Source organism: Pseudomonas sp. CFBP 5748 (genome assembly GCF_053850495.1).
On sequence record NZ_JBSPTN010000001.1, the window covers coordinates 526,682 to 583,943 of the forward strand.

Sequence of the window (57,262 nt, forward strand, 5' to 3'; positions counted from 1 at the left end):
AGCATGCGGGCGTTCCCCCGGATAGGCTGGCATGGGCACAAGTGTAAAAGGGTGGGCGCGGGGCGGTTTTGATTTGCGTCAACGGGGGGAGTCTGGGCGAAGGCCAATCGCGAGCAGGCTCGCACATTGGGGATGTGGTGTTCGCCCCCCTGCTCGCGATTGGCGGCTACTCGGTCAATGCCCCATCAGCCAATCCTGATGCGGCCCCGGCAATGTCCAGACACCAAAGACTATCACCAGCAACCCACCAGCCATGCGCACACTGCGTTTGCGCAGCAGGGCGGTGACGCGTTCGGCGGCCAGGCCGGTGGCGAGCAGCACCGGCCAGGTGCCGAGGCCGAAAGCGAGCATCAGTAACGCGCTGTCCAGTGCATTGCCCTGGCTGGCGGACCACAACAGGGTGCTGTAGACCAGTCCACATGGTAGCCAGCCCCATAGCGCGCCGAGCAGCAAGGCCCGGGGCAGGCTCGACACTGGTAGCAAACGGTTGGCGACTGGCTGGATATGCCGCCACAAGCCACGGCCAATGCTTTCGATGCGGGTCAGGCCGCTCCACCAACCCGCCAGGTACAGGCCCATGGCGATCAACAGCAAACCGGCCAGTACCCGCATGATCATCGCCGCCGGGCTATTGGCCACGGCCCAGCCGGCCAGGCCGATCAACAAGCCGGCGGTGGCGTAGCTCAGGATCCGCCCCAGGTTGTACGCCAGCAGCAGCCGGAACCGCCGACTGCGCTGTTCCTTGGGAATCGCCAGGGTCAGGGCGCCCATCAGGCCGCCGCACATGCCCAGGCAATGCCCGCCACCGAGCAGGCCAAGGATGACCGCCGAGACGAGTAATGGCGCCAGATCAAGCATGGGGCGGGGCCTTGTCGTCCGGTTCACGGGCCTCGCCACTGGCTTCATCCACGGCCGCCTTGTGGTTCGGGTCCTGATCGTCGAACAGGATGCTGTGGGCCGGGCCGTCAAGGTCGTCGTACTGGCCGCTGTCCACGGCCCAGAAGAAAATGTACACGGCGATGGCCACGATCAGCAGTGCGGCCGGGATCATCACGTAGAGAGCTGGCATGTTGGAACTCCATGCCCGCGCGGCTCAGGCCGGCAGCGGGCGGGTATCGGGCGTGTCGTCGAGAGCGTGCGCCTTGGGCTGGCGGGTCAGCCTCAGCGCATTCAACACCACGGTCAACGAACTGATGGACATGCCGACCGCCGCCCACACCGGCGTAATCCAGCCGAGGGCGGCGAACGGCAACATGAGGCCATTGTACAGCCCGGCCCACACCAGGTTCTCAATGATCACCCGGCGGGTGCGTCGGGCCAGGCTGAAGGCGTGGATCAGGGCGTCGAGACGGTTGGACAGCAGCACCGCATCGGCGCTGGTCTTGGCCAGGTCGGTGGCCGAGCCCATGGCGACACTGATGTCCGCCGCCGCCAGCACCGGCACGTCGTTAACCCCGTCGCCGAGCATCAGCACCTTGCGACCCTGTTGGTGCAACTGTTGCAACACCGCCAGCTTGTCGTCCGGACGCAAGCCGCCGCGGGCTTCGTCGATGCCCAGTTCGGCGGCGACGCTGGCAACCATCGGCGAACTGTCGCCCGACAACAGCAGCGTGCGCCAGCCCCGCGCCTTGCAGGCTGCCAGCAACGCCGGGGCGTCGGCGCGCAAGCGGTCGTCGAGGACGAACCAGGCCAATGGCCCGATATCATCGCCCAGCAACAGCCACTGGCCGGGCTCGTCCGGCATCATCGGCGTGGAGGCACCACTGAGTTCGCAAACGAAACCGGGCTGGCCGATGCGCAGGCGCTGTTCGCCCACCAGGCCTTCTAGCCCCAGCCCCGGAGTGCTGTGCACTTGCTCGGCGGCCAATGGCGCGCGACCGAAAGCGCGGGCAATGGGGTGTTCTGAGCGGTTTTCCAGGGCAGCGGCCAGGCCCAGGCATTGATCGCTGTCGAGGGCCGCCAGCGGTCGAATGGCACGCAATGCCAGGCGGCCCTCGGTGAGGGTGCCGGTCTTGTCGAAAATCACTGTGTCGATCTGGTTCAGGCCCTCCAGCACATGGCCGCGGGTCAGCAGCAAGCCGAGCTTGTGCAGGGTGCCGGTGGCTGCGGTGAGGGCGGTCGGCGTCGCCAGGGACAGGGCGCAAGGGCAGGTGGCGACCAGCATCGCCAATACGATCCAGAAGGCCCGGGAGGCATCCAGTTGCCACCACAACAGGCCTATGACGGCAGCGGCGATCAACGAGAACAACAGAAACCATTGGGCGGCCCGATCAGCGATTTCAGCCAGTCGCGGCTTCTCGGCCTGGGCCCGCTCCAGCAACCGCACGATGGCGGACAGTCGGGTGTCCTGCCCAAGTGCCAGCACCTCGACCGTCAAGGCACCTTCGACGTTGAGCGTGCCAGCGGTGACCGCGTCGCCCGCCTGGCGGGGTTGTGGCAGGTATTCGCCAGTCAGCAGCGATTCGTCGACGCTGGACTGGCCGTCGAGAATCTTGCCATCGGCCGGCAGGATCGCCCCGGGCTGCACCAGCACCTGGTCGCCTGTGCGCAACTCACTGAGCAGGATGCGTTCGCTCTGGCCGTTATCCTCCAGGCGCAGGCACGAGGCCGGCAACAGGTTGACCAGTTGCGCGGTGGCGGCAGCGGTGCGCTCCCGGGCCCGGCGCTCCAGGTAACGACCGGTCAACAGGAACAGGGCGAACATGCCCACGGCATCGAAATACAGCTCGCCCACACCGGTGATGGAGGTCCAGATCCCGGCGACGTAGGCGCCGCCAATGGCCAGCGATACGGAAACGTCCATGGTCAGGTGCCGGGTGCGCAGGTCGCGCATCGCGCCTTTGAAGAACGGCGCGCAGCTGTAGAAGACGATGGGCGTGGTGAGAAACAGCGCAACCCAGCGCAGGATGGTGTGCATCTCCGGGCTCAGGTCGATATTGAATTCCGGCCAGGTGGCCATGGTCGCCATCATCGCCTGGAACCACAGCAGCCCGGCCACGCCCAACTGACGCAAGGCCAGGCGGTTTTGTGCGGCGAGTTGCTCGCAGGCTTGGTCGGCCTGGTACGGGTGGGCGACGTAACCGATCTGGCGCAATTCAGCGAGCAGTTTGCTCAGCGGTAATTGCGCGTCGGCCCACTGCACATGCAGGCGATGATTGGACAGGTTCAACCGTGCCTCGGCCACGGCCGGCAGGCTACGCAATTGTTTTTCGATCAACCAGCCGCAGGCGGCGCAACTGATGCCTTCCATCAGCAGGGTGGCTTCGGCCAGTTCACCGTCATGGCGCACGAACGACTGCTGCACGTCAGGGCGATCGTACAGCGCCAGTTCATCGGTCAGTTGGACCGGCAGGGTTTCGGGGTTGGCCGACGCTTCGCTGCGATGCTGGTAATAACTTTCCAAACCACCGGCAACGATGGCCTCGGCCACCGCCTGGCAGCCCGGGCAGCACAGCTCACGGGTTTCACCCAGGACAACGGCGGTGAAGCGACTGCCGGGGGGGACGGGCAGGGCGCAGTGGTAGCAGGGCTGTGGAATGCTCATGGTTGTCGCTATGAAGGCCTGGCATAGATGGGCTTGCAAGGAGATACACGAATTGTAGGAGCTGCCGAAGGCTGCGATCTTTCCCCTGACACTTGAATCTCAAGGGCAAGATCAAAATCAAAAAATCGCAGCCTTCGGCAGCTTCTACAGAGGCCATCGATCGGTTTTTATTTCTTCAGGTCTTCAGCGCCTTGCAGCGGTTCATCGCCGAGCAGGATGTCCTGCTCATGGTTGATCTGTTCTTCTTCGAACAGACGCCAGGTCTTGTCGTTCTCCACACCCAGCAATTCGACAAAGCGCCGGCCTTCGATCTTGTCCGTCAACTGGCCAACGTACCGCCCCGGTTCGCTGTCGTTGCGAGTCAGGACGATCTTGCGGTCTTTCTCCGGCTGGGTCGGCGAGATCAGGCTCAGCTCCAGGGTCTGAGGCCGGCTGTTGCCGTTCAGGCGCAGGTTCACTTCACCGGTCACGTCGTCCAGTTGCACGTTGGCATGCAACTGCAGGGTCTGGGCCAGCAGTTCGCGTTCCAGCGAGCGGTTGATGCCTTTGCCGGCCTCGTAATAGTTGTCGTTGACCAGATTATCCGGGTTCTTCACCGCAATGGTCACCATCGTCAGGCTCAGTGTCACCGAACAGGTCAGGATCCCAATAATGATCCATGGCCAGAGATGCTTGTACCAAGGGCTGGTGGCGGTTGCTGCAGGCATGTTCAGTTCTCTTAACGAATTTGTGGGCCGATGAACCGGCTCTTGGCTTCAACATGAACGCTGTTGTCATCGGCATCCTTGAGGATGAATGTTACTTCGTTGGTGCTCGACGGCAGTTGGTCCGGTGCGCTGGACAGTTCAACCGGCTGACTGAAGATCTCGCCGGCCGCGACCTTGATTTCTCGCCGGCCCTGCAACTTGAGATCGGGCAGGCCGGTGGCTTCCAGTACGTAGGTGTGGTCGCGTTGGTCCTTGTTCATGATTTTCAGGCTGTAGACGTTTTCGATCCGGCCTTCGGCGTTTTCGCGGTACAGCACGCGGTCTTTACTGACGTCGAACCCCACCAGCGAACGCATGAAGAACGCCGTCACCAGCAGGCTTACCATCGTCAGTAACACCAGCGCATAACCGATCAGGCGCGGACGCAGTTTATGGGTTTTCTGCCCCGACAGGTTGTGTTCGGTGGTGTAGCTGATCAGGCCACGGGGATAATCCATTTTGTCCATGATGTTGTCGCAGGCGTCGATGCAGGCCGCGCAACCGATGCATTCGATCTGCAGGCCGTCGCGAATGTCGATGCCGGTTGGGCAGACCTGGACGCACATGGTGCAGTCGATGCAATCCCCCAGGCCCAGGGCCTTGTAGTCGACACCTTTCTTGCGCGGGCCACGGCTTTCACCGCGACGCGGGTCGTAGGAGACGATCAGCGTGTCCTTGTCGAACATCACGCTCTGGAAACGGGCGTAAGGGCACATGTAGATGCACACCTGCTCACGCAGCCAGCCGGCGTTGCCGTAGGTGGCGAGGGTGAAGAAGCCAACCCAGAAATACGACCAGCCATCGGCTTGGCCGGTAAAGAACTCGAACACCAGTTCGCGGATCGGCGTGAAGTAGCCGACGAAGGTCATGCCCGTGACGAAACCGATCAGCAGCCAAAGGCTGTGCTTGGCGAACTTGCGCAGGAACTTGTTGGTGCCCATGGGCGCCTTGTCCAGCTTGATGCGCTGGTTGCGGTCGCCTTCGGTGACCTTCTCGCACCACATGAAAATCCAGGTCCACACGCTTTGCGGGCAGGTGTAGCCGCACCAGACACGCCCGGCATAAACCGTAATGAAAAACAGGCCGAATGCGGCAATGATCAGCAGTCCGGACAGCAGGATGAAATCCTGGGGCCAGAAGGTCGCACCAAAAATAAAGAATTTGCGTTCCGGCAGGTTCCACCAGACGGCCTGATGCCCGCCCCAGTTCAGCCAGACCGTGCCGAAATACAGCAGGAACAATAGGGCGCCGCCGACCATTCGCAGGTTGCGGAACAGGCCCGTGAAGGCACGGGTGTAGATTTTTTCCCGAGAGGCATACAGGTCGACGCTTTTGTTCGCGTCCTTGGCAGGCGGGGTAACGTCATGTACCGGAATCTGGTTGCTCATCAGTTGCATCCCACGGCAGTGGAAAAGTGCCGAGGCCAGTACGTGCCGACCACGGTCAGAAGGGTGTTGCGGTGGTGCAATGATACGCCTGTCGCTCTAGCCCAAGGGTGCGACCTTTGGTCGCGTTGGGGGTATGCATAGAATGGTGTAGTGGATGTAACAAGTCATGACCCAGATCAATTGACTATAGACATTCCGTGGGGTTGGCAAAAAACGAAAGGGCGGGTGTGGGCAAATCAGTAGACAGGAGAAACCTCCCAACTCGGCTCGCTGAAGGCACCACAAACCGCACGAAGTCTCAGGGTGGATCTAGTTTTTTTCATCTCCTGACCATGGGTTAAGCAACGCCACGCCGCTGCCTTGAAAATCACTCACGTTGCGGGTCACCACGGTCAATCCATGGACCAGCGCGGTAGCGGCAATCAATGCGTCACATTCATTGCTGCGGTCAGGCACATGCAGGCGAGCGCAACGTAACGCGATGGCACGGTCAACCGCCAGGATCCTGCCAGCAAACGCGGGCAGGACGTGGTTATCCAGCCACGCACGCAGGCGGCTGCCTTGGGCCGGGTCCTTGCGTTCGAAGCGCAACACACCGGTTTCCAGTTCCAATACGGTAATTGCCGAGACGTACAGGTTGGGGGCGGGCACGCTACGTGCCCAGGCCTGTACGTTTTTATCTGCCTGCGGTTTGCGTAGTTCCGAAATAACATTGGTGTCGAGTAAAAACATCAGGACAGGTCCACCGGCCTAGGAGTGATGGCGGCACGTTCGGTATCGAAGTCGATATCCGGCGCGTCGGGCATGACCAGCAACTCGACAATGCTGGGGCCGATGCCGGTCAGTTTCTGGTACTCCTCAATGCTTAGCAGCACATGGGCAGGCTTGCCACGGTCGGTGATGATGACCGGTCCTTCACGGCTAGCTTTTTTGGCACCACTTGTGTCGTGGTTGAATTCGCGGCTGGAGATGGTCGTGATGGACATGAAAGTGCCCTCATTGAGCTCGAATGTAGGCACGTTACTACTGGCGTGGGTGGTCGGCAAGCGAAACAGATTTGCCCAGGTTTCGGACCGTAACAAAAAGGCCCCGCCAATCAAATTGGCGGGGCCTTTGGTGTATCAGGCGCTTGCCTTACTGGGCGTCTGCGACCGGAGCCTTCTCGCCGTGAGACAGGCTGTAGACATAGGCGGCCAGCAAGTGGACCTTGTCGTTGCCTTGCAGGTCAGCTTGGGCAGGCATCTGGCCCTGACGGCCGTAACGGATAGTCTGCTGCAACTGAGCGAAGCTCGAGCCGTAGATGAAACCGGCCGGATGCGTCAGGTCGGGTGCGCCCATGGCAGGCGTGCCCTTGCCGGCTGGACCGTGGCAGGCCACGCAGTTGGCGGCAAACAGTTTCTGGCCGTTGGCCGGATCGGCCTTGGCGCCTTCCGGCAGTTTGCGCCCGTGCAGGCTGGTCACCACATAGGCGGATACATCGGCGACGCCTTGCTCGCCGACCACGGCAGCCCAGCCCGGCATCACGGCGTGACGACCGCCCATGATGGTGGTCTTGATGGTTTCCGGTTCACCACCCCAGCGCCAGTCGGCGTCGGTCAGATTAGGGAAACCATAGGCACCCTTGGCGTCGGAACCGTGGCAGACCGAGCAGTTGGAGGCGAACAGGCGGCCACCCATCTTCAGGGCTTGCGGGTCCTTGGCGACTTCTTCGATCGGCATGGAGGCGAACTTGGCGAAGATCGGACCGAACTTGGCGTCCGAACGAGCCATTTCCTTTTCCCACTCGTGGACGCCGGTCCAGCCGGTCTGGCCGTTGGCGAAGGCGGTCTGCTTTTCGGTGTCCAGGTAGTTGTAGCCTGGCAACAGGCCTTTCCAGTTGCCCAGGCCAGGGTAGAGCACCAGGTAGCCGAGGGCGAACACAATGGTGCCCACGAACAGCATGAACCACCATTTTGGCAGTGGGTTGTCATACTCCTCGATGCCATCGAAGGAGTGACCAACGGTTTCGTCCGTTTGCTCGGCGCGCTGGCCCTTACGGGTCGACAACAGCAGCCAGGTCAGGGCGAAGATTGTTCCCAGACTGAGGACTGTGACGTACAGACTCCAGAACGTAGTCATTCTTTGTTACTCCTAGAAGCTTGCTCGACGTGCTTGATGGCTTCGGGATCATCCGCGAACGGCAGCAAGGTCGCGTCTTCAAACTCCGACTTGCGCTTGGGGCTGAACACCCACAAGGCCAGACCGATAAAGGCCACCATTACGACGACGGTGCCCAGGCCGCGAATCATCCCGATATCCATCTAAATCACCGTTTGCTTTTGATGATGGTGCCCAGGCCTTGCAGATAGGCCACCAGCGCGTCCATTTCGGTCTTGCCCTTGACGGCATCCTTGGCACCGGCGATGTCTTCGTCGGTGTAAGGCACGCCCAGGGTGCGCAAGACTTCCATTTTCTTGGCGGTGTCTTTGCCGTCGAGCTTGTTTTCTACGAGGAACGGGTAGGCCGGCATTTTCGACTCAGGCACCACGTTGCGCGGGTTGTACAGGTGCGCACGCTGCCAGTCGTCGGAGTAGCGGCCGCCAACGCGGGCCAGGTCCGGGCCGGTACGCTTGGAACCCCACAGGAATGGGTGGTCCCAGACGCTTTCACCAGCGACCGAGTAGTGGCCGTAGCGTTCGGTCTCGGCGCGGAACGGACGGATCATCTGCGAGTGGCAGCCGACACAGCCGTTGGCGATGTAGACGTCGCGGCCTTCCAGTTCAAGGGCGGTACGCGGCTTCATGCCTTCGACCGGCTTGTTGGTCACGTCCTGGAAGAACAGCGGAACGATCTGGGTCAGGCCGCCGATGCTGACAGCGATGACCATGAAGAAGGCCAGCAGGCCAATATTCTTCTCTACTGCTTCGTGCTTCATCAGTGAGCTCCAACTACGGCGATCTTGGCGGCGGCTTCAGCTTCAGCCGGGTCAGAGGCACGAACGGTGCGATACACGTTGTAGGCCATGAACAGCATGCCGCTGGCGAAGAACGCGCCGCCCAGGGCACGCACGATGAAGCCAGGGTGGCTGGCTTGCAGCGCTTCGACGAACGAGTAGGTCAAGGTGCCGTCGTCGTTGATTGCACGCCACATCAGGCCCTGAGTGATGCCGTTGACCCACATCGAGGCGATGTAGAGCACGGTACCGATGGTCGCGAGCCAGAAGTGCGCGTTGATCAGGCCGGTGCTGTGCATCTGCGCACGACCGAACAGTTTCGGGATCATGTGGTAGATGGCGCCGATGGAAATCATCGCGACCCAACCGAGCGCGCCGGCGTGTACATGGCCGATGGTCCAGTCGGTGTAGTGGCTCAGGGAGTTGACGGTCTTGATGGCCATCATCGGGCCTTCGAAGGTCGACATGCCGTAGAACGCCAGGGAAACCACCAGAAAGCGCAGGATCGGGTCGGTGCGCAATTTATGCCAGGCACCCGACAGGGTCATCATGCCGTTGATCATGCCGCCCCAGCTTGGCGCCAGCAGGATGATCGACATCGCCATGCCCAGGGACTGCGCCCAATCCGGCAACGCGGTGTAGTGCAGGTGGTGCGGACCGGCCCAGATGTACAGGGTGATCAGCGCCCAGAAGTGGACGATGGACAGGCGATAGGAGTAGATCGGACGCTCGGCCTGTTTCGGCACGAAGTAGTACATCATCCCCAGGAAACCGGTGGTCAGGAAGAAGCCCACCGCGTTGTGGCCGTACCACCACTGGATCATTGCGTCGGTCGCGCCCGAGTAGGCCGAGTACGACTTGAAGAAGCTGACCGGCAGGGACGCGTGGTTGACGATGTGCAGCATGGCCGTCACGACGATGAAGGCACCGTAGAACCAGTTACCCACATAGATATGCTTGGTCTTGCGCTTGACGATGGTGCCGAAGAACACCAAACCGTAGGTCACCCAGACGATGGCCAGCAGGATAGCCAGGGGCCATTCCAGCTCCGCGTATTCCTTGGTGGTGGTGTAACCCAGTGGCAAGGTTACGATCGCACCGACGATGACCGCTTGCCAACCCCAGAAGGTGAAGGCCGCGAGGCTGTCGGAAATCAGTCGCGTTTGGCAGGTTCGCTGCACGACGTAATAGGAAGTGGCAAACAATGCACAACCACCGAAGGCGAAGATCACCAGGTTGGTGTGCAACGGGCGCAGGCGTCCAAACGTCGTCCATGGCAGACCGAAATTCAATTCCGGCCAGACCAGTTGCGAGGCGATGAAGACACCGAGCCCCATGCCAAGGATCCCCCAGACCACCGTCATGATGGCGAACTGGCGGACTACCTTATAGTTATAAGCAGTCGGACTGATTGCTGTGCTCATTCTAAGGTTCCACGGTTTGGGTGTTTTATTAGGATAAAAATCGGTCGCAAGTATGGAGAAAGCGGGGGGTCATTGCAACGCGCCATGACCTGGGTCAATGCTTTCCAAAGCTGATTCTGCGGCCTTTCCATGTTCCGTGTAGGGACAAAATTGGCCCTCGGCAAAATGTCGCAACGAAGGAAACAGGCGAGGGGGTCGGGTCGGTTGTAACGGGGTATGTTCAAACACTGCGTTCGGGGGATGCCAGGCAACTGTCGCAACAGCCGTTGTCTACCTGCCTTTGCGGTCTTTTTTGCCGAACGGATTGTCGAACACATCGGGTCGGGTCGACCTGAAACCGGCAATCGCCAGTGCACGCAGAGGCAAGCTTAGACCCGATTAGGGAGAACCGAAAGGCAGACTATGGAAGGGTGCGACAATGCGTCGCGCAGGGGCACGGAACCGCCGCATCCGGATGGATGCGGCTGTTCGTGTGGTCAGGATTTATTCGCTTTTACTTTCAGCTTGCAGGCGTTCGGCGCCGGCGGTGTGGGACAGGCTGTAGACGTAGGCGGCCAGCAGTTGCACTTTGTCATTGCCGAGCAGTTCATTTTGCGCCGGCATATGGCCTTGGCGGCCATGGCGAATGGTCTGCTGCAACTGTGCCAGGCTGGTGCCGTAGATGAAGCCGGCCGGTTGCGTCAGGTTCGGCGCCCCCATGGCTTCGGTGCCCTGGCCGTTGGCGCCGTGGCAAGCCACGCAGGTGGTGTTGAATGCCTGCTGGCCGGCTTGCAGGTCGGCGCCGCTGTCCGCTGGCAGAGGCAGGCCGGCCAGGTCGTGACGCACATACGCAGCCACGTTCTTGACCCCGGCTTCCCCCAACACTTCGCCCCAGGCCGGCATTGCCGCCATGCGGCCGCCCATGATGGTGGTCTTGATGGTGTCGGCAGTGCCGCCCCAGCGCCAGTTGCTGTCGGCCAGGTTCGGGAAGCCGAAGGCGCCCTTGGCGTCCGAGCCGTGGCAGACCGAGCAGTTGGAGGCGAACAGGCGGCCGCCCATCTTCAAGGCCTGTGGGTCTTTGGCAACTTCTTCCACTGGCATGGCGGCGAATTTGGCGAAGATCGGGCCGAACTTGGCATCGGCCTTGGCCATTTCCTTTTCCCATTCATGGGCGCCGGTCCAACCATTCTCGTAGCCTGGCAGGATGCCTTTCCAGTTGCCCAGGCCAGGATAGAGGACCAGGTAGCCGACGGAAAACACCAGGGTGCCGGCGAACAACAGGAACCACCACTGCGGCAGTGGGTTGTCGTACTCCTCGATGCCATCGAAGCTGTGGCCCATGGTCTGGTCGACGCTGCCCTTGGTCTCGCCCTTGCGGGTGCCGATCAGCAGCCAGGTCAGGCCGATCAGGCTGCCGATGGTCAGTACGCAGATCCACGTACTCCAGAAGGTGGTCATGGCCGGGTACTCCTTGTTGCAGGGTCTTGGGGGGTGGCGAGGTCGGCGGGCGGCTCGTCGGCGAACGGCAGCAGGCGCGCCTGGGCGAATTCCGGGCCGCGTTTGCTGCTGAATACCCAGAGGGTCAGGCCGATGAAGGCCACGAACACCACGACCGTGCCCAGGCCGCGGATCATTCCTGTACTCATTTCAAGAACCATGGCTCACCTCTTGCTCTTGATGGCAGTGCCGAGCACTTGCAGGTACGCCACCAGCGCATCCATTTCGGTCTTGCCCTTGAGCGAGGCCACGCTGCCGGTGATGTCGTCGTCGGTATACGGCACGCCCAGGGTGCGCATGGCGCGCAGCTTGCCTTCGGTATGGCTGCTGTCCACCGCTTGGGTCACCAGCCATGGGTAGGCCGGCATTTTCGACTCGGGCACGACGTTGCGCGGGTTGTACAAGTGGGCGCGGTGCCAGTCATCGGAGTAGCGCGCGCCGACCCGTGCCAGGTCCGGCCCGGTACGCTTGGAGCCCCACAGGAACGGGTGGTCCCAGACGCTTTCGCCCGCCACCGAATAGTGGCCGTAGCGTTCGGTCTCGGCGCGGAACGGACGGATCATCTGCGAATGGCAACCGACGCAACCTTCGCGGATGTAGATGTCGCGGCCTTCCAGTTGCAAGGCGGTGTAGGGCTTCATGCCGTCCACCGGTTTATTGGTCACGTCCTGGAAGAACAGCGGCACGATCTGAGTCAGGCCGCCAATGCTCACGGCCAACACCATCAGCAGCATCAGCAGGCCGACGTTTTTTTCGATTGTTTCGTGTTTCATGGTGGACTCCTCAGGCCATCTGCGCGGCAGCGGCGGCTTCGGCAGGCTGGTAGGCCCGCACGGTGCGCCAGGTGTTGTAGGCCATCAGCAGCATGCCGAGGAGGAAGATCGCCCCGCCTGCCAGCCGTACGACGAAGCCGGGGTGGCTGGCCACCAGGGTTTCGACGAAGGAGTAGGTGAGCGTGCCGTCCTCGTTCACCGCGCGCCACATCAGGCCCTGGGCGATGCCGTTGACCCACATGGAGGCGATGTACAGCACGGTGCCGATGGTCGCGAGCCAGAAGTGCGCGTTGATCAGGCCGATGCTGTGCATCTGTGGCCGGCCGAAGACTTTCGGGATCATATGGTAGAGCGCCCCGATGGAGATCATCGCGACCCAGCCCAGCGCGCCAGCGTGGACGTGGCCGATGGTCCAGTCGGTGTAGTGGGAGAGGGCGTTGACGGTCTTGATGGCCATCATCGGACCTTCGAAGGTCGACATGCCGTAGAACGCCAGGGACACGACGAGGAAGCGCAGGATCGGGTCACTGCGCAATTTATGCCAGGCACCCGAGAGGGTCATCATGCCGTTGATCATGCCGCCCCAGCTTGGCGCCAGCAGGATCAGCGACATCACCATGCCCAACGACTGTGCCCAGTCCGGCAGCGCGGTGTAGTGCAGGTGGTGGGGACCTGCCCAGATGTACAGGGTGATCAGCGCCCAGAAATGCACGATGGACAAGCGATAGGAATACACCGGGCGCTCGGCCTGTTTCGGCACGAAGTAGTACATCATCCCCAGGAAGCCTGCGGTGAGGAAAAAGCCCACGGCGTTGTGGCCGTACCACCATTGCACCATCGCATCGGTAGCCCCGGCGTACACCGAGTAGGACTTGGTGAAGCTCACTGGCAGTTCCAGGTTGTTGACGATGTGCAGGATCGCCACGGTCAGGATGAACCCGCCGAAGAACCAGTTACCGACGTAGATGTGCTTGGTGTTGCGCTTGGCCACGGTGCCGAAGAACACGATGGCGTAGGCAACCCAGACGATGGTGATCAAGATATCGATCGGCCATTCCAGTTCGGCGTATTCCTTGGAACTGGTGTAGCCCAGTGGCAGGCTGATGGCCGCCAGCAGGATCACCAGTTGCCAGCCCCAGAAGCAGAACGCGGCGATTTTCGGCGCGAACAGCTGGGTCTGGCAGGTGCGTTGCACCGAGTAGAACGAACTGGCGAACAGGGCGCAGCCGCCGAAGGCGAAGATCACTGCGTTGGTGTGCAGCGGGCGCAGACGGCCAAAGCTGGTCCAGGGCAAATCGAAGTTGAGCTGTGGCCAGACCAATTGGGCCGCGAGAAAAACCCCGAGGCCCATGCCGACGATGCCCCACACCACCGTCATAATGGCGAATTGGCGGACCACCTTGTAGTTGTAGGCGGTACTGATAGAAGTGTTCATGGTTCCCCATCCACGGTTCAGCCGAAGTGAGCGCCTGCGCAAGGCAGTGCGGCGTTCTTCGCCTGGAGTTATAGGCAGACTAAAAGCGAGATCAGCATGGACAAACAGCACAAGGCCAGTATTGACGGGGATCAATGGGCGCGATGTGTGGCCGAACACGGCTGGCTATGGACAGCCGGACAAGCGGTTGCCAGCGCCAAGGCGCCGACCCTGGTCCTGGCCCATGGTGCCGGTGCGCCGATGGACAGCGGCTTCATGGAAGAAATGGCTGCGCGCCTTGCCGCGCATGGCGTCAACGTGTTGCGTTTCGAGTTTCCCTACATGGCCCAGCGGCGCCTGGATGGGGGCAAGCGCCCACCCAACCCGGCACCGAAGCTGCTGGAGTGCTGGCGTGAGGTTTACGCCACGGTGCGGCCTTATGTCGCTGGGCGGCTGGCTATCGGCGGCAAGTCCATGGGCGGACGCATGGCGAGTTTGCTCGCCGATGAGTTGGGCAGCGGTGCGCTGGTGTGCCTGGGCTATCCCTTCTATGCGGTGGGCAAACCGGAGAAACCGCGGGTCGAACACCTGGCGGCGTTGAAGACCCGAACCTTGATCGTCCAGGGCGAGCGCGATGCGCTGGGCAATCGTGAGGCAGTGCAGGGATATGCCTTGTCACCAAGCATCGAGGTGATGTGGCTGGCGGCAGGGGATCATGATCTGAAGCCGTTGAAGGCTTCGGGGTTTAGTCATGAGCAGCATCTGGAGGCGGCGGCGGGCAAGGTGGCGGCGTTTCTTCTTCAGGATTGATAGCGCCTGTCCCGGCCTCTTCGCGAGCAGGCCCGCTCCCACATTTTGAAATGCGTTTGCAGGAGCAACTGCAATCCCCTGTGGGAGCGGGCTTGCTCGCGAAGACGGTTCATAACGCGACACCACTTTTGAATTGGCAATAAAAAACCGGGAAGTATCACCTTCCCGGTTTTTTATTGAACAGGCATCTCTCAGCGGTTAAACCGCTCCACCAACGAATACTGCGTATTGGCCGTGCGGGTCAATTCTTCGCTGAGCAACGCCGAGCTGTGGGCCTGGCCCGAGGTCTGGTCGGCCAGTTCCGAGATGTTGCTGATGTTGCGGCTGATCTCCTCGGCCACCGAACTCTGCTCTTCGGTAGCGGCAGCGATCTGTGTGGTCATGTCGGTGATGTTGGCCACTGCTTCGCTGATTCCCACCAGCGCCGCGTCCGCCTCCATGACCCGTGCCACGCCTTCTTCGGCCTGGCGGTGGCCGGCCTCCATAGTCTGCACGGCATTGGTCGCGGTTTGCTGGAGCTTGGCGATCAGGGCATGGATCTGCCCGGTGGATTCGCTGGTGCGTTGCGCCAATTGCCGCACTTCATCGGCCACTACGGCAAAGCCACGCCCCATCTCCCCGGCACGGGCCGCTTCGATGGCGGCATTGAGGGCCAGCAGGTTGGTCTGGTCGGCGATGCCTTTGATCACATCTACCACGCCACCGATCTCGTCGCTGTCCTTGGCCAGTTGAGTCACGGTCTGGCCGGTCTCGCCGACCACCACCGACAGGCGCTCGATGGCTTCACGGGTTTCGCCTGCGATGTCGCGGCCGCGACTGGTCAGGCGATTGGCTTCCTGGGTGGCGTCGGCGGTGCGCTGCACATGGCTGGCGACTTCCTGGGTGGTCGCGGCCATCTGGTTGACCGCGGTGGCGACCTGTTCGGTTTCCACTCGCTGGCGTTCCAGGCCGCTGGAACTGTTGTGGGCCAGGGTGTTGGACTGGCGCGCCTGATCATTGAGGTGCTCAGCGGTGTCCTGCAGGCGGGTCAGGCAGGTTTTCAGGCGAGCTTCCTGGCTGAGGATCGACATCTCCAGGCGCGCCTGGGCGCCACGGCTATCGGTATACATCTGGGCAATCAGTGGATCGGAGGTGGTTTGCTCGGCCAGGCGCAGCAGGCGCTTGATCCCGCGTTGTTGCCATTGCAGGCCCATCAGTCCCAGGGGCACTGACAGCGCGGCCGCCAGGGCAAAGCCCCAGGAGGAGTTGAGGAACGCGCCCACGACGAAGCTCAATTGGCTGACCAGGATAAACGGCAGCCAGTCCTGCAGTATCGGCACCCATTTGTCGCTGCCCGGGACCGCGGCCTTGCCTTGGTTGATGCGTCGATAGAGTGCTTCGGCCCGAGCGATCTGTTCGGCGGTGGGTTTGACCCGCACCGACTCGTAGCCGACGACCTGGTTGCCTTCGAACACGGGGGTGACATAGGCGTTGACCCAGTAATGGTCACCGTTCTTGCTGCGGTTCTTGACGATGCCCATCCATGGCAAGCCTTGTTTCAACGTGCCCCACATATGCGCGAACACGGCTGGGGGAACATCGGGATGACGCACCAGGTTGTGCGGCGAACGGATCAATTCTTCCTTCGTATACCCACTGATTTCAACGAACGCGTCGTTGCAGTAGGTGATTACACCCTTGGCGTCGGTGGTGGAAATCAATCGTTGCTGGGCCGGGAAGGTCCTTTCGCGTTGTGTGACAGGTTGATTGTTACGCATGGTGTGTATAGATCCGCAAGGCTTTGAAAGGTTGTCGGCGCCGTCAGGTTTTAATTGAGGCTATTTTTACCTGTCGCTATCACGCCAGCATCGGGTAGGTAAATAGGGCGAAATGAAGCAGATTGAGGCCGAAATGGGTGGTAATCGCGGCGCCCAGGCCGCCAAAACGATAAGCGAGGCCGTAACCGACCCCTGCCAGGCCCGACAGCAGCACCCATTGCCAGCCCGCGCCGATGTGCACCAGGCCGAACAGCAGCGAGGCCAGCAGCAGCGCCAGGTTGTCGCCATGGGTCAAATGTTTGAAGCGCCGGCTCAGGCCTCCCTGAATGTAGCCACGAAACAGCGCCTCCTCCACTAACGTCACCAATAAAAGATTATTAAGCACCCACAGCCAGGCGTGGTCCGGCCACTTCGGTGCCCAGTGGATCATGCCCAGGAGCATCGCTCCGCCGAGGGCCAGCACCGTGCTGAACGCCAGGCCCAGGGCCGTGGCATAGATCGACAAACGCAACGAGCGTCGACCAACGATCCACGGGCAGGCCAGTAGCAGCCAGAAACCGATCAGCGGCTTGTCCTGATTCAAGTACATGGCGAACCGCACGGCATCATCGGTCAAGCGTTGCGCCGGGATCGCCCGCCCGTTGAAAAAGCCCGGCATCCAGTGCAGCGCCAGCGCCAGGGCCATTACCAGGAAAAGGATATGTCCGAGAAACCGGCCAACCAGCGTTTGCTCCTGGCGAACCGCATACCCGGCAAATAGCAATAACGCGACTGAGATGCCTGCGGTCCAGGCCAGTTGGCCGTAGGCCAAAGCCGAGACATAGCCGATGGAGAGGAGCGCCAGGTACGGCCAGGGTAGGGCAGGCATATCACATCCTTTTGAGACTGAGGAACCGGTGTGGCGGGTCGGGCAGGCAGAGCCGGCGGGATTATAGGCAGGCTCATACAAAAACACCGCCTTTAAGCGGCGGTGTTTTTGTAGGACGGGTCTTTTTAACCTGTAATCAATTGCCGTAGGACGTAATGCAGGATTCCTCCGGCCTTGAAGTATTCCACTTCATTCAAGGTATCGATTCGACACAGTACTTCAATCCGCTCCTGGCGCCCGTCTTCCCGGGTGATGACCACGGGCAGGTTCATGCGCGGTGTCAGTTCGACGTCATTGAGCCCCAGGATGTCGAGGGTTTCCTTGCCCGTGAGGTTCAGGCTCTTGCGATTCTGATCGAGCTTGAACTGCAACGGTAGTACGCCCATCCCCACCAGGTTGGAACGATGGATGCGCTCGAAGCTTTCGGCGATCACCGCTTTTACGCCCAGCAGGTTCGTGCCCTTGGCCGCCCAGTCCCGGCTCGAACCGGTGCCATATTCCTGGCCGGCAATCACCACCAGTGGCGTGCCCAGGGCCTGGTACAACATGGCGGCGTCGTAGATTGGCATTCTTTCGCCCGTGGGGATGTAGATCGTATTGCCGCCTTCTTCGCCGCCAAGCATTTCGTTGCGAATGCGGATATTGGCAAAGGTGCCGCGCATCATCACCTGGTGGTTGCCGCGCCTTGAACCGTAGGAGTTGAAGTCCCGCGGCTCGACGCCCTGTTCACGCAAATAGCGGCCGGCCGGGCTGTCGGTCTTGATGTTGCCGGCGGGGGAGATGTGGTCGGTGGTCACCGAGTCCCCCAGCAGGGCCAGTACCCGGGCGCCCTCGACATTCTTGACGGCCGGTGGCGGCCCGCCGATGTCGTCGAAGAACGGTGGGTGCTGGATGTAGGTCGAGTCGGCCTGCCAGACGTAAGTCGCCGCTTGCGGCACCTCGATGGCCTGCCATTGCTCGTCACCGGCAAACACGGCGGCGTATTCCTTGTGGAACATGCTGGTGTTCACCTGGGCCACGGCCTCGGCCACTTCCCGGCTGCTGGGCCAAATGTCCCGCAGATACACCGGGTTGCCGTCCCGGTCGTTGCCCAGCGGCTCGCTGCTGATATCGATACGCACCGTGCCGGCCAGGGCATAGGCGACCACCAGCGGCGGCGAGGCCAACCAGTTGGTCTTCACCAGCGGATGCACCCGGCCTTCGAAGTTGCGGTTGCCCGACAATACCGAGGCCACGGTCAGATCGGCCTTCTGGATGGCTTTTTCGATCGGCTCCGGCAACGGTCCGGAGTTACCAATGCACGTCGTGCAACCGTAGCCCACCAGGGCGAATCCCAGTTTGTCCAGGTACTCGGTCAGGCCGGCGGCCTTGTAGTAATCGGTAACCACCTTGGAGCCCGGCGCCAGGGAGCTCTTGACCCAAGGCTTGCGGGTCAGGCCTTTTTCCACGGCTTTTTTCGCCAGCAGCCCGGCGGCCATCATCACGCTGGGGTTGGAGGTGTTGGTGCAGGAAGTGATGGCGGCGATCACCACCGCGCCGTTTTTCAGGCGATGGGTATGGCCTTCGAATTCGTACTCGGTTTCCCCCACCTGATCGGCGTTGCCCACCGCGACCCCACCGCCGCCCTCGCTTTCCAGGCGTCCTTCTTCTTTGCTGGTGGGTTTGACTTGCAGCCCCAGGAAGTCACTGAAGGCCTGGCCGACATTCGGCAGCGAGACACGGTCCTGAGGGCGTTTCGGCCCGGCGAGACTGGCCTCGACGCTGCCCATGTCCAGCTCCAGGGTGTCGGTGAACACCGGTTCCTGGCCGGGCAATCGCCACAGGCCCTGGGCTTTGCAATAGGCCTCTACCAGTTTCACCGTTTCCGCCGGCCGCCCGGACAGGCGCAGGTAGTCCAGGGTCACATCGTCTACCGGGAAGAAGCCACAGGTGGCGCCGTATTCCGGGGCCATATTGGCGATGGTGGCGCGGTCGGCCAGGGGCAGGTCGGCAAGGCCATCGCCATAGAACTCGACGAATTTCCCCACCACACCTTTTTTACGCAGCATCTGCGTGACCGTCAGCACCAGGTCAGTGGCGGTGATGCCTTCGCGCAGCTTGCCGGTGAGCTTGAAGCCGATGACCTCGGGAATGAGCATCGACACCGGCTGGCCGAGCATCGCCGCTTCCGCTTCGATCCCGCCGACCCCCCAACCCAGCACACCGAGGCCATTGATCATGGTGGTGTGGGAGTCGGTGCCCACCAGGGTATCCGGGAACGCGTAGGTGCGACCGTCTTCTTCGCGGGTCCACACGGTGCGGCCCAGGTATTCGAGGTTGACCTGGTGGCAGATGCCGGTGCCCGGCGGTACCACACTGAAGTTGTCGAAGGCGCTTTGGCCCCAACGCAGGAAGGCGTAGCGTTCGCCGTTGCGCTGCATTTCGATGTCGACGTTCTGTTCGAATGCCTGGCTGCTGGCGAACTTGTCCACCATCACCGAGTGGTCAATCACCAGGTCCACCGGCGACAGCGGGTTGATTCGCTGGGGATCGCCGCCGGCCTTTTCCATGGCGGCGCGCATGGCGGCCAGGTCGACCACGGCGGGGACACCAGTGAAGTCTTGCATTAATACCCGTGCCGGACGGTATTGAATCTCGCGGTCGGAACGACGTTCTTTCAGCCAACCGGCCAGGGCCTTGAGGTCGGTGCCGGTGACGGTTTTTTCATCTTCCCAGCGCAGCAGGTTTTCCAGCAGCACTTTGAGCGACATCGGCAGCTTGTCCAGGTCGCCCAGGCTTCGGGCGGCGTCCGGCAGACTGAAGTAATGGTAGGTCCTGGCGTCGACTTGCAGCGTTTTGAGGGTTTTCAGGCTATCGAGGGACGGCATTGAAATGACTCCTTTGAGTCCGCACGGCTACGGACTGACGGGACGGACAGAGCCTTTAACCTAGCCCTGTTTTGAGCGTATGACTAATCACTGGACTCTATGGGCAGGTTCGGGGTTCCGAAGTCCGCTATCATGCGGCGGTTTTCGTGACAGGCTTTGCTACGGAGTTTCAATGAACACGCTTTTCATGCACTGCCGACCAGGCTTCGAAGGCGAGGTCTGTTCCGAGATCGCCGAGCACGCCGCCCGGCTCAATGTGGCCGGCTACGCCAAGGCCAAACCGGCCAGTGCCTGCGCTGAATTTGTCTGCACCGAAGACGACGGTGCCGCGCGGCTGATGGGCGGCCAGCGTTTCGCCGAACTGATTTTTCCGCGCCAGTGGGCGCGCGGCACCTTCATCGACTTGCCGGAAACCGACCGCATCAGTGTCATCCTGGCCCACATGGCGCAGTTCCCGACCTGCGGCAGCCTGTGGCTGGAAGTGGTGGACACCAATGACGGCAAGGAACTGTCGAACTTCTGCAAAAAGTTCGAAGGCCCCTTGCGCAAGGCCCTGGTCGGCGCCGGCAAGCTGGTGGACGACCCGCACAAGCCGCGCCTGCTGCTGACCTTCAAGAGTGGCCGCGAAGTGTTCCTGGGGCTGGCGGAATCCGATAACTCGGCGATGTGGCCCATGGGCATTCCCCGCCTGAAATTCCCCCGGGAAGCGCCGAGCCGTTCCACCCTAAAGCTCGAAGAGGCCTGGCACCATTTCATCCCCCGGGACCAGTGGGACGAGCGCCTGCACAGCGACATGACCGGTGTGGACCTCGGTGCGGCGCCAGGCGGCTGGACCTGGCAGTTGGTCAACCGGGGCATGCTGGTGACCGCTATCGACAACGGCCCGATGGCTGAAAGCCTGATGGACACCGGCCTGGTTCAGCACCTGATGGCGGACGGTTTTACGTTCAAGCCCAAGCAGCCGGTGGACTGGATGGTCTGCGACATCGTCGAGAAACCGGCGCGCAATGCGGCGATGCTCGAAGAGTGGATTGGCGAAGGGCATTGTCGCGAGGCGGTGGTCAATCTCAAGCTGCCGATGAAACAGCGCTATGCCGAAGTCAAACGCCTGCTCGAACGCATCGCCGACGGTTTCAAGGCCCGGGGTATCAAGGTCGAGATCGGCTGCAAGCAGCTGTACCACGACCGTGAGGAAGTGACCTGCCATCTGCGGCGGTTGGATACCAGGAAACCCAAGTCCCGCTAGCGCTCAAAGGCAATGAGATTTCCTTGTGGGAGCGGGCTTGCTCGCGAAAGCGGTGGGTCAGTTAACATTTGAATAACAGGCAGATCGCCTTCGCGAGCAAGCCCGCTCCCACAGGATACGGTGTTAAGCCAGAGGTGACCGAGCGCCGACATTGCGCGACAATGCCGGCCAGTTTCAGGAGTAGAACATGAGTGAAATGAACGATACGCCGGTCGACGGCACACTGGATGCCACCGGTCTCAATTGCCCGGAACCGGTGATGATGCTGCACCAGCACATTCGCGACCTGGCGCCCGGTGGGTTGCTGAAGGTGATTGCCACCGACCCCTCGACCCGTCGCGACATCCCCAAGTTTTGCGTGTTCCTCGACCACGAGCTGGTGGCCCAGCAGGAGGAAGCCGGCACCTACCTCTACTGGATCCGCAAGAAACTCGCTTAACCCACCGTGCGGCTGATGCGGTTCTGCTTGCGTGCGCTGCGGGCCAGGCGAATCGACAGCATCAGCGCCGCGCAGCTCAAGCCCACGATCAGGCCTTGCCACAACCCGCTCGGGCCGCTGGGTGCGCCGAGCCAGTCGGTCAGGCCCAGGGCGTAACCCACTGGCAGGCCAATGCCCCAGTAGGCGAACAAGGTCAGGATCATCGTCACCCGAGTGTCCTGGTAGCCGCGCAACGCGCCCGCCGCCGTGACCTGGATCGCATCGGAAAACTGAAACAGCGCCGCGTAGACGATCAGCATCGATGCCACGTTGATCACCACCGGATCGGCGGTGTAGATCGCGGCAATGGGCCCGCGCAGCGCGAACATCAGGCTCGCCGACAGGCAGGCGTAGGCCAAAGCGCTGCCCATGCCCACGCCTGCGGCGAAGCGCGCTTCACGGGGCAGGCCGCGGCCGAGCGTCTGGCCAACCCGCACCGTCACAGCCATGCCCAGGGAGTAGGGGATCATGAACACCAGGGAGCTGAAGTTCAGCGCGATCTGGTGCCCGGCCACCACCGTGGCGCCGAGGCTGCCGATCAGCAGGGCGATCACTGCAAAAATGCTCGACTCGGCAAACACTGCGATGCCAATCGGCAGGCCGATGCCCAGCAAGCGCTTGATGACCGCCCATTGCGGCCAGTCAAAACGGGCGAACAAGCGGCTTGACTGATAGGCTGGCGCCCAGCGGGCCCAACCGGCCATGCCCAGGGCCATGACCCACATCACGATGGCGGTAGCCCAGCCGCACCCGACGCCGCCCATGGCCGGTACGCCGAGGTGCCCGTAAATGAAGATGTAATTGAGCGGGATGTTCAGCGCCAGTCCGCACAAGCCCAACACCATGGCCGGGCGGGTCCGACCCAGGCCGTCGCTGAAGCAACGCAGTACGTGATACAGCGCCACCGCCGGCAGGCCGGTGCCGATGCCGCGCAGGTATTCCATGCACGGGCCGATCAATTCGGGGTCCACATTCATGATGTGCAGGATCGGCTCGGCGCTGAACAGCGCCAGCGTTGCAGTCAACCCCACCACCAATGCCAGCCACAGCGCCTGGCGCACCAACGGGCCGATCTGGTCGAACGTACCGGCGCCGAAGCGCTGGGCGACTTTCGGCGTGGTAGCCAGCAGTGTGCCGGTCATCAGCAGGAACACCGGCACCCAGATCGAGTTGCCCAACGCCACTGCTGCCAGGTCCCGCGGGCCGACACGCCCGGCCATCACCGCATCGACAAAGCCCATGGCGGTGGTCGCCAGTTGCGCCACCATGATCGGCAGCGCCAGGGCCAGCAGTGTCTTGAACTCCCGGCGAACCCGGGCCGGGCGGGAGAGGGGAGTCGGGGTGTCGATCACAGGATTCACAGGGCAAGCGTCCGAAAAGATTAAGCGCAAGGCGGCGCATTCTACGCCTTGACACAGTGGTCAGGAAAAAACCTGTGTTGGGGATTTGTAATCGCTTTTTCAGTTTGCGAGCACCCGTGGGAGCAAGGCTTGCCCGCGATGAAGATGACGCGGTCTCCCAAGGAACCGAGGCGCCTGCATCGCGAGCAAGCTTTGCTCCCACAAGAGCGGGGAAATCCCTTGGCCACAGCATCGTTCGCTCCCGTTAATGCACGGACTTACGGGAACGCCTACACTGCCAACCCCGCCAAAGGAGCTCTGCCATGCTGATCGTCGCTGACGAAAACATCCCCCTGCTTGATGCGTTTTTCCAAGGTTTCGGCGAAATCCGCCGGGTACCGGGGCGGGGCATCGACCGGACGATGGTCGAACAGGCCGATGTGTTGCTGGTGCGCTCGGTCAGCCAGGTCAATCGGGCATTGCTGGAAGGCAGCAAAGTGCGCTTCGTCGGCACTTGCACCATCGGCACCGATCACCTGGACCTGGATTATTTCGCCGAGGCCGGCATCCGCTGGGCCAGCGCGCCGGGCTGCAATGCCCGTGGGGTGGTGGACTATGTGCTGGGCAGCCTGATGACCCTGGCTGAAATCGAAGGCGCGCAGCTTAAGCAGCGCACCTTTGGCGTGGTCGGCGCAGGCCAGGTGGGCGGACGCTTGATCGAGGTGCTAAAGGGGCTTGGCTGGGCCGTGAAGGTCTGCGATCCGCCGCGTCAGGCCGCCGAAGGAGGCGACTATGTAAGCCTGGAGCAGATCATCGAGCAGTGCGACGTCATCAGCCTGCACACCCCGTTGACCCGCGACGGTGAGCAACCGACCTGGCACCTGTTCGACGAAGCGCGTTTGAACCAGCTCAAGCCTGGCACCTGGCTGATCAACGCTGCTCGCGGGCCGGTGATCGATAATGCGGCGCTGCGCGAGGTGCTGCTGGAGCGTGAAGACCTGCAAGCGGTGCTGGATGTCTGGGAGCAGGAGCCGACCGTGGACGTCGACCTGGCTGACCTGTGCGTGATCGCCACTCCCCACATAGCCGGTTACAGCCTCGATGGCCGTCAGCGTGGCACGGCGCAGATCTACGAGGCCTTATGCGGTTTTCTGGAACGGCCGGTTGAAGTCAGCCTCAACGATTTGCTGCCGCGGCCCTGGTTGGGTGGTATTACCCTGGATGCCGAAACCGACCCGGCCTGGGCCCTGGCGACGTTGTGCCGTGGTGTGTACGACCCTCGTGGCGACGATGCGAACTTTCGCCGCAGCCTGGTGGGAACAGTCAGCGAACAACGCAGCGCCTTCGATGCCCTGCGCAAGCACTACCCGCCGCGACGGGAAATCGACAGCTTGAAGGTTCGTATCGAAGGACAGTCCCCAACCTTGCAGCAGATCGTCACCGCGCTGGGCGCCACCGCCATCTAGATCGTGGAGTGCTCTTGTGGCGAGGGAGCAAGCGCCCTCGCCACAAGAGCTGCACTACAAGGGCCTGCAAAGTCAGCAGGCATAAAAAACCCGACATCAAGGTCGGGTTCAATTGAAGACGGGCTGTATCACTTTTGTTCGGCAGGCTTGACCAGTCGTTTTTCCAGCTCGCTGCAAGCTTTTTGGATCATGTCTTCGGTGATCGGAACTTCGCGCCCTTGGGCATCGATGAACGAGCAGCCCAGGGACTGGTCCGGTTGCGTGCGGATTACTTGAATCTTGTCGTCGCTGCTGTGTTGCAAGGACATGGCCTGTCTCCTCATCAGGTTGTGTGCCTACTTTAATGTCGCCAGGTGACCGAGCCATGACACTCCTTGTAGGTTCATGGCGACACCTCCACTCAATCAGAAACACAGTTGCGTTTCCAGCCAGACTTTAGACCGATAACATCTAGTCCCTAGTCGTTGTGGTCATATTTAACCTGACTCATTCTGATTCAAACATGGTTGCGCTGCGCTTCGGTGTCGCTGATCGGCCTTTTTCTGCTGCATTATCGGACGTTTCTGATGCTTTCTTCCCAACAGCGCCGGGCTATCCACCTGGCCAGCGGTTTTATCGCACCTTATCGCAAGCAGGTCGTCGGCGCTTTGCTGGCGCTGATTGTTACCGCCGGTATTACTTTGTCCATGGGGCAAGGCATCCGGTTGTTGGTGGACCAGGGGTTCATGACCCGTTCCCCGCACTTGCTCAATCAGTCCATCGGTCTGTTCATGGTGCTGGTGGTGGGGCTGGCGATTGGTACATTTTCCCGCTTCTACCTGGTGTCGTGGATCGGTGAGCGGGTGGTGGCGGATATCCGGCGGCAGGTCTTCAACCATTTGGTCTACCTGCACCCGGGGTTCTACGAGAACAACCGCAGTTCGGAAATTCAGTCGCGCCTGACCGCCGATACCACCCTGCTGCAGTCGGTGATTGGTTCGTCGCTGTCGTTGTTTTTGCGCAACGCCTTGATGGTGGTGGGCGGCATCGTGCTGTTGTTTATCACCAACCCCAAACTCACCAGCATCGTGGTGATTGCCCTGCCGTTGGTGTTGGCGCCGATCCTGGTGTTCGGCCGCCGGGTGCGCAGCCTGTCGCGTCAGAGCCAGGACCGCATTGCCGACGTCGGCAGTTACGTCTCCGAAACCCTCGGCCAGATCAAGACCGTGCAGGCTTACAATCATCAGGTCCAGGATGAACAACGTTTTTCCGTGACGGTGGAGCAGGCCTTCGAGACCGCCCGCAAGCGCATCGCCCAGCGGGCCTGGCTGATCACCCTGGTGATCGTGCTGGTGCTGGGAGCGGTTGGCGTGATGCTCTGGGTTGGCGGCATGGATGTGATCGCCGGGCGGATTTCCGGCGGTGAGCTGGCGGCTTTCGTGTTCTATAGCCTGATCGTCGGCAGCGCCTTCGGTACCCTGAGCGAAGTGATCGGCGAGTTGCAACGGGCGGCGGGCGCGGCGGAGCGAATTGCCGAGTTGCTGCGTTCGGAAAACATCATCCAGCCGCCGGCCGCAGGTCTTGTGACATTGCCTGCACGAGTCAGGGGCGATTTGCGTCTCGAAGGTGTGCGTTTTTCCTATCCGTCCCGGCCGGAAAGCTATGCGGTCGACGGCCTTGACCTGACCATCCACGCTGGCGAAACCCTCGCCCTGGTCGGGCCTTCCGGCGCCGGCAAATCAACGGTGTATGACCTGCTGCTGCGTTTCTACGATCCGGTGCAAGGGCAAATCTTCATCGACGACGTGCCGCTGACGCAGCTCGATCCGCTGGACCTGCGTCGCCATTTCGCCCTGGTTTCGCAAAATCCAGCGCTGTTTTTTGGCACGGTTGAAGAGAACATTCGCTACGGCAACCCCGAGGCGACGTCCGAGCAGGTGCGCGAGGCTGCGCAGATCGCCCATGCCCACGACTTCATCGAAAAAATGCCCGACGGCTACCAGACCCACCTGGGCGACGGGGGCCTCGGGCTTTCCGGCGGCCAGCGTCAACGCCTGGCCATCGCCCGGGCGCTGCTGGTGGATGCACCGATCCTGCTGCTGGACGAAGCCACCAGTGCCCTCGATGCGCAAAGCGAACACCTGATCCAGCAGGCCTTGCCCAGCCTGATGAAAAACCGCACCACCCTGGTCATCGCCCACCGCCTGGCCACGGTGAAAAACGCCGACCGGATCGCCGTGATGGATCAGGGCAAAGTGGTAGCCGTGGGCACTCACCAGGAACTGGTGGCCAGCAATGCGCTGTATGCGCGGTTGGCGGCGTTGCAGTTCAATGTGGGCCTGGAGCCGGCAACTGACTGAGGACTACGCACACCTGTGGGAGCGGGCTTGCTCGCGAAAGCGGTTGTCAGTCAGCATCATCGTTGGCTGATACATCGCCTTCGCGAGCAAGCCCGCTCCTACAAGGTCCAGTAACGGACCAAAAAAATGCCCGTATCTTTCAATACGGGCATTTTTGCTTTCAGGAGCCGCTTGCCGCTAACCCTCACTGATCATCAAAGTAGCGCTCATGCCAGTCCACCAGCGGTTGTGGCGAGTTGAGCTTCTGGCCGTAGATCACCGAGTATGACAACACGTTCTGCACGTATTGGCGGGTTTCATCGAACGGGATGCTTTCGACCCAGACGTCGAAGCTCAAGTGGTCGGCGCCGCGCAGCCACTGGCGTACGCGACCGGGGCCGGCGTTGTAGGCCGCCGAGGCCAGGACGCGGTTGCCGTTGAACTGGCTGTGGACCTGGCTCAGGTAGGCCGCGCCAAGCTGGATGTTTTTGTCCGGGTTCAACACCTGCTGTGGCGAAGCCAGGGGGATGCTGAATTTGCGCGCGGTTTCCTTGGCGGTGCCAGGCATCAACTGCATCAGGCCAGCGGCGCCGACGCCGGAGCGGGCGTCGTCCATGAAGGCGCTTTCCTGGCGGGTGATCGCGAACACCCAGCTCGAATGCAGGCCACGGACCTTCGCTTCGCGCACCAGGGTGTCGCGGTGGGCCATCGGGAAACGGATGTCCAGGTCGTCCCAGTACTTGGCCTGGCTGATGGTGCGGATGGCCGGAAAATACCATTTCAGATCATAGGCCAGCTTCGCCTGGGCGACCATTTCGTCCCGGCTGAAATGACGGCTGACGTGATACCACTCGCGGCGTCCGTCGACGATGTCGCCACGGGCATGAAATTCCAGCGCCCGACGTATTCCGGGCGTGTTGCGCACCTTATTGATCAGCGCCTGGCTCATCACCAGGGGTTTGTTGACGAGCGAGTACGGTGACTGGGAGCGGTCGGCAGCCAGGAAACCATAGAAATCCCGCTCACGGGCCAGATGCTTGTACAGCGTCAGCGCCTCGGGGTTTTGCGGCTGTGCCAGCTCCAAGGCGCGGGCCTGCCAGTAGCGCCAGCGGTTGGTGCTGGCCAGCGACTCGGGCAAGCGACGCGTCAACTGATAGGCGTCGTCCCAGCGGGCCAGGCGCAGCAGCAGGCGCAGGCGCCATTCCGAAACGGTGTCGTCCCGCAGTTCCGGGTCGTATTTGGTCATCACGTCCAGGGCGCGGCTGTCGAAGCGCTTGGCCAGGGTCAGGCCAATTTCCCGGGCAATCGCGACTTTTTCATCCCGGGAGAAGTGCATGGTGCTGGCGTAGCCGTCCAGCAGCGCCATGGCTTTCTCTGGATCCTGACGGGCCAGGCGACGCAGGCCGAGGCTGACGATATCGGCCATCGGTTCATCGGCCGGGGCGAAGCGCGATGGTTGGTTGAGCAGTTCCGGTTTCTGCGCGACGTCCACCAGCAAACTGCCGCGGGGGGCAAGGGTGGTCAGGCCGCTGACCAGGCTCTTGGCCAGCGGGTAATTGCGCGCCTGGGCCGCCAGTTTGGTGCGCTCCCAGCGTTTTTGCTCGGTCAGTTGTCCCTGGGATGCCCACAGGCCGAACAGCGCATCGCATGCTTGCGGCTGGGACTTGCCGGTGAGCCACAGTTTTTCGGTGTTGGCGTAGCCTTCGGCCTTCAGCCCATGGGTGAGCTGGTACTGCGCGTTGAGACAGTCCAGTTCGGTGAAGTTGAGTTTGGGGTCGTAATACTTGACGAACGTTTCCCAGTCGCCGCGCTCGCTCAGCCAGCGCAACCAGCGCAGCTTCATCCAGTTGGCCTGGGGCAGGTCACCGTGTTCGGCGAGGAATTTCTCGATTTCGGCGTTGCTGGCGCTCTTGAGGCGAGCGGTCAGTTCGTCGTAGGCCAGGTAGGGTTCCAGCGGATAATCGCGCAGAGCCTGGCTGTAGCGAAAGTAGGGGGCGGAATCACCCTTGGCCAAGGCGCGCTTGGCTTCATCGTAATACTGGCGTTGTGTGGAAATATCCACTGCCTGGGCGGTCTGAACGGCAGTGGCACATACAAATAGGCAAGATAAAACACTGAAAAGGCGACTGCGCATGATACGTCCGGGCAGAAAAAAACATGACAAGCCCAAGGGTTAACCCAGGGTAACTATCTGTAGCTTAGCCTTTTGCCAGCAACCGGCGAAAGCTTTGCAGGGCCGTCGGTGCAAGTTCGCAACAATTATTGTGCAGAGTGCTGCAGTGGCGAAATTGGCGGACTCTTGGGGCCTCATCTCAGGTAGAATGCGCGCCCGGTTTTTGGAGAAGCTCATGACCCTGCTCAAATTCAGCGATGTGTCCCTTGCTTTCGGCGCTATGCCGTTGTTGGACAAGGTGTCCTGGCAGATCGCCCGTGGTGAGCGGGTGTGCATCATCGGCCGCAACGGCACTGGCAAGTCCAGCATGATGAAGCTGGTCAAGGGCGATCAGAAGCCCGATGACGGCTCGGTCTGGCGCGCCCCAGGCCTGAAAATCGGCGAATTGCCCCAGGAACTGCCGGTGGCCGACGAGCGGACCGTGTTCGACGTGGTCGCCGAAGGCCTGGACGGTGTCGGCGCGCTGCTGGCCGAGTATCACCACTTGAGCCAGAACATCGTTACCGATGCCGACCTGGACAAGTTGATGCACGTGCAGCACGACCTTGAAGCCCGTGATGGCTGGCGTCTGCAGCAATTGGTCGACAGCACCCTGAGCCGCCTGCAACTGCCGGCCGACAAGACCCTCGCCGAGTTATCCGGCGGCTGGCGTCGCCGCGTCCTGCTGGCCCAGGCCCTGGTGTCCGAACCGGACCTGCTGCTGCTCGACGAACCGACCAACCACCTGGACATCGGCGCCATCGCCTGGCTTGAAGAAGCCTTGAAGGACTTCCAGGGCGCGGTGCTGTTCATCACCCACGACCGTTCTTTCCTGCAGAACCTGGCGACCCGTATCCTCGAACTGGACCGCGGCGGCCTGATCGACTGGAACGGCGATTACGCCAGCTTCCTGGTGCACAAGGAAGCGGCGCTGGCGGCGGAAGAAACCGCCAACGCGCTGTTCGATAAAAAACTGGCCCAGGAAGAAGTCTGGATTCGCCAGGGTATCAAGGCTCGTCGCACCCGCAACGAAGGTCGTGTGCGCGCGCTCAAGGCCCTTCGCATGGAGCGCAGCGAACGTCGCGAACGCACCGGCAAGGCCAACATTCAGTTGGATACCGCTGATAAGTCCGGCAAGCAGGTAATGGTGCTTGAGAACGTGAGTTTCGCGCACCCGGGCGGCCCGTTCCTGATCAAGGACTTTTCCATGGTGTTGCAGCGCGGTGACCGCATCGGGCTGCTGGGCGCCAACGGCACCGGCAAGACCACCTTGCTCAAGCTGATGCTCGGCGGCCTGGTGCCGACCAACGGCAAGGTGGAAGAGGGCACGAAGATCGACGTCGCCTACTTCGACCAGTTGCGCCATCAGTTGGACCTGGAAAAGACCGTGATCGACAACGTCGCTGAAGGTCGCGACTTCATCGATATCGACGGTCAGAGCCGCCACGTGCTGAGCTACCTCGGCGATTTCCTGTTCAGCCCCCAGCGTGCCCGTACGCCGGTCAAGGCGTTGTCCGGTGGTGAGCGAGCCCGTCTATTGCTGGCCAAACTGTTCAGCAAGCCGGCGAACCTGCTGGTGCTCGACGAACCGACCAACGACCTGGATGTGGAAACCCTCGAGTTGCTGGAAGAGGTGCTGCTGACCTTCAACGGCACCGTGCTGATGGTCAGCCACGACCGGGCATTCCTCGACAACGTGGTCACCAGTACCCTGGTGTTCGAAGGCGAAGGCCTGGTCCGCGAATACGTCGGTGGTTATCAGGACTGGCTGCGCCAGGGCGGCTCGCCGCGCCTTTTAGGGGTGACCGAGAGCAAGTCCGGCAAGGCTGACCTGAACTCGGCCGTGGTCAAGGCCGAGCCGGCCCCGGTCGCTGCTGCGGCCCCGGCACCGGCCAAGAAAAAGCTCAGCTACAAGCTGCAGCGCGAGCTGGAAGCATTGCCGGGTGATATCGACGCGAAGGAAAAGCAGATCGCAGCGGTGGAGGCCGACATGGCCGACGCTGGCTTCTATCAGCGGCCTGCCACCGAAACCGCCAAGGTGATCGCGCACCTGGAGCAGTTGCAGGCCGAGCTGGATGCACTGGTCGAGCGCTGGGCTGAACTGGACGCTTGATCCACTGCTGTAAAGAATCCCGGTGCTCAGAGATGAGCGCCGGGATTTCTATTTGAAAACGCAATCCCGCTCCCACACAGGTTTTAGGCGCGCTTGACCAGGTGTACTGCCAATACATCGCAAGGCGCGCCATGCAATACATCGTTGGCGGTCGAGCCCAGCAACAGGGCCAGGCCGTGACGGCCATGGCTGCCGACGACGATCAGGTCGCAACCCTGTTCCTTGGCCAGGTGATGGATCTCCTGGCGCGGTTGGCCGTAGGTCAGGTGGCTGAATTCCTTTTTCAGGGCAGGGTATTTCACGATCAGTCGGTCAAGGCGTTCCTTGGCCTGATCGAATTGCTGTTGCTGCAGCTGGGAAAGGTCCATTGGCACGTCACCGCCAAAGGCCATGGCCATCGGCTCGACGATGTGCACCAGCGACAGCTTGGTGTCTCGGCCCTCGCAAAGCGCGAGGGCGCGCTTGACGACGGGATCGCATTCTTCCGTGAGGTCGACGGCAACCAGAACGTGTTCGTAGTACATGGAAAGCACTCCAGGGAATTGCGATACGGTAAGTATGGCTGGTTTCAAGCGCATTGACGGCGACGTGGGTCAATGGTCAATGGGCTCAGCAGAATTCGGGGAGTACGAATATGACGGTCTGGATAGTGGTGTCAATCCTGTTGGTGGTGTTAAGCCCCCTGGCATGGTTGCGGCCGTCCCGTGTTCAGAGCGGCCGCATGGCCTTGCGCATGGAGGCGCGGCGCCTGGGCCTGGCCATGCAACTGGCGCCGCAGGAGTGGCCGCACTGGCTCGGCCAGCAGCCGCCAAACCCTTGTGCGCAGTACCACCGGCCCCGACGCGGCAAGGAGCCAGCGGTCTGGAGCTATTGGCAGACTGCGCCGGGTGTGTGGGTCAACCAGTGGCGAGAAGTCTGCCAGGATGAGGCGTTGCTCAATCATTTCGAAAAATTGCCGGCCAACGTCTACAAGGTCGAAGCCGATCGACAAATGATCGCCTTGTATTGGGGCGAGAAGGGCGAAGCCAGTGTTTTGCAGGACATTTCCAATGTGCTCAAGGCTCTGGCCTGAGGCGTAAAAAAGCCCGACAGTCTCATCGGGCGGGTTGGCCAGGCAGGCCGGTAACCAAAACACCTATCCGGACGTTCGTTCGTAACGTCCTTTGCTCAAGATTTCAATCGTACCCCCGACAGCGTAGTCGCCTGAGTCAGGCTTGCCTGTAATTAGGGCGACTTTTCTAATTATTGATTCTATGAATGACTACCCATGCAGCGCCGTGTTGCGGATCTGTGCGGTACGGAAATGACCGCGAAGTCGCGTTCAAACCCCTTGTTTAGGGCGATTGACAATTGTCGGAAATTCCGTGAAGGTGACGTACCCAAATCAAACGGGCGTATGAATTGAGCGTTTGTATTATCCGAACGCTCCTACAGAACCCCGACTATCGCGTTGACGGGTGTGCCTGGCGGATTGGCGTAGCATCGACGGTAACGTCAATGCCGAACCAGCAGTCAGCGTTCAACGTGTACTGTTCAGCTTCCATATCGTGGAGATCAGTTGATGATTTACGAAGGTAAAGCCATCACGGTTAAGGCTCTTGAAAGTGGCATCGTCGAACTGAAGTTCGATCTCAAGGGTGAGTCCGTCAACAAGTTCAATCGTCTAACCCTGAATGAATTGCGTCAGGCAGTGGACACTATCAAGGCAGATGCTTCGATCAAGGGTGTGATCGTCAGCAGCGGCAAGGACGTCTTCATCGTCGGCGCCGACATCACCGAATTCGTCGATAACTTCAAGCTGCCCGATGCCGAACTGATCGCTGGCAACCTCGAAGCCAACCGTATCTTCAGCGACTTCGAAGACCTCAACGTACCGACCGTCGTGGCCATCAACGGCATCGCCCTGGGTGGCGGCCTGGAAATGTGCCTGGCAGCGGATTACCGCGTCATGTCCACCGTGGCCAAGATCGGCCTGCCGGAAGTCAAGCTGGGCATCTACCCAGGCTTCGGCGGTACCGTGCGCCTGCCGCGCCTGATCGGTGCCGACAATGCCATCGAGTGGATTGCCGCCGGCAAGGAAAACCGCGCTGAAGACGCGCTGAAAGTCGGCGCGGTGGATGCCGTGGTCGAGCCTGGCAAACTCCAGGAAGCGGCCCTTGAAACGCTCAAGCGTGCCATCAGCGGCGAGTTCGACTACAAGGCCAAGCGTCAGCCAAAGCTGGACAAGCTCAAGCTCAACGCTATCGAACAAATGATGGCCTTCGAAACCGCCAAGGGTTTCGTTGCAGGCCAGGCCGGGCCGAACTACCCGGCACCGGTTGAAGCGATCAAGACCATCCAGAAAGCCGCGAACTTTGGTCGCGACAAAGCCCTGGAAGTCGAAGCCGCCGGCTTCGTCAAGCTGGCCAAGACCTCGGCTGCGCAAAGCCTGATCGGTCTGTTCCTCAATGACCAGGAACTGAAGAAGAAGGCCAAGGCCTACGATGAAATCGCCCGTGACGTGAAGCAGGCCGCTGTACTCGGCGCCGGCATCATGGGGGGCGGCATCGCCTATCAGTCGGCGTCCAAAGGCACGCCGATCCTGATGAAAGACATCAACGAACACGGCATCGAACAGGGCCTGGCCGAAGCCGCCAAGCTGCTGGTTGGCCGCGTCGATAAAGGTCGCATGACTGCTGCGAAGATGGCCGAAGTGCTCAACGGCATTCGCCCAACCCTGTCCTACGGTGATTTCGGCCATGTCGACCTGGTGGTCGAAGCGGTTGTCGAGAACCCGAAGGTCAAGCAGGCGGTACTGGCTGAAGTCGAAGACAAGGTCAAAGAGGACACCATCCTCGCCTCGAACACCTCGACCATTTCCATTTCGCTGCTGGCCAAGGCCCTCAAGCGTCCGGAAAACTTCGTCGGCATGCACTTCTTCAACCCGGTGCACATGATGCCGCTGGTGGAAGTGATCCGTGGCGAGAAGTCCAGCGAACTGGCCGTTGCCACCACCGTCGCCTACGCCAAGAAAATGGGCAAGAACCCGATCGTCGTCAACGATTGCCCGGGCTTTTTGGTCAACCGCGTGCTGTTCCCGTACTTCGGCGGTTTCGCCAAGCTGGTCAGCGCTGGTGTGGACTTTGTGCGCATCGACAAGGTCATGGAAAAATTCGGCTGGCCGATGGGCCCGGCGTACCTGATGGACGTGGTCGGCATCGACACCGGTCACCACGGTCGCGATGTAATGGCTGAAGGCTTCCCGGACCGCATGAAAGATGACCGTCGTTCGGCTGTCGACGTGCTCTACGAAGCCAAGCGCCTGGGCCAGAAGAACGGCAAGGGCTTCTACGCCTACGAGACCGACAAGCGCGGCAAGCAGAAGAAAGTCGCCGATTCGTCGGTGCTGGAAGTGCTCAAGCCGATCGTCTATGAGCAGCGCGACGTTACCGACGAGGACATCATCAACTGGATGATGATCCCGCTGTGCCTCGAAACCGTGCGTTGCCTGGAAGATGGCATTGTCGAAACCGCCGCCGAAGCCGACATGGGTCTGGTCTACGGTATCGGTTTCCCTCCATTCCGTGGCGGTGCGCTGCGCTACATCGATTCGATCGGTGTGGCCGAGTTCGTTGCCCTGGCTGACCAGTACGCTGATTTGGGCGCGCTGTACCACCCGACTGCGAAGCTGCGTGAAATGGCCAAGAACGGCCAGAGCTTCTTCGGTTAAGCGCCCAACGACTAGAGCGAGAGAACATTTATGAGCTTGAATCCTAGAGACGTCGTGATTGTCGACTTCGGTCGTACACCGATGGGCCGCTCCAAGGGCGGCATGCACCGCAATACCCGCGCCGAAGATATGTCGGCGCACCTGATCAGCAAGCTGCTGGAACGCAACGTCAAGGTCGACCCGAACGAAGTCGAAGACGTGATCTGGGGCTGTGTGAACCAGACCCTGGAGCAGGGCTGGAACATCGCCCGCATGGCCTCGCTGATGACCCAGATCCCTCACACTGCGGCCGGCCAGACCGTCAGCCGCCTGTGTGGTTCGTCCATGAGCGCGCTGCACACTGCCGCCCAGGCGATCATGACCGGTAACGGTGACGTGTTCGTCGTCGGTGGTGTCGAGCACATGGGCCACGTGAGCATGATGCACGGTGTCGATCCGAACCCGCACATGTCGCTGTACGCGGCAAAAGCCTCGGGCATGATGGGCCTGACCGCGGAGATGCTCGGCAAAATGCACGGCATCACTCGCGAACAGCAGGACGCCTTCGGCGTGCGCTCCCACCAGCTCGCCCACAAGGCGACCGTGGAAGGCAAGTTCAAGGATGAAATCATCCCGATGCAGGGCTACGACGAGAATGGCTTCCTGAAGCTGTTCGACTACGACGAAACCATTCGTCCGGAAACCACCCTGGAAAGCCTGGCGGCCCTCAAGCCGGCATTCAATCCCAAGGGCGGCACCGTGACGGCCGGTACTTCGTCGCAGATCACCGACGGCGCCTCATGCATGATCGTGATGTCGGCCCAGCGTGCCCAGGACCTGGGCATCCAGCCGATGGCCGTGATTCGTTCGATGGCGGTGGCGGGTGTGGACCCGGCAATCATGGGCTATGGTCCAGTGCCAGCGACGCAGAAAGCTTTGAAGCGTGCCGGCCTGAGTATTTCCGATATCGACTTCTTCGAACTCAACGAAGCTTTCGCTGCACAGGCCCTGCCCGTGTTGAAAGATTTGAAAGTGCTCGACAAGATGAACGAGAAGGTTAACCTGCACGGCGGCGCGATCGCCCTGGGTCACCCGTTCGGTTGTTCCGGTGCGCGTATCTCCGGCACCCTGCTCAACGTCATGAAGCAGAATGGCGGCACCTTTGGCGTGTCCACCATGTGCATTGGCCTCGGCCAGGGCATCGCCACTGTCTTCGAACGCGTCTAAGCGTTGCGTTGATGGAAGCCGGGGCCAAGTGCCCCGGTTTTTGTTTTTCCGGGTTTGGTAAAAAAGATTTTGTTTTTATTTTGAAAAGATTTCAGTGAGGGCCAAAGCATGCCGATACAACCTGGGCTCTACCAACATTACAAAGGTCCGCAGTACCGCGTATTCAGTATCGCGCGGCATTCCGAGACCGAGGAAGAAGTGGTCTTCTATCAAGCCCTGTATGGCGATTACGGCTTTTGGGTGAGGCCCTTGAGCATGTTCGAGGAGTCCGTCGAGGTTGACGGCGAACAGGTACCACGCTTTGCTTTGGTGCAGGCCGAAGAGAGCCTTTTTTCCAAGCCTTGAGGGCAGGCTGCGGGAAACCCTGCGCTTGACCTCACCTTGTAGCCACTATATATAGCGGTGCCGCGTCAGGCGCCAACCGCCTTTCACTTTTTAGAATTCAGGAATTTTCTGATCCATGGGCAAATCGCTGGTCATTGTGGAATCCCCGGCTAAGGCCAAGACCATCAACAAGTATCTGGGCAACCAATACGTGGTGAAGTCGAGTATCGGCCATATCCGAGACCTGCCCACCAGCGGTTCGGCTAGCGCCAGCAAGGAGCCAGCCGCCAAGCGCGGCAAGGCTGCTGCCGGTGAAGCGCCGGCGCTGTCGCCCAAGGAAAAGGCGCGCAAGCAGTTGGTCTCGCGCATGGGTGTTGATCCGGACCACGGCTGGAAAGCCAAGTACGAGATCCTCCCGGGCAAGGAAAAGGTCATCGAAGAGCTGCGCCGGCTCGCCAAGGATGCTGACACCATCTATCTCGCGACGGACTTGGACCGCGAAGGGGAAGCCATTGCCTGGCACCTGCGCGAAGCCATTGGTGGGGATGACAGCCGCTACAAGCGCGTGGTGTTCAACGAAATCACCAAGAAGGCCATCCAGGAAGCCTTCTCCCAACCGGGCGAGCTGGATATCGATCGGGTCAACGCCCAACAGGCGCGTCGCTTCCTGGACCGCGTGGTGGGCTACATGGTCTCGCCACTGCTGTGGGCCAAGATCGCCCGCGGCCTGTCGGCTGGTCGTGTGCAGTCGGTTGCGGTGAAGTTGGTGGTAGAGCGTGAGCGGGAGATCCGTGCGTTCATCCCTGAAGAGTACTGGGAAGTCCACGCCGACCTCGGCACCGCGAAAGGCGCTACCGTGCGCTTCGACGTGGCCCGGGAGAAGGGCGAAGCCTTCAAGCCGCTCAACGAAGCCCAGGCCATGGCCGCGCTGGAGAAGCTCAAGGCTTCCAGCTACAGCATCGTCAAGCGTGAAGACAAACCGACCAGCAGCAAGCCGTCGGCACCGTTCATTACTTCGACCTTGCAACAGGCTGCGAGCAACCGCCTGGGCTTTGGCGTGAAGAAAACCATGATGATGGCCCAGCGTCTGTACGAAGCCGGCTACATCACTTATATGCGTACCGACTCGACCAATCTCTCGGTCGATGCCGTGGCGATGGCGCGCACTTATATAGAGAGCGAGTTCGGCAAGAAATACCTGCCGGAGACGCCGAATGTCTACAGCAGCAAGGAAGGCGCACAGGAGGCGCACGAAGCAATTCGTCCGTCCGACGCCAACACCGAGCCAAGCAAGTTGTCGGGCATGGAGCGCGATGCCGAGCGCCTCTACGAGTTGATCTGGCGCCAGTTCCTGGCCTGCCAGATGCTGCCGGCGCAATACCTGTCGACCACCGTCAGCGTCGGTGCTGGCGACTTCGAGCTGCGCGCCAAGGGCCGCATCCTGAAGTTCGACGGCTACACCCGTGTCATGCCGCAGATCACCAAGCCTGGGGACGACGACGTCCTGCCGGACATGGCCCAGGGCGATGTGATGAAGCTGATCAAGCTTGATCCGACCCAGCACTTCACCAAGCCGCCGGCCCGTTATTCGGAAGCCAGCCTGGTCAAGGAAATGGAAAAACGTGGCATCGGTCGTCCTTCGACCTACGCGGCGATCATTTCCACGATCCAGGACCGTGGCTACGTGGCGTTGCACAACCGCCGTTTCTATTCGGAAAAGATGGGTGACATTGTTACCGAGCGTTTGTCCGAGAGCTTTTCGAACCTGATGGACTACGGCTTCACCGCCGGCATGGAAGAGAATCTCGACGATGTGGCCCAGGGCGAACGGGACTGGAAAAACGTTCTCGACGAATTCTACGGCGACTTCAAGAAAAAACTCGAAGTGGCTGAAAGTCCTGACAATGGCATGCGGGCCAACCAACCGGTCATGACCGACATTCCGTGCCTGACCTGCGGTCGTCCGATGCAGATCCGCACGGCATCGACCGGTGTCTTCCTCGGTTGCTCAGGCTACAGCCTGCCACCCAAGGAACGCTGCAAGGCGACGGTCAACCTGGTGCCGGGCGACGAAATCGCTGCGGACGACGAGGGCGAGTCGGAATCCCTGGTATTGCGTGGCAAGCATCGCTGCCCGATCTGCAGCACGGCGATGGATGCCTACCTGTTGGATGAGAAGCGCAAGCTGCACATCTGCGGTAACAACCCGGACTGCGCCGGCTACGAGATTGAAGAGGGCACCTATCGCATCAAGGGCTACGAAGGTCCGAGCCTGGAATGCGACAAGTGTGGCAGCGAGATGCAGCTCAAGACCGGCCGCTTCGGCAAGTTCTTCGGTTGCACCAACCCGACCTGCAAGAACACCCGCAAACTGCTCAAGAGCGGTGACGCGGCACCGCCGAAAATGGACCCGGTGAAGATGCCGGAACTCAAGTGCGAGAAGGTCAACGACACCTATATCCTGCGTGACGGGGCATCTGGCCTGTTCCTGGCGGCCAGTCAGTTCCCGAAAAACCGCGAGACTCGGGCGCCGTTGGTGATGGAGATCCTGCCGCACAAGAGCGAGATTGATCCGAAGTACCATTTCCTCTGCGAAGCACCGCAGAAAGATCCCGATGGGCGCCCGGCGGTCATTCGCTACAGCCGCAAGACCAAGGAGCAGTACGTGCAGACCGAAGTCGATGGCAAGCCAACCGGCTGGAAGGCGTACTACGACGGCGGTAAATGGACGGTTGAGGATAAGCGCTGATCGCCGGAGCTAATCTGAAGGTAGGGGGGGCTCCCTGTGGCGAGGGAGCGTCCCCATAAGCCCCAAGTGAATAAAGGCCGCATGATCACCCAAGGGTTTTCATGCGGCCTTTTTGTTTTTGACTTGCAGTGGCCTCGGTTGATCCACGACACTGTCGCACTTGCGTGAAGCTCTTATTTCGCTGGGGAGAATGCCGCCATGGCCCACGAACTCTACACCCGAACCAATCAGAAAATTTATTTCGCCGGCCTGTCGCTCGAGGCGCTCGCCAGGGCGGAGGATGGCCGCGCAATGAATTCCCCAGCGTTGATCCAGGCAGGGCGCGAATCAGCGCTGTTTCATCTGTACGGTGCGTTGTTGGGGCTGTGCCATGAAATTGCCGGTTTCTATCGTCTGCCACAAGCGAATGCGCCACGGGCTGAGCAGCTGTTGACCCGTGACGTGCTGGATACCATCGCTATTCCTGAGTTGGCTGAGATGGTCGAGCTGGCCCACAACCCGGAAACCTGGTTGGCCAAGCTGCTGGCGGCCCACGCGGCGCTGTTCGAGCCACCAAGGGCTCCTCGCAAACCCAAGGGCGACGTGACCCAGCCGTTGATCGTGGCGGTCAATCTGGATGAGCAAGAACCCGAGCAGGAGCTGAGCCAGGAGGAGCTGGAGAGCTGGCGCCAGAACTTGAAAAGTTTGGCGATCCGCTTTCGTGAAGGTTTGAACGAGTGCTGAATTTTCCTTCAGCCCGTTCTGAACGTTGATAACGCTTGGTCAAGATCCCGAGCGAACCCTGGCCGATGACTATATAATCCTCGCCTTTCGTGGAGAACAGACCTTTATGCCAACGTCCTTTCTAGAAATTGTCGAACTTCCTGATGGCCGCATCGAGCTGCGCAGGGCCGAGGACGAAGGTTCTCTGGTTACCCTGAACTTCTCCGAAGATGCCAAGGTATTCCTTCAAGGTCAGCATGTCGAAGTCGCCAAGGCGATGCTAAGCGTAGGTGTCCAGATGGCAGGTCGCCTGGTTGAAGGTGAATTCAACAAGGAAGAGGGGCCGCGGGTTCTTCATTGATTCCCGTCTGTCGGCTTTTTAAAGATAGTTCTACTGATCGGCTTCTCTGTCCTGAAGAAGCCCTGCGTTTGTCTTAGCCCAATCGAATATTCAGGCTTTGCGCGTCCCCAGTGCGAGCGGCGCTGATCAACTGTTGCCGTGCGGTAGCGGTCAACGGATTGAGCCAACTGACCACTGTATGACTGCGTCCCAGGCGCAAGGCTTCACACGTCAGTTGCTGGGCGCTTTGAGTTCCCCGCGGTTGCAGCAGCAGGATGCGTTCACGGTTCAGGCCGGCGTCCCGCAACCAGGCCTGGGTGACGCTGGCTGGCGGTGCAATCAGGGTCAACCAGCGAGCGTCCTGGTCCTGGCTGAGTTCTCGCAGAATCGGTGCCAGTAGGTTCAGGCAATTCCCGGCCGCACCACGTAACGACAGCTCGCTGAAAGCCTCGGGCTCGACGCCCCAGGGCGACTCGATGACCTCTTTCAGGACTGGAGCCAGCGGTTGGGCCATGAATGCCTCGAACAACGGAAGTTGTGTGTGCTGTGGTGTGTGTGGGAACTGCATAAAGCCTCCTTTAGCGGCGAATGACGCCGACACTCAAGCCTTCGATGACCAGGTCCTGATCTTTCAGGTTCACTTCGATGGGGGCGAACTCGGGGTTCTCGGCGATCAGCCAGACCTTGCTGCCATCGCGCTTGAAGCGCTTGACGGTCACTTCATCGCCGATTCGCGCCACGACGATCTGGCCATTGCGGGCTTCGCGTGTCGTGTGGACCGCCAGGAGGTCACCGTCGAAGATGCCGATGTCCTTCATGCTCATGCCGTGCACGCGCAGAAGGTAATCAGCTCGTGGGTGGAAGAATGAAGGATTGATGTTGCAGGATTCCTCGACGTGCTGCTGGGCGAGGATCGGCGCGCCTGCTGCTACCCGGCCAATGATCGGCAGGGTGGTTTCGTCGGCCTTGGCTTCGAAGCCTGGAATGCGAATGCCGCGGGATGCGCCCGGCGTCATTTCGATCGCACCCTTGCGGGCCAGCGCCTTGAGGTGTTCTTCAGCCGCGTTGGGCGATTTGAAACCCAGTTCCTGAGCGATTTCCGCACGGGTCGGCGGGTAGCCGTTGTCTTCGAGGCAGCGTTTGATGAAGGCCAGAATCTCTGCTTGGCGTGGCGTCAGCTTTAGCATATTGATCGCTCTGTCTTTTTATACAGTGACTGGGATTATATACAGTGAACGGCGCTTGGCAATCCTCCTTTTTCAACAGCCCGCTGGACGGTCGGTCGGGCCGCTGGAAGCGACATGGCTACAGCCTGTTTAAAGGTGTGGTTAAATACTGACCGGGCGTTCGCAAAACGTCCCGGCAGGCTTGACAATTCCGAGGCTGAAACGTATGTTTCAAACAAGTGTTTGTCAGGCGGAGTAGCCATGGCCCAGTCGGAAACCGTTGAACGCATTCTCGATGCTGCCGAGCAATTGTTCGCGGAGAAAGGTTTCGCCGAAACCTCGTTGCGTCTGATCACCAGCAAGGCTGGGGTCAACCTGGCGGCGGTGAACTATCACTTCGGTTCAAAAAAAGCCCTGATCCAAGCGGTTTTCTCGCGCTTCCTCGGGCCTTTCTGCCTCAGTCTCGATCGCGAGCTGGAACGTCGCCAGGCCAAACCCGACGTCAAGCCAACCCTGGAAGAACTGCTGGAAATGCTGGTCGAGCAAGCGCTTGCCGTGCAACCACGCAGCGGTAACGATCTTTCCATTTTCATGCGTTTGTTAGGCTTGGCATTCAGCCAGAGCCAGGGCCACCTGCGGCGTTACCTGGAAGACATGTACGGCAAGGTGTTCCGCCGCTACATGCTGCTGGTCAATGAAGCCGCGCCGCGCATCCCGCCGATCGAACTGTTCTGGCGCGTGCACTTCATGCTCGGCGCCGCCGCGTTCAGCATGTCGGGTATCAAGGCGTTGCGAGCCATCGCGGAAACCGATTTCGGTGTGAACACGTCGATCGAGCAGGTGATGCGCCTGATGGTGCCATTCCTGGCGGCCGGCATGCGTGCCGAAAGTGGTGTCACCGATGAGGCGATGGCCGCCGCACAGTTGCGTCCGCGCAGCAAATCAGCCCCGGCGCTCGCCAAGGCTTGAGTTCACGGGTGGGCGCGGCTGTCTACATCCGCTAAGCTAGCCGCCCATGCCGACTCTCGTTTCGAACCCGCTTTATATTTCATCGCAAAACCTTCGCCTGCCGGGCCTGGAGCCCGTCGGTGCGGTCGTGTGTGTGGGGTTCATCGTTATTAAGGAAATGCTATGACTGCTGGCCTGCAAGGCTCGTTGATGGTGGACGTCGCCGGTACATGGCTGACGGCCGAAGATCGCCACCTGTTGCGCCAGCCTGAAGTGGGTGGCCTGATTATTTTCGCGCGCAACATTGAGCATCCACGGCAGGTGCGCGAGCTGAGCGCCGCGATCCGGGCCATTCGTCCCGACCTCTTGCTGGCGGTCGACCAGGAAGGCGGGCGCGTGCAGCGCCTGCGCCAGGGGTTTGTGCGGTTGCCGGCGATGCGGGCGATTGCCGACAATCCGAACGCCGAATACCTGGCCGAGCAGTGCGGCTGGATCATGGCCACTGAAGTGCTGGCGGTTGGTCTCGACTTGAGCTTTGCCCCGGTGCTGGACCTCGATTATCAGCGTAGCGCCGTCGTCGGCAGTCGTGCCTTCGAAGGCGACCCCGAGCGTGCCGCATTGCTGGCCGGCGCATTTATTCGCGGCATGAACGCCGCCGGGATGGCCTCCACCGGCAAGCATTTCCCCGGGCACGGCTGGGCCGAGGCTGATTCCCATGTGGCGATTCCCAACGATGAGCGCAGTCTCGAACAGATCCGCGCCAGCGACCTGGTACCGTTTGCCAAGCTGAGCAAGCAGCTCGCGGCGGTCATGCCCGCCCATGTCATTTACCCGCAGGTTGACGCCAATCCAGCTGGATTTTCCCGACGCTGGTTGCAGGACATCCTGCGCGGCGAGTTGCAATTCGATGGCGTGATCTTCAGTGATGATCTGTCGATGGCCGGCGCCCATGTAGTGGGTGATGCCGCCAGTCGTATCGAGGCTGCCTTGACGGCCGGCTGCGATATGGGCCTGGTGTGCAACGACCGCGCCGCTGCCGAGCTGGCCCTGAGTGCCGCCCAGCGCCTGAAGGTTCAGCCATCGGCAAGGATCGCCCGCATGCGCGGCCAGGCTTTCGCCTCCACCGAGTATCGCCAGGATCCACGCTGGTTGACGGCAATCGGCGCGCTGAAAGCCGCTCAATTGATCGATTAAGGACTTTTTCATGACTGTTTACGCAATTATCGGCGGCACAGGCCTGACCCAGCTCGAAGGCCTGACCATCCGCCAGTCCCTGGCGGTAGAAACACCTTATGGCGCGCCATCGGCCCAGGTGCAGATCGGCGATTATGCCGGGCGCGAAGTGCTGTTCCTGGCTCGCCATGGCCATCCTCATCGTTTGCCGCCGCATCAGGTGAACTATCGCGCCAATCTCTGGGCCCTCAAGCAGGCCGGCGCCGAGGCGATCCTGGCGGTCAACGCCGTGGGCGGGATTCACGCCGCGATGGGAACCGGGCATTTCTGTGTGCCCCATCAGTTGATCGATTACACCAGCGGCCGTCAGCACACCTACTTTGCCGATGACCTGGAAGCGGTCACCCACATCGATTTCAGCTACCCCTACAGCGAGTCGTTGCGTCAGCAACTGATTGCTGCGCTGGCCGCCGAAGGCTGCGGTTACAGCAGCCATGGCGTGTACGCCTGTACGCAAGGCCCGCGCCTGGAAACCGTGGCCGAAATCGCTCGCCTGGAGCGCGACGGCTGCGACATCGTCGGCATGACCGGCATGCCGGAAGCGGCGCTGGCCCGTGAGTTGGAACTGGATTACGCCTGCTTGGCTCTGGTGGTCAACCCGGCGGCCGGCAAGTCCACTGCGGTGATCACCATGGCTGAGATCGAGCAGGCGTTGCATGACGGGATGGGGAAGGTGAAGTCGACCTTGGCGCGGGTGTTGATGGCTGGCTAGTGGATGGTTAAGTCCGCTGCCTGATCGTCAGCTATCGCGAGCAAGCTCGGCTCCCACAGGGATCGGTGTGTGTCAGCGCTTTTCCAGCTTATCCGGCAGCGGCGCGAACAGTGCTTCGATATCGTCGCTCTGCAGTTTCCAGTCTCCGGCCACGCGTCCGTCCAGCACGCCGGCGGCGAGGTCGGATTTTTCCTTTTGCAGCAGCTGAATCTTCTCTTCCACCGTGCCGCGGGCAATCAGTTTGTAGACGAACACCGGCTTTTCCTGGCCGATGCGATAAGCGCGGTCGGTGGCCTGGTTTTCGGTGGCCGGGTTCCACCACGGGTCGTAGTGAATTACCGTGTCGGCCTCGGTCAGGTTCAGGCCTACGCCACCGGCCTTCAGGCTGATCAGAAAGATCTGACGCTTGCCGCTCTGGAACTCCTTGACGGGCGTGCGTCGGTCCCGGGTCTGGCCGGTCAGGATCGCGTAATCGACACCGCGTTTTTTCAGTTCATCCTCAATCAGCGACAACATCGACGTGAACTGGGAAAACAACAGCACCCGGCGGCCTTCTTCAAACAGCTCTTCGAGCATATCCATCAGGCTGTCGAGCTTGCCCGAGGTGCTGCCTCGGGCGGGCAGGGCGGCGTCGTTGAGCAGGCGTAGATCGCAGCACACCTGGCGCAGCTTTAGCAGCGCCTCGAGGATGATGATCTGGCTGCGGGCCACGCCTTTGCGGGTGATTTCGTCGCGGACTTTCTTGTCCATGGCCAGGCGCATGGTTTCGTAGACGTCCCGCTGGGCATCGCTGAGTTCCACCCAATGGATGATCTCGGTCTTGGGCGGCAATTCTGTCGCCACTTGCTCCTTGGTCCTGCGCAGCAGGAAAGGTTTTATCCGACCGTTGAGGTGCTGCAGTCGCACGTCGCTGCCGCGTTTTTCAATTGGCACGCGGTAGTCGCGGTTGAAACTCTTGACGTCCCCGAGCCAGCCCGGCAGTAGGAAGTGGAACAACGACCACAATTCGCCCAAGTGGTTTTCCAGGGGCGTGCCGGACAGGCACAGGCGCTGCCGGGCGTTGAGCTCGCGGGCGGCCTGGGCGGCTTTGCTGGTGGGGTTCTTGATGTACTGGGCTTCGTCGAGGATCAGCACGTGCAGCGGCTGTGCTGCGAGGCGCTCGACATCCTTGGGTAGCAGCGCGTAGGTGGTAAGGACCAGGTCGTATTCGGCCAACCGTTCGAAATGTTTCTTGCGCCCAGCGCCATAAAGGGCCAGCACCTTGAGCTGCGGCGTGAAGTGGGCCGCCTCATCGAGCCAGTTGGGGATCAGGCTGGTGGGCATGACCACCATGCACGGCCGGTCGAGGCGCCCGGCGTTTTTTTCGCTGAGAATGTGCGCCAGGGTCTGTAGGGTTTTACCCAGACCCATGTCGTCCGCGAGGATGCCGCCGACTTCCAGCTGTCGCAGTGATTGCATCCAGCTCAAGCCTTCAAGCTGATAAGGCCGCAGTATAGCGTTCAGGCCTTCTGGCGCGGTGGTCGTGTAATCCTTGATGTCTCGCAGACGCTGGGCGAGGCCACGAATGTGTTCGCCACCTTCCCAGCTCAACGGCATGTCTTGCAGCGGGTTCAGGCGCAAGGCGTCCGCGCTGTTGAGGCGCAGTTTGGTGGTGCCGGGCTCTTGCAGGTAAAACTCGCCCAGGGTCGCCAGCACCGGTTTCAGCCGGCCGTAGGGCAGGGCCACCTGCTGGGGGCCGAACTCGGAATTCGGGCGGTTCGGCAAGTTGACCAGGATGAGTTCGTCGTCGCGGCGCCGGGCCAGGCGTTCGGGATTGAACAACTCGATGTGCGAGCGCATCAGGTTCAGCAGGATCGGCAGCAGGCTCAGGCGTTCACCGTTGACGATGATCCCCAGCTCCAGGTCGAACCAGTCCCGTTCCGGTGTTTCCTCCACCGTGGCGTACCAGTCGTCCACGGCAGTCAGGTCGAAACCGAAGTCCTCGTCGATCTGCAACTCCCAACCTTGGTCACGCAGTTTTGGCAGGTCGTTGAGGGTGAACGTCAGCCAGGCGCTGTCATTGACCATCTCGTACAGCTCGCCGGCACTTTCTGGCAGGGCCTTGCTTTGCCGGGTCGCAATCTTGAAGCCGAGGATTCGTAGTTGTTCGCGGTAGGACTGTTCCACATCGGTATGGCGTTTGATTCGCAGCGTCTGCGTTTCCTGACGAATCAGCACGTCTGTATTGCGCTGGCCGCTGACGTATTCGTCCAGGTAGCTGAAGGACAGGGCGGCGCGGTGCTGAATGTAGCGCTGCATCTTGCCGTTGCGCGGTTCAAAAGCGCTGAATTCGATGCTTGCCAGCCACAGGCGCGGCAGCGGTTGCACGTTGTCCACCAGCACTTGCGGCGGGGCCTTGGGGCTGCGGTTGTCCAGCACTGCCTGGAGTTTCTCCAGTAACTGCGCGTCCTTCTCGGCGGCCGGGTAGGCCAGGGTTTCCTGGACTTGCAGTAGCACCGCCGCGCAGTGTTTGCAGTTGATGCGCACCGGGCAGGAGCACGCGGCCTCAAGCAGAATCAACGTACCCTTGGCTGACTCTTTAAGGCGAATGGTCTGACGGTAGATGTTGCCGCCAGAGCCTTCGCAACTGGCGGTGATGGTGCTGTCGCCAGCCTCGACGATTCTGACGCGGTTTTCCAGCGCATAACGGCGCCCGCGCTCCAGGCTCTGTTCCTTGAATCGATTGACCCAGGAAGGTGCCAGGGGTTTGCTCAGGGGCGAGGGCATAGGCGCGCCGATCAGTCCGGAATGGCTTCAGGCGCCTGCCGTGGCGCGGGCGCGGTCAGCGAGGTGATCTTGATCAGCAAGCCGAGATGGCCGTTGTCGAGGAAGTTCAGTTGGCCATTTTTGGTATGACTCTGCTGTTTGAGGCGCTCGCTGGACGTCACCAGGCCGTTGGCGTCGATCTGGTTGATCCAGAAATCGGCATCCACATCGGTGAAGCGCCCCAGTTTCAGCTCCAGGGTGCCTTCGATGGGAAATTGACCGAACTGTTCGGTGCCGTCGCTGATGGCGACTTTGCGACCCTGTTCACCGAGGTTCTGCTGCCAGGCCTTGTGCATCAACACCGTGTATTGGCCGCTGGCAGTGAGTTTCTCCACGATATTGCCCAGCGCCGGTGTGCGCTGGCTGTTCGTATCCAGGCGTTGCACGCCGGCATCCCAGTCCTCCGGCGCGGCGCGGCTGACAATCGCCGGCTCGGCGTTCTGACGCACCAGAATCATTTCAACCTGATACAGGTCGTCGGCAAGCGCCAGGGGAGCGACCAGGGTCATCAACAAGGTCAGTGAGCGAAACAGGCGCATGTGGCGTCCTTCAAGCAGTGGTCGGAGTGAGGCGCTCAAACAGCGCTTCTACGGTATTGAAGCGCTCTTCAGAGCGCTCCATGGGCACCATGAATTTGAACATCGTGGCACCTTCGAACTTGTAGCGTTTAGGCTGGCCCTGGATCAGTTTGATCAGCACCAGTGGATCGACCGGCGTCTGGGCCTCGAACTCGAGACGGCCGCCGTTGGGCCCGCCGTCGACTTTCTTGATGCCCAGTTGTTCGGCCTTGAGCTTGAGCAACGTGGTGCGCACCAGGTTCTTGGTCGGTTCGGGCAGCAGGCCGAAGCGGTCGATCATCTCCACTTGCAGATCCTTGAGGCCTTCTTCGTCGCTGGCCGAGGCAATGCGTTTGTAGAGGATCAGCCGTGCGTGGACATCCGGCAGGTAATCTTCCGGGATCAGTGCCGGCACCCGAAGGTTGATTTCCGGCCCGCCGCCCAGGGGCTGATCGAGGTTCGGTTGTTCGCCCTTGCGGATCGACTTGACCGCCCGTTCGAGCATTTCCATGTACAGGGTGAAGCCGACGGCCTGGATCTGGCCGCTCTGGCCATCGCCGAGCAATTCGCCAGCGCCACGGATTTCCAGGTCGTTGGTGGCCAACACGAATCCGGCACCGAGGTCCTGGGTGTTGGCGATCGCTTCCAGGCGCTTTTCCGCATCCGGGGTGATCTGCTGGCGTGGCGGCGTCAACAGGTAGGCGTAGGCCTGGTGGTGACTGCGCCCGACCCGACCGCGCAACTGGTGCAACTGGGCCAGGCCGAACTTGTCGGCGCGCTCGATGATGATGGTGTTGGCGCTCGGCACGTCGATGCCGGTCTCGATGATGGTCGAGGCGATCAGCACGTTGAAGCGCTTGTGGTAGAAGTCGCTCATCACCTGTTCGAGTTCGCGTTCGCGCATCTGCCCATGGCCGATACCAATGCGGGCTTCCGGCACCAGTTCGGCGAGGTCTGCGGCGCACTTCTCGATGGTCTTCACGTCGTTGTGCAGGTAATAGACCTGGCCGCCACGCAGCAGCTCGCGCAGCAAGGCTTCCTTGATCGTGCTTTTGTTCTGCTCCATGACGAAGGTGCGCACCGACAGGCGCCGGGCCGGCGGTGTGGCGATGATCGACAGGTCGCGCATGCCCGACACCGCCATGTTCAGCGTGCGCGGGATCGGCGTGGCGGTCAGGGTCAGGATATCGACTTCGCTGCGCAGGGCCTTGAGCTGTTCTTTCTGGCGCACCCCGAAGCGGTGCTCTTCGTCGATGATCACCAGCCCAAGGTTTTTGATCTTCACGTCGTCCTGCAGCAACTTGTGCGTGCCGATGACAATGTCGATCTTACCCTCGGCCAGGTCGGCCACGGCGGCATTCACTTCCTTGGTGGATTTGAAGCGGCTCATCACTTCCACGGTCACTGGCCAGTCGGCGAAACGGTCGCGGAAACTGTTGTAGTGCTGCTGGGCGAGCAGGGTGGTCGGCACCAGGATCGCCACCTGCTTGCCGCCGTGTACGGCAATGAACGCGGCGCGCATGGCCACTTCGGTCTTGCCGAAACCCACGTCGCCGCACACCAGGCGGTCCATCGGCTTGGGCGCGAGCATGTCGGCGCGCACGGCTTCGATGGTGGTCTGCTGGTCGACGGTTTCTTCGAACGGGAAACCGGCGCTGAAGGTTTCGTAGTCGGCTTTCGGATCGGCGAAGGCGTAACCCTCGCGGGCAGCGCGGCGGGCGTAGATGTCCAGCAGTTCGGCGGCCACGTCACGCACCTGCTCGGCGGCCTTGCGCTTGGCTTTCTGCCAGGTTTCCGAACCCAGGCGATGCAGCGGGGCCAGGGCGTCGTCGCTGCCGGTGTAACGGGCGATCAGGTGCAGGTTCGCCACGGGCACGTAGAGTTTGGCGCCCTCGGCGTACTCCAGTGTGAGGAATTCGGCGGCCTGGTGGTCGATTTCCAGAGTCGCGAGGCCCAGGTAGCGGCCCACGCCGTGGTCGATGTGCACCACCGGCGCGCCTTCGCGCAGCTCGGTGAGGTTCTTGATCACCGCATCGTTGGCGGCGTCGGCGCGTTTCTCGCGACGGCGACGCTGCATGACGCGTTGGCCGAACAACGGGCTTTCGGCGACCAAGGCAAGGGCTGGGTCATCCAGGACCAGGCCGTCGTTCAGTGGCGCGATGGTAATCGCCAGGCGCTCTTTACCCGCGACGAAATCCGGCCAGCTGTCCACTGTCTTCGGCCGCAGCTTCAGGCGTTCGAGCAGTTCCAGCAGCACTTCGCGACGGCCGGCGGACTCGGCGGTGAACAGCACGCGGCCGGGAAATTCGTCGAGGAAGCTGGCCAGTGCCGCCAGGGGTTGCGTGGCCTTGGCTTCAATGGCCAGGTCCGGTAGAGGCTTGGCCGGGAAACGTTCACGGCCAACGCCGGTTTCCACGTCCTGTTGGCTCGCCACCACCCGTGGCCAATTCTTGAGGCGGGCAAAGCAGTCTTCCACCGGCAGGAACAGCTCGGCCGGTGGCAATAAAGGACGGGAAGGATCGACGCGGCGTTCTTCGTAGCGGTTGCGCACGTCGTTCCAGAAGTTTTCCGCCGCCTGTTCGATGCCCGGCAAGGAAAACACCTGGGTGTCCTGGGGCAGGTAATCGAACAGGGTGGATGTTTCTTCGAAAAACAGCGGCAGGTAGTACTCGATGCCGGCAGGGGTGATCCCGCTGCTCAGGTCCTGGAAGATCGGACAACGGCGGAAATCCACATCGAAGCGCTCGCGAAACCGCGCCTTGAAGCGGGTCACGGCGTCTTTCTGCAGCGGGAACTCCTTGGCCGGCAACAGGCGGATCGACTGCACCTTATCGATGGAACGCTGGTTTTCCGGATCGAAAGTGCGCAGGGTTTCGATTTCGTCATCGAACAGGTCGATGCGATAAGGCAGTTTGCTGCCCATCGGAAACAGGTCGATCAGGGCGCCGCGTACCGCGAATTCGCCATGCTCGTACACCGTGTCGACGCAGCGATAGCCGCTGGCCTCAAGCCGGGTGCGCATTTGTTCGACGTCGAGTTTCTGGCCGATGTCCAGCACCAGGCTGCTGCCGAGCAGGAATTGGGTCGGTGCCAGGCGATGTAGGGCTGTAGTGATCGGCACTACCAAAACGCCATGACTGAGCTCCGGCAGCCGATAAAGGCTGGCGATTCGCTGGGAAATGATGTCCTGGTGGGGCGAAAACAGATCGTAGGGCAGGGTTTCCCAGTCCGGAAAATGCAGCACGGGCAAATCCGGGGCGAAGAAACTCAGCTCCTGTTCCAGCCGCTCGGCGCTTTGGCTGTCGGCGGTCAGCAGCAGGGTAAAGCGCTTTGCAGCGCTGGCAGCCTCGGCAATGGCCAGGCTCAGGGCGGCACCGGGCAGGTTGCCCCAGTGCTGTTTACCTGCCGCGGCAGGGAGAAGCGGAAGACGCAGAACGGGCACGGAAGATTGAGCTCCAGCGTTGCGACAAAGTCGACAATTGTAGCGGGGGAAGGGGGCGGCTGTCAGTCGCAGACTACCGCGGCAGACAGGAAAACCACGGTGCGACAGGCGCGCATTGCTCCGCAGTGGACTCGGCGGCATAATGTAGCCCCTTTTTTCAGCCCCTACATGTGGAAGGTTACCGTGACTCAGAAGCCCGACCAGTGTCTTGGTGAATGGATTGATCGTGAAGCTCTCGCAGAAGCGATGATCCCTCTCATCGGTCAGCTCTACCGCAATAACAACGTGGTGAGCTCGATCTATGGCCGCAGCCTGATCAACCAGTCTGTCATCGCGATCCTCAAAGCCCACCGCTTTGCGCGCCACCGCTCTTCCGACGACAGCGAACTCTCCGTCCACGAAACATTCCCTCTGCTCAAGGCCATGAGCGAGCTCAAGCTCGGCGCGGCTTCGGTGGATCTGGGCAAGTTGGCGTTCAAATTCCGCAACGAAGGCAATGGCCGTAGCGCCGAGCAGTTCGTGCGTGAAGAGATGGCGGATGTGGTTGGCCAGCAGAACGTTTCGGCTCGCAAAGGTACTGATGTGGTCCTGTACGGCTTCGGTCGTATCGGTCGTCTGCTGGCGCGTATCCTGATCGAAAAAACCGGTGGTGGCGACGGCCTGCGCCTGCGCGCCATCGTGGTGCGCAAGGGCGCCGAGAATGACCTGACCAAGCGTGCCAGCCTGCTGCGTCGCGATTCGGTCCATGGTTCGTTCAACGGCACCATCACCATCGACGAAGAAAACAACACCATCACCGCCAACGGCAATCTGATCCAGGTGATCTACGCGAAGAACCCGACCGAGGTGGACTACACCCAGTACGGTATCAAGGATGCGCTGCTGGTGGATAACACCGGTGTATGGCGTGATGCCGACGGCCTGGGCCAGCACCTGACCTGCCCGGGCATCGATCGCGTTGTTCTGACCGCGCCTGGCAAGGGCAAGCTGAAGAACATCGTTCACGGCATCAACCACGGCGAAATCACTGCTGACGACAAGATTGTCTCCGCCGCCTCCTGCACCACCAACGCCATCGTGCCGGTGCTCAAGGCTGTGAACGACAAGTTCGGCATCGTCAACGGTCACGTTGAAACTGTTCACTCGTACACCAACGACCAGAACCTGATCGACAACTTCCACAAGGGCGATCGCCGTGGTCGCAGCGCCGCGCTGAACATGGTGATCACCGAGACCGGTGCCGCCACTGCCGCCGCCAAGGCCCTGCCTGAACTGGCCGGCAAGCTGACCGGCAATGCGATCCGTGTGCCGACGCCGAACGTGTCGATGGCCATTCTCAACCTGAACCTTGAGAAAGCTGCCACCCGTGAAGAGATGAACGATTACCTGCGCTACATGGCGCTGCACTCCGATCTGCATAAGCAGATCGACTTCGTCAATTCCCAGGAAGTGGTGTCCACCGACTTCGTTGGCTCGCGCCACGCCGGTGTAGTGGATGCTGAAGCCACCATCAGCCAAGACAACCGCGTTGTCCTGTACGTCTGGTACGACAATGAATTCGGTTACAGCTGCCAGGTGGTTCGTGTGATGGAAGACATGGCCGGTGTAAACCCGCCAGCGTTCCCGCGCTAAGCTTTAGCCGCACATGAAAACGCCCCGACTTGTCGGGGCGTTTTTTTGTCTGGGTTTCTGTGGTGACTGGGCTGGCCTCATCGCGAGCAAGCTCGCTCCCACAGGGTATGCGCGGTCAACTGTGGGAGCGAGCTTGCTCGCGATAGGGATGTGTCAGGCGCCGCCGACGACTGAAGCTTGTGCAGTCCGCAGCTCATGCCGATTACCCTTGAACAACACCAAGGTCGCAATCAACCCCAACACCGCCGCGCCACTGAGCCAGATCCCTGGCGCTGCCTTGTTATCCAATACATGAATCAGGTAAGTGCAGGCGGCAGGCGTAAACCCACCAAACGTCGCTGTCGCCAGGCTGTAGGCCAGGGAGAAGCCGGTGGTACGCACCTCGACCGGCATGATTTCCGTCAAGGCCACCACCATGGCGCCGTTGTACGATCCATAGAGGAACGACAGCCACAGTTCGACGATCAGCAGATGACTGAAGCTGGGGTTTGCCACCAGCCAGGACAGTGCCGGGTAGGCCGTCAGGACCGCCAGGATAGTCGCGCCAAGCAGCAGGGGTTTGCGTCCTATCTTGTCGGAAAACGCGCCCATCACCGGCAACCAGAAGAAGTTCGACAGGCCGATGCACACCGTGACCAGCAATGCGTCCAGATCCGACAGGTTCAATTCGGCTTTGCCGAAGGTCGGCGTGTAAGCGGTGATCAGGTAGAACGACACCGTGGTCATGACCACCAGCGCCATGCCGGCCAAGACGATGCCGAAGTTCTGACCGATGGAGCGGATGATTTCCGATAGGGTAGGGTGATGTTTTCTCGCCTGGAATTCAGGCGTTTCTTCCAAGGAGCGACGGATCACGAATATCGCTGGCACGATCAGGCAGCCGACCAGGAACGGGACGCGCCAGCCCCAATCGCCCATCTCTTGGGGGCTCAGCCAGTGATTGAGGCCAACCCCCAGCAGGCCGGCAAATACCACGGCGGCCTGTTGGCTGGCCGATTGCCAACTGACAAAGAAGCCCTTGCGCCCCGGCGTGGAGATTTCCGCCAGGTACACCGACACACCGCCCAGTTCGACACCGGCGGAGAAGCCTTGCAGCAAGCGACCCAGCAGCACCAGCAGCGGTGCCGCCACGCCCAGGACAGCGTAGCCCGGCACGCAGGCGATCAGGATGGTGCCCATGGCCATCATCGCCAGGGTGATGATCAAGCCTTTGCGACGGCCGTGACGGTCGATGTAGGCGCCGAGGAAAATCGCCCCCAGGGGGCGCATCAGGAACCCGGCGCCGAACGTGGCCAGGGACAGCATCAGCGAGGCGAAAGCACTGTCGGTCGGAAAGAACGTCTTGGCGATGGCCGTGGCGTAGAAGCCATAGACCATGAAGTCGAACATCTCCAGGAAGTTGCCGCTGACAACGCGAAAGATCGCCTTGCCGTTGCTCGTGGTGGAAGGCATTTGTAGGTACTCACTCTGACTATCTTGTATGAAAGCGCTGCACCTGTGAGAGCAAGGCTTGGGGGCCAAAGCCCGTGGGAGCAAAGCTTGCTCGCGATGCAGGCGACACGGTTCACCTGCTATACCGCGTCATCGTTCGTCGCGAGCAAGCTTTGCTCCCACAGGTTCGCGCAGGCACGCACTGAAGCCCATAATGGCTTGCGCGGTTTTGAGGGGAGATGAAGATTTGTTAACTGGACGATGGATTGGGCTTGTGGTGCTGGTCAGTGTGTTGTCCGGCTGTGGCAACGACGACACCCTGGAGCGCTTCGACGGCCCGACCATGGGCAGTCACTACTCCATTCAATACGTCAGGCATTCCGCCACGCCCGGTCCGAAAGGGGTGCAGGCCGAGGTGGAAAACATCCTTGCCGAAGTGGATCGGCAATTCTCGACTTATCGCAGCGACTCGGACGTCGAACGTTTCAATGCGTTGCCGGCCAACGGCTGCCAGGTCATGCCAGGTCCGGTCCTGGCGTTGGTCCGGATGGGTGAGCAGTTGTCTTCACAAAGTGACGGCTCTTTCGACCTGACGGTGGAGCCGCTGCTGAACCTGTGGGGCTTCGGCCCCCAGTCCCGAGCCGAGAAAGTACCGACTGCAGAAGCTCTGGCCCTGGTGCGTCAGCGCGTCGGGCATGGTCATCTGCGTATCGACGGCGACCGGTTGTGCAAGGACGCCGCAGTGGAGGTCGACTTCAACAGTATTGCCGCGGGCTACGCCGTCGACCGGATCGCCGCCCGGCTCCAGGCCTTGGGCATCGACAGCTACCTGGCCGAAGCCACCGGCGAGCTCAAGGCTGTCGGGCGCAAACCCGATGGTTCGGCCTGGCGCATTGCCCTGGAGGAACCACGGGACGACCGGCAAGTGGCCGAGCGTGTCATCGAGGTCAATGGCTACGGGGTTTCGACGTCCGGTGATTACCGTCGTTATTTCGAGCAGGACGGCGTGCGTTATTCCCACGCCTTCGATGCGCGCACCGGTGCGCCGGTCCTACACAGCTTGGCGTCAGTCACGGTGATTCATCCTTCGGCGTTGATGGCCGATGGACTGTCGACGCTGTTGTTGATTCTCGGGCCTGAACGGGGTTGGGACTATGCCCAAGAACACGGTGTCGGGGTATTTTTCGTGCTGCGCGACGGTAATCGTTTTGTCACCCGTACCAACGATGTGTTTGAACGGATGAGCAACGGAAAAAGCCAATGATGACAGCGTTACGAAAGCGTACCTGTTGCGAAATAGCGCAGGCAAAGGGGGCGTTCTCAATTAGTTTCCCCACCGCGCCGGGTCTGCTGTTGTGCAGGGCAAGGCGCGAGAAGCGTGGTTTGGTCATTCCAAATAAGCTTTGAGCAACGCAGCCCTGCACAACAGCAGGCCCGGCCCTCCGGGTTGCGCCTTAAAGCGGACCATGCTGCGTTGCAGGCCTTGGAAAGGGAACACCATTCCCAGCGGCCTGCGCCTTGCCTGGCCCGCTTTAAGGCACAACGCGGTGGGGAAACTAATTGAGAACGCCCCCTAGCCTCCGACGCGACCAAGGGGTAATGTGCGCGGCGTTGACGCTTCTATAGACTGTGGCCGGGCTCGTGAACCGGCCCCAAATTGTTCCTTCATGCCGCAGGCCGGCATGATTTAGCCGTTGGTGCCAAGTGAGGCACCACGGCCTGTTCTGAGGAGTACGCATGGCTGTCTACAACTACGACGTGGTGGTACTGGGTTCTGGCCCGGCGGGTGAAGGCGCGGCAATGAACGCTGCCAAGGCAGGGCGCAAGGTGGCGATGGTCGACAGCCGTCGGCAGGTCGGCGGTAACTGCACCCACTTGGGCACCATCCCGTCCAAGGCCTTGCGTCACTCGGTCCGGCAGATCATGCAGTTCAACACCAACCCGATGTTCCGGGCCATCGGCGAGCCGCGCTGGTTCTCCTTCCCGGACGTGCTCAAGAGCGCCGAGAAGGTGATCTCCAAGCAGGTCGCCTCGCGCACTGGCTACTACGCCCGCAATCGCGTTGACGTGTTCTTTGGCACCGGCAGCTTTGCCGATGAGCAGACCGTCGAAGTAGTCTGCGGCAACGGTGTGGTCGAAAAACTGGTGGCCAAGCACATCATCATCGCCACCGGCTCGCGCCCGTACCGCCCGGCCGACATCGATTTCAACCACGCACGTATCTACGATAGCGACACCATCCTGAGCCTGGGCCACACCCCGCGTAAGCTCATCGTCTACGGCGCCGGGGTGATCGGTTGCGAATACGCCTCGATCTTCAGCGGCCTGGGTGTTCTGGTGGAGTTGGTGGATAACCGCGGCCAGTTGCTGAGCTTCCTGGACTCGGAAATCTCCCAGGCCCTGAGTTATCACTTCAGCAACAACAACATCACCGTGCGCCACAACGAGGACTACGACCGTGTCGAAGGTGTGGACAATGGCGTGATCCTGCACCTCAAGTCCGGCAAGAAGATCAAGGCCGACGCCTTGCTCTGGTGCAACGGTCGTACCGGTAACACCGACACCCTGGGCCTGGAAAACATCGGCGTGAAGGTCAACAGCCGTGGCCAGATCGAAGTCGACGAGAACTACCGTACTTGCGTGCCGAATATCTACGGCGCCGGTGACGTGATTGGCTGGCCGAGCCTGGCCAGTGCCGCCCACGACCAGGGCCGTTCGGCCGCCGGCAGCATCGTCGACAACGGCAGCTGGCGCTTCGTCAACGACGTACCGACCGGTATCTACACCATTCCGGAAATCAGCTCGATCGGCAAGAACGAGCAGGAACTGACCCAAGCCAAGGTACCTTATGAAGTGGGCAAGGCCTTCTTCAAGAGCATGGCGCGGGCGCAGATCGCCGGTGAGCCGCAAGGCATGCTGAAGATCCTGTTCCACCGCGAGACCCTGGAAGTGCTGGGCGTGCACTGCTTCGGCTACCAGGCTTCGGAGATCGTTCACATTGGCCAGGCGATCATGAACCAGCCGGGCGAGTTGAACACCCTGAAGTACTTCGTCAACACCACGTTCAACTACCCGACCATGGCTGAAGCCTATCGGGTAGCGGCCTATGACGGGCTCAACCGGCTTTTTTGAGCGGCTCCGGCCGGTGGCCTGAGCCGGCCGGGGAGACCGATTTCAGCAATTCTCGAGCGTGG

The 57,262-nt window shown here is 61.1% G+C and carries 49 protein-coding genes (2 of these 49 cut by a window edge); 19 read left to right on the plus strand and 30 right to left on the minus strand.

What is annotated here, in order from left to right:
- The 16 genes from hemN to ccoN (ACWNZ1_RS02465) form a co-directional block, all read right to left on the minus strand.
- On the minus strand, positions 1-5 hold the 5' end (the start) of the coding sequence (gene hemN, locus ACWNZ1_RS02390; protein WP_135844504.1) for an oxygen-independent coproporphyrinogen III oxidase. It extends 1,378 nt beyond the left edge of the window; only the first 5 of its 1,383 coding nucleotides appear in the window; the start codon lies at positions 3-5; its stop codon lies beyond the left edge, outside the window.
- Positions 6-174: 169 nt separating this feature from the next.
- Positions 175-858 (minus strand): sulfite exporter TauE/SafE family protein, encoded by a 684-nt coding sequence (locus ACWNZ1_RS02395; protein ID WP_135844505.1) that lies wholly within the window; start codon positions 856-858, stop codon positions 175-177.
- Positions 851-1,069 carry a cbb3-type cytochrome oxidase assembly protein CcoS gene (gene ccoS / locus ACWNZ1_RS02400; RefSeq protein WP_072348138.1) on the minus strand — a complete coding sequence of 73 codons (219 nt, stop codon included), beginning with the start codon at positions 1,067-1,069 and terminating at the stop codon, positions 851-853. Before ccoS ends, ACWNZ1_RS02395 begins: the two co-directional genes overlap by 8 nt.
- Positions 1,070-1,093: 24 nt before the next feature.
- Positions 1,094-3,544, minus strand: a complete 2,451-nt coding sequence (locus tag ACWNZ1_RS02405; RefSeq protein WP_256452427.1) for a heavy metal translocating P-type ATPase — start codon at positions 3,542-3,544, stop codon at positions 1,094-1,096.
- A 167-nt stretch (positions 3,545-3,711) separates the two neighbouring features.
- Positions 3,712-4,251 (minus strand): FixH family protein, encoded by a 540-nt coding sequence (locus ACWNZ1_RS02410; protein ID WP_135844507.1) that lies wholly within the window; start codon positions 4,249-4,251, stop codon positions 3,712-3,714.
- 11 nt (positions 4,252-4,262) lie between these two features.
- Positions 4,263-5,678 (minus strand): cytochrome c oxidase accessory protein CcoG, encoded by a 1,416-nt coding sequence (gene ccoG / locus ACWNZ1_RS02415; RefSeq protein WP_135844508.1) that lies wholly within the window; start codon positions 5,676-5,678, stop codon positions 4,263-4,265.
- A gap of 309 nt (positions 5,679-5,987) precedes the next feature.
- Positions 5,988-6,410 (minus strand): type II toxin-antitoxin system VapC family toxin, encoded by a 423-nt coding sequence (locus tag ACWNZ1_RS02420; protein WP_135844509.1) that lies wholly within the window; start codon positions 6,408-6,410, stop codon positions 5,988-5,990.
- The gene (locus tag ACWNZ1_RS02425; protein ID WP_135844510.1) at positions 6,410-6,664 is read right to left on the minus strand and encodes a type II toxin-antitoxin system Phd/YefM family antitoxin; all 255 of its coding nucleotides are present in this window, start codon (positions 6,662-6,664) and stop codon (positions 6,410-6,412) included. The genes ACWNZ1_RS02420 and ACWNZ1_RS02425 overlap by 1 nt, the downstream gene beginning before the upstream one ends.
- Positions 6,665-6,812: 148 nt before the next feature.
- Positions 6,813-7,796: a cytochrome-c oxidase, cbb3-type subunit III gene (gene ccoP / locus ACWNZ1_RS02430; RefSeq protein WP_135844511.1), complete on the minus strand. Its 984-nt coding sequence runs from the start codon at positions 7,794-7,796 to the stop codon at positions 6,813-6,815.
- Entirely contained in the window at positions 7,793-7,978 is a 186-nt protein-coding gene (locus ACWNZ1_RS02435; protein WP_003175465.1) for a CcoQ/FixQ family Cbb3-type cytochrome c oxidase assembly chaperone, read from the minus strand. Before ACWNZ1_RS02435 ends, ccoP (ACWNZ1_RS02430) begins: the two co-directional genes overlap by 4 nt.
- Positions 7,979-7,983: 5 nt before the next feature.
- Complete coding sequence (gene ccoO / locus ACWNZ1_RS02440) at positions 7,984-8,592, minus strand: cytochrome-c oxidase, cbb3-type subunit II (protein ID WP_009042961.1); 609 nt, start codon at positions 8,590-8,592, stop codon at positions 7,984-7,986.
- Entirely contained in the window at positions 8,592-10,034 is a 1,443-nt protein-coding gene (ccoN, locus tag ACWNZ1_RS02445; RefSeq protein ID WP_123414475.1) for a cytochrome-c oxidase, cbb3-type subunit I, read from the minus strand. Before ccoN (ACWNZ1_RS02445) ends, ccoO (ACWNZ1_RS02440) begins: the two co-directional genes overlap by 1 nt.
- 483 nt (positions 10,035-10,517) lie before the next feature.
- A complete protein-coding gene (ccoP, locus tag ACWNZ1_RS02450) occupies positions 10,518-11,471 on the minus strand; it encodes a cytochrome-c oxidase, cbb3-type subunit III (RefSeq protein WP_135844512.1) in 954 nt (317 codons plus the stop codon).
- Positions 11,468-11,671, minus strand: a complete 204-nt coding sequence (locus ACWNZ1_RS02455; protein ID WP_135844513.1) for a cbb3-type cytochrome oxidase subunit 3 — start codon at positions 11,669-11,671, stop codon at positions 11,468-11,470. The genes ccoP (ACWNZ1_RS02450) and ACWNZ1_RS02455 overlap by 4 nt, the downstream gene beginning before the upstream one ends.
- A gap of 3 nt (positions 11,672-11,674) precedes the next feature.
- Positions 11,675-12,283, minus strand: a complete 609-nt coding sequence (ccoO, locus tag ACWNZ1_RS02460) for a cytochrome-c oxidase, cbb3-type subunit II (RefSeq protein WP_014339376.1) — start codon at positions 12,281-12,283, stop codon at positions 11,675-11,677.
- A 10-nt stretch (positions 12,284-12,293) separates the two neighbouring features.
- Positions 12,294-13,718 (minus strand): cytochrome-c oxidase, cbb3-type subunit I, encoded by a 1,425-nt coding sequence (gene ccoN / locus ACWNZ1_RS02465; protein ID WP_014339375.1) that lies wholly within the window; start codon positions 13,716-13,718, stop codon positions 12,294-12,296.
- 96 nt (positions 13,719-13,814) lie between these two features.
- Here ccoN (ACWNZ1_RS02465) and ACWNZ1_RS02470 point away from each other — a divergent pair, with 96 nt between their 5' ends.
- Entirely contained in the window at positions 13,815-14,507 is a 693-nt protein-coding gene (locus ACWNZ1_RS02470; RefSeq protein ID WP_456027323.1) for an alpha/beta family hydrolase, read from the plus strand.
- Positions 14,508-14,698: 191 nt separating this feature from the next.
- Here ACWNZ1_RS02470 and ACWNZ1_RS02475 read toward each other — a convergent pair whose 3' ends face one another.
- The 3 genes from ACWNZ1_RS02475 to acnA form a co-directional block, all read right to left on the minus strand.
- Positions 14,699-16,264, minus strand: a complete 1,566-nt coding sequence (locus ACWNZ1_RS02475) for a methyl-accepting chemotaxis protein (protein ID WP_135844515.1) — start codon at positions 16,262-16,264, stop codon at positions 14,699-14,701.
- Between the two features lie 79 nt (positions 16,265-16,343).
- Positions 16,344-17,132: a CPBP family intramembrane glutamic endopeptidase gene (locus tag ACWNZ1_RS02480; protein ID WP_265072856.1), complete on the minus strand. Its 789-nt coding sequence runs from the start codon at positions 17,130-17,132 to the stop codon at positions 16,344-16,346.
- Positions 17,133-17,257: 125 nt separating this feature from the next.
- Entirely contained in the window at positions 17,258-19,999 is a 2,742-nt protein-coding gene (gene acnA / locus ACWNZ1_RS02485) for an aconitate hydratase AcnA (protein ID WP_256452429.1), read from the minus strand.
- A gap of 172 nt (positions 20,000-20,171) precedes the next feature.
- On the opposite strand from acnA, the gene rlmM reads away from it, so the two are divergent.
- Together rlmM and tusA are read left to right on the plus strand one after the other, a co-directional pair.
- The gene (rlmM, locus tag ACWNZ1_RS02490; protein WP_135844518.1) at positions 20,172-21,245 is read left to right on the plus strand and encodes a 23S rRNA (cytidine(2498)-2'-O)-methyltransferase RlmM; all 1,074 of its coding nucleotides are present in this window, start codon (positions 20,172-20,174) and stop codon (positions 21,243-21,245) included.
- Positions 21,246-21,432: 187 nt separating this feature from the next.
- On the plus strand, positions 21,433-21,684 hold the full coding sequence (gene tusA / locus ACWNZ1_RS02495; protein ID WP_003183455.1) for a sulfurtransferase TusA: 252 nt from the start codon (positions 21,433-21,435) through the stop codon (positions 21,682-21,684).
- On the opposite strand, the gene ACWNZ1_RS02500 is transcribed toward tusA, so the two are convergent.
- Positions 21,681-23,084: an MATE family efflux transporter gene (locus tag ACWNZ1_RS02500; RefSeq protein ID WP_456027324.1), complete on the minus strand. Its 1,404-nt coding sequence runs from the start codon at positions 23,082-23,084 to the stop codon at positions 21,681-21,683. The two genes, tusA and ACWNZ1_RS02500, sit on opposite strands and share 4 nt — an antisense overlap.
- Before the next feature lie 302 nt (positions 23,085-23,386).
- Between ACWNZ1_RS02500 and pdxB the strand changes: the two genes are divergently transcribed.
- Positions 23,387-24,529 (plus strand): 4-phosphoerythronate dehydrogenase PdxB, encoded by a 1,143-nt coding sequence (gene pdxB / locus ACWNZ1_RS02505; protein WP_135844520.1) that lies wholly within the window; start codon positions 23,387-23,389, stop codon positions 24,527-24,529.
- 128 nt (positions 24,530-24,657) lie between these two features.
- Here pdxB and ACWNZ1_RS02510 read toward each other — a convergent pair whose 3' ends face one another.
- Positions 24,658-24,837: a PA1571 family protein gene (locus ACWNZ1_RS02510; RefSeq protein ID WP_003199629.1), complete on the minus strand. Its 180-nt coding sequence runs from the start codon at positions 24,835-24,837 to the stop codon at positions 24,658-24,660.
- A 258-nt stretch (positions 24,838-25,095) separates the two neighbouring features.
- Here ACWNZ1_RS02510 and ACWNZ1_RS02515 point away from each other — a divergent pair, with 258 nt between their 5' ends.
- A complete protein-coding gene (locus tag ACWNZ1_RS02515) occupies positions 25,096-26,868 on the plus strand; it encodes an ABC transporter transmembrane domain-containing protein (protein WP_135844521.1) in 1,773 nt (590 codons plus the stop codon).
- 184 nt (positions 26,869-27,052) lie between these two features.
- Here the strand turns inward: ACWNZ1_RS02515 and ACWNZ1_RS02520 are convergent, their stop codons facing one another.
- Positions 27,053-28,981 (minus strand): transglycosylase SLT domain-containing protein, encoded by a 1,929-nt coding sequence (locus ACWNZ1_RS02520; RefSeq protein ID WP_135844522.1) that lies wholly within the window; start codon positions 28,979-28,981, stop codon positions 27,053-27,055.
- 214 nt (positions 28,982-29,195) lie between these two features.
- Here ACWNZ1_RS02520 and ACWNZ1_RS02525 point away from each other — a divergent pair, with 214 nt between their 5' ends.
- Positions 29,196-31,112 (plus strand): ATP-binding cassette domain-containing protein, encoded by a 1,917-nt coding sequence (locus ACWNZ1_RS02525; protein WP_135844523.1) that lies wholly within the window; start codon positions 29,196-29,198, stop codon positions 31,110-31,112.
- 83 nt (positions 31,113-31,195) lie between these two features.
- On the opposite strand, the gene ACWNZ1_RS02530 is transcribed toward ACWNZ1_RS02525, so the two are convergent.
- A complete protein-coding gene (locus ACWNZ1_RS02530; protein WP_135844524.1) occupies positions 31,196-31,636 on the minus strand; it encodes a universal stress protein in 441 nt (146 codons plus the stop codon).
- A 110-nt stretch (positions 31,637-31,746) separates the two neighbouring features.
- Here ACWNZ1_RS02530 and ACWNZ1_RS02535 point away from each other — a divergent pair, with 110 nt between their 5' ends.
- The 7 genes from ACWNZ1_RS02535 (at position 31,747) to ACWNZ1_RS02565 (ending at position 40,163) form a co-directional block, all read left to right on the plus strand.
- Entirely contained in the window at positions 31,747-32,184 is a 438-nt protein-coding gene (locus ACWNZ1_RS02535; protein ID WP_135844525.1) for a hypothetical protein, read from the plus strand.
- A 489-nt stretch (positions 32,185-32,673) separates the two neighbouring features.
- Complete coding sequence (gene fadB, locus ACWNZ1_RS02540) at positions 32,674-34,821, plus strand: fatty acid oxidation complex subunit alpha FadB (protein WP_256452431.1); 2,148 nt, start codon at positions 32,674-32,676, stop codon at positions 34,819-34,821.
- A 30-nt stretch (positions 34,822-34,851) separates the two neighbouring features.
- Positions 34,852-36,027, plus strand: coding sequence for an acetyl-CoA C-acyltransferase FadA (gene fadA, locus ACWNZ1_RS02545; protein ID WP_025212747.1), 1,176 nt, complete (start codon positions 34,852-34,854; stop codon positions 36,025-36,027).
- Positions 36,028-36,135: 108 nt separating this feature from the next.
- On the plus strand, positions 36,136-36,372 hold the full coding sequence (locus ACWNZ1_RS02550; protein ID WP_135844527.1) for a DUF1653 domain-containing protein: 237 nt from the start codon (positions 36,136-36,138) through the stop codon (positions 36,370-36,372).
- 115 nt (positions 36,373-36,487) lie between these two features.
- Positions 36,488-39,100, plus strand: coding sequence for a type I DNA topoisomerase (gene topA / locus ACWNZ1_RS02555; protein WP_135844528.1), 2,613 nt, complete (start codon positions 36,488-36,490; stop codon positions 39,098-39,100).
- 198 nt (positions 39,101-39,298) lie between these two features.
- Positions 39,299-39,823 carry a DUF6586 family protein gene (locus tag ACWNZ1_RS02560; protein ID WP_135844529.1) on the plus strand — a complete coding sequence of 175 codons (525 nt, stop codon included), beginning with the start codon at positions 39,299-39,301 and terminating at the stop codon, positions 39,821-39,823.
- A 106-nt stretch (positions 39,824-39,929) separates the two neighbouring features.
- Positions 39,930-40,163 carry a hypothetical protein gene (locus ACWNZ1_RS02565; protein WP_003183419.1) on the plus strand — a complete coding sequence of 78 codons (234 nt, stop codon included), beginning with the start codon at positions 39,930-39,932 and terminating at the stop codon, positions 40,161-40,163.
- A gap of 73 nt (positions 40,164-40,236) precedes the next feature.
- On the opposite strand, the gene sulA is transcribed toward ACWNZ1_RS02565, so the two are convergent.
- Together sulA and lexA are read right to left on the minus strand one after the other, a co-directional pair.
- Complete coding sequence (gene sulA / locus ACWNZ1_RS02570; protein WP_014339358.1) at positions 40,237-40,710, minus strand: SOS-induced cell division inhibitor SulA; 474 nt, start codon at positions 40,708-40,710, stop codon at positions 40,237-40,239.
- Positions 40,711-40,720: 10 nt separating this feature from the next.
- Positions 40,721-41,329, minus strand: coding sequence for a transcriptional repressor LexA (gene lexA, locus ACWNZ1_RS02575; protein ID WP_003199651.1), 609 nt, complete (start codon positions 41,327-41,329; stop codon positions 40,721-40,723).
- Positions 41,330-41,569: 240 nt separating this feature from the next.
- Between lexA and ACWNZ1_RS02580 the strand changes: the two genes are divergently transcribed.
- The 3 genes from ACWNZ1_RS02580 to ACWNZ1_RS02590 all read left to right on the plus strand — a co-directional run bounded on the left by ACWNZ1_RS02580 (position 41,570) and on the right by ACWNZ1_RS02590 (position 44,201).
- Entirely contained in the window at positions 41,570-42,277 is a 708-nt protein-coding gene (locus ACWNZ1_RS02580; RefSeq protein ID WP_025212751.1) for a TetR/AcrR family transcriptional regulator, read from the plus strand.
- A gap of 174 nt (positions 42,278-42,451) precedes the next feature.
- Positions 42,452-43,450 (plus strand): beta-N-acetylhexosaminidase, encoded by a 999-nt coding sequence (gene nagZ, locus ACWNZ1_RS02585; RefSeq protein WP_265073091.1) that lies wholly within the window; start codon positions 42,452-42,454, stop codon positions 43,448-43,450.
- A 10-nt stretch (positions 43,451-43,460) separates the two neighbouring features.
- Complete coding sequence (locus tag ACWNZ1_RS02590; RefSeq protein WP_256452433.1) at positions 43,461-44,201, plus strand: S-methyl-5'-thioinosine phosphorylase; 741 nt, start codon at positions 43,461-43,463, stop codon at positions 44,199-44,201.
- Between the two features lie 72 nt (positions 44,202-44,273).
- Here ACWNZ1_RS02590 and ACWNZ1_RS02595 read toward each other — a convergent pair whose 3' ends face one another.
- Genes ACWNZ1_RS02595 through mfd form a run of 3 tightly spaced genes read right to left on the minus strand, consistent with a single transcriptional unit; the run spans position 44,274 to position 51,005 of the window.
- Positions 44,274-46,967 (minus strand): DEAD/DEAH box helicase, encoded by a 2,694-nt coding sequence (locus ACWNZ1_RS02595; RefSeq protein WP_135844532.1) that lies wholly within the window; start codon positions 46,965-46,967, stop codon positions 44,274-44,276.
- A gap of 11 nt (positions 46,968-46,978) precedes the next feature.
- Entirely contained in the window at positions 46,979-47,545 is a 567-nt protein-coding gene (locus ACWNZ1_RS02600) for a CsiV family protein (RefSeq protein ID WP_135844533.1), read from the minus strand.
- Positions 47,546-47,555: 10 nt separating this feature from the next.
- Positions 47,556-51,005, minus strand: a complete 3,450-nt coding sequence (gene mfd, locus ACWNZ1_RS02605; protein ID WP_135844534.1) for a transcription-repair coupling factor — start codon at positions 51,003-51,005, stop codon at positions 47,556-47,558.
- 168 nt (positions 51,006-51,173) lie between these two features.
- Here mfd and ACWNZ1_RS02610 point away from each other — a divergent pair, with 168 nt between their 5' ends.
- Positions 51,174-52,637: a glyceraldehyde-3-phosphate dehydrogenase gene (locus ACWNZ1_RS02610; protein ID WP_280944795.1), complete on the plus strand. Its 1,464-nt coding sequence runs from the start codon at positions 51,174-51,176 to the stop codon at positions 52,635-52,637.
- Positions 52,638-52,790: 153 nt separating this feature from the next.
- On the opposite strand, the gene tcuC is transcribed toward ACWNZ1_RS02610, so the two are convergent.
- A complete protein-coding gene (gene tcuC, locus ACWNZ1_RS02615; protein ID WP_135844536.1) occupies positions 52,791-54,089 on the minus strand; it encodes an MFS transporter in 1,299 nt (432 codons plus the stop codon).
- Positions 54,090-54,342: 253 nt separating this feature from the next.
- On the opposite strand from tcuC, the gene ACWNZ1_RS02620 reads away from it, so the two are divergent.
- Both ACWNZ1_RS02620 and sthA read left to right on the plus strand, forming a co-directional pair.
- Entirely contained in the window at positions 54,343-55,332 is a 990-nt protein-coding gene (locus tag ACWNZ1_RS02620; RefSeq protein ID WP_265072858.1) for an FAD:protein FMN transferase, read from the plus strand.
- A 473-nt stretch (positions 55,333-55,805) separates the two neighbouring features.
- Positions 55,806-57,200: a Si-specific NAD(P)(+) transhydrogenase gene (sthA, locus tag ACWNZ1_RS02625; protein ID WP_003183399.1), complete on the plus strand. Its 1,395-nt coding sequence runs from the start codon at positions 55,806-55,808 to the stop codon at positions 57,198-57,200.
- A gap of 42 nt (positions 57,201-57,242) precedes the next feature.
- Here the strand turns inward: sthA and ACWNZ1_RS02630 are convergent, their stop codons facing one another.
- A protein-coding gene (locus tag ACWNZ1_RS02630) for a glycerophosphodiester phosphodiesterase (RefSeq protein WP_018604880.1) crosses the window boundary here: on the minus strand, positions 57,243-57,262 show its end. Its footprint extends 703 nt past the window's final position; the window shows 20 of its 723 coding nt (coding positions 704-723); its start codon lies beyond the right edge, outside the window; it ends in the stop codon at positions 57,243-57,245.

Coding starts and splice junctions, on each gene's coding strand:
- ACWNZ1_RS02475 (WP_135844515.1), bottom strand. CDS start 16,264: ATGCGTAACAATCAACCTGTCACACAACGCGAAAGGACCTTCCCGGCC.
- ACWNZ1_RS02600 (WP_135844533.1), bottom strand. CDS start 47,545: ATGCGCCTGTTTCGCTCACTGACCTTGTTGATGACCCTGGTCGCTCCC.
- ACWNZ1_RS02550 (WP_135844527.1), top strand. CDS start 36,136: ATGCCGATACAACCTGGGCTCTACCAACATTACAAAGGTCCGCAGTAC.
- ccoG (WP_135844508.1), bottom strand. CDS start 5,678: ATGAGCAACCAGATTCCGGTACATGACGTTACCCCGCCTGCCAAGGAC.
- ACWNZ1_RS02530 (WP_135844524.1), bottom strand. CDS start 31,636: ATGTACTACGAACACGTTCTGGTTGCCGTCGACCTCACGGAAGAATGC.
- fadB (WP_256452431.1), top strand. CDS start 32,674: ATGATTTACGAAGGTAAAGCCATCACGGTTAAGGCTCTTGAAAGTGGC.
- ACWNZ1_RS02435 (WP_003175465.1), bottom strand. CDS start 7,978: ATGGATATCGGGATGATTCGCGGCCTGGGCACCGTCGTCGTAATGGTG.
- ACWNZ1_RS02580 (WP_025212751.1), top strand. CDS start 41,570: ATGGCCCAGTCGGAAACCGTTGAACGCATTCTCGATGCTGCCGAGCAA.
- ccoN (WP_014339375.1), bottom strand. CDS start 13,718: ATGAACACTTCTATCAGTACCGCCTACAACTACAAGGTGGTCCGCCAA.
- ccoS (WP_072348138.1), bottom strand. CDS start 1,069: ATGCCAGCTCTCTACGTGATGATCCCGGCCGCACTGCTGATCGTGGCC.
- ACWNZ1_RS02480 (WP_265072856.1), bottom strand. CDS start 17,132: ATGCCTGCCCTACCCTGGCCGTACCTGGCGCTCCTCTCCATCGGCTAT.
- tcuC (WP_135844536.1), bottom strand. CDS start 54,089: ATGCCTTCCACCACGAGCAACGGCAAGGCGATCTTTCGCGTTGTCAGC.
- ACWNZ1_RS02425 (WP_135844510.1), bottom strand. CDS start 6,664: ATGTCCATCACGACCATCTCCAGCCGCGAATTCAACCACGACACAAGT.
- ACWNZ1_RS02520 (WP_135844522.1), bottom strand. CDS start 28,981: ATGCGCAGTCGCCTTTTCAGTGTTTTATCTTGCCTATTTGTATGTGCC.
- ACWNZ1_RS02560 (WP_135844529.1), top strand. CDS start 39,299: ATGGCCCACGAACTCTACACCCGAACCAATCAGAAAATTTATTTCGCC.
- ACWNZ1_RS02410 (WP_135844507.1), bottom strand. CDS start 4,251: ATGCCTGCAGCAACCGCCACCAGCCCTTGGTACAAGCATCTCTGGCCA.
- acnA (WP_256452429.1), bottom strand. CDS start 19,999: ATGCCGTCCCTCGATAGCCTGAAAACCCTCAAAACGCTGCAAGTCGAC.
- ACWNZ1_RS02395 (WP_135844505.1), bottom strand. CDS start 858: ATGCTTGATCTGGCGCCATTACTCGTCTCGGCGGTCATCCTTGGCCTG.
- ACWNZ1_RS02590 (WP_256452433.1), top strand. CDS start 43,461: ATGACTGTTTACGCAATTATCGGCGGCACAGGCCTGACCCAGCTCGAA.
- ACWNZ1_RS02510 (WP_003199629.1), bottom strand. CDS start 24,837: ATGTCCTTGCAACACAGCAGCGACGACAAGATTCAAGTAATCCGCACG.
- ccoP (WP_135844511.1), bottom strand. CDS start 7,796: ATGACTACGTTCTGGAGTCTGTACGTCACAGTCCTCAGTCTGGGAACA.
- ccoO (WP_014339376.1), bottom strand. CDS start 12,283: ATGAAACACGAAACAATCGAAAAAAACGTCGGCCTGCTGATGCTGCTG.
- ccoP (WP_135844512.1), bottom strand. CDS start 11,471: ATGACCACCTTCTGGAGTACGTGGATCTGCGTACTGACCATCGGCAGC.
- topA (WP_135844528.1), top strand. CDS start 36,488: ATGGGCAAATCGCTGGTCATTGTGGAATCCCCGGCTAAGGCCAAGACC.
- lexA (WP_003199651.1), bottom strand. CDS start 41,329: ATGCTAAAGCTGACGCCACGCCAAGCAGAGATTCTGGCCTTCATCAAA.
- ACWNZ1_RS02565 (WP_003183419.1), top strand. CDS start 39,930: ATGCCAACGTCCTTTCTAGAAATTGTCGAACTTCCTGATGGCCGCATC.
- ccoO (WP_009042961.1), bottom strand. CDS start 8,592: ATGAAGCACGAAGCAGTAGAGAAGAATATTGGCCTGCTGGCCTTCTTC.
- tusA (WP_003183455.1), top strand. CDS start 21,433: ATGAGTGAAATGAACGATACGCCGGTCGACGGCACACTGGATGCCACC.
- fadA (WP_025212747.1), top strand. CDS start 34,852: ATGAGCTTGAATCCTAGAGACGTCGTGATTGTCGACTTCGGTCGTACA.
- ACWNZ1_RS02470 (WP_456027323.1), top strand. CDS start 13,815: ATGGACAAACAGCACAAGGCCAGTATTGACGGGGATCAATGGGCGCGA.
- ACWNZ1_RS02535 (WP_135844525.1), top strand. CDS start 31,747: ATGACGGTCTGGATAGTGGTGTCAATCCTGTTGGTGGTGTTAAGCCCC.
- ACWNZ1_RS02595 (WP_135844532.1), bottom strand. CDS start 46,967: ATGCCCTCGCCCCTGAGCAAACCCCTGGCACCTTCCTGGGTCAATCGA.
- ccoN (WP_123414475.1), bottom strand. CDS start 10,034: ATGAGCACAGCAATCAGTCCGACTGCTTATAACTATAAGGTAGTCCGC.
- pdxB (WP_135844520.1), top strand. CDS start 23,387: ATGCTGATCGTCGCTGACGAAAACATCCCCCTGCTTGATGCGTTTTTC.
- ACWNZ1_RS02610 (WP_280944795.1), top strand. CDS start 51,174: ATGTGGAAGGTTACCGTGACTCAGAAGCCCGACCAGTGTCTTGGTGAA.
- rlmM (WP_135844518.1), top strand. CDS start 20,172: ATGAACACGCTTTTCATGCACTGCCGACCAGGCTTCGAAGGCGAGGTC.
- ACWNZ1_RS02525 (WP_135844523.1), top strand. CDS start 29,196: ATGACCCTGCTCAAATTCAGCGATGTGTCCCTTGCTTTCGGCGCTATG.
- ACWNZ1_RS02455 (WP_135844513.1), bottom strand. CDS start 11,671: ATGGTTCTTGAAATGAGTACAGGAATGATCCGCGGCCTGGGCACGGTC.
- ACWNZ1_RS02420 (WP_135844509.1), bottom strand. CDS start 6,410: ATGTTTTTACTCGACACCAATGTTATTTCGGAACTACGCAAACCGCAG.
- sulA (WP_014339358.1), bottom strand. CDS start 40,710: ATGCAGTTCCCACACACACCACAGCACACACAACTTCCGTTGTTCGAG.
- ACWNZ1_RS02515 (WP_135844521.1), top strand. CDS start 25,096: ATGCTTTCTTCCCAACAGCGCCGGGCTATCCACCTGGCCAGCGGTTTT.
- sthA (WP_003183399.1), top strand. CDS start 55,806: ATGGCTGTCTACAACTACGACGTGGTGGTACTGGGTTCTGGCCCGGCG.
- ACWNZ1_RS02405 (WP_256452427.1), bottom strand. CDS start 3,544: ATGAGCATTCCACAGCCCTGCTACCACTGCGCCCTGCCCGTCCCCCCC.